This is a genomic window from Aromatoleum sp., from assembly GCF_035254505.1.
Taxonomy (GTDB): Bacteria; Pseudomonadota; Gammaproteobacteria; order Burkholderiales; family Rhodocyclaceae; genus Aromatoleum.
Genome location: NZ_DATFAO010000107.1, coordinates 1 through 57671 on the forward strand (window position 1 = coordinate 1; position 57671 = coordinate 57671).

47 protein-coding genes (1 of these 47 running past the window's edge) are annotated in these 57671 nt (G+C 64.1%); 24 read left to right on the plus strand and 23 right to left on the minus strand.

Annotation, left to right across the window (positions count from 1 at the left end; translation table 11 throughout):
* From VJ673_RS23235 to minE, 8 genes are all read left to right on the plus strand, one after another.
* The coding region (locus VJ673_RS23235) for a GNAT family N-acetyltransferase (protein ID WP_324128561.1) at positions 1–1280 on the plus strand (1280 nt) is incomplete at its 5' end.
* 7 nt (positions 1281–1287) lie between these two features.
* Positions 1288–2136, plus strand: a complete 849-nt coding sequence (locus VJ673_RS23240) for a D-hexose-6-phosphate mutarotase (RefSeq protein WP_324128562.1) — start codon at positions 1288–1290, stop codon at positions 2134–2136.
* Positions 2137–2235: 99 nt separating this feature from the next.
* Positions 2236–4566, plus strand: a complete 2331-nt coding sequence (locus tag VJ673_RS23245) for a Tex family protein (RefSeq protein ID WP_324128563.1) — start codon at positions 2236–2238, stop codon at positions 4564–4566.
* 22 nt (positions 4567–4588) lie between these two features.
* Entirely contained in the window at positions 4589–4954 is a 366-nt protein-coding gene (locus VJ673_RS23250) for an ArsC family reductase (protein WP_324128564.1), read from the plus strand.
* A complete protein-coding gene (hslO, locus tag VJ673_RS23255; RefSeq protein WP_324128565.1) occupies positions 4951–5832 on the plus strand; it encodes an Hsp33 family molecular chaperone HslO in 882 nt (293 codons plus the stop codon). Before VJ673_RS23250 ends, hslO begins: the two co-directional genes overlap by 4 nt.
* Before the next feature lie 131 nt (positions 5833–5963).
* Entirely contained in the window at positions 5964–6746 is a 783-nt protein-coding gene (gene minC / locus VJ673_RS23260; protein ID WP_324128566.1) for a septum site-determining protein MinC, read from the plus strand.
* A 28-nt stretch (positions 6747–6774) separates the two neighbouring features.
* Positions 6775–7590 carry a septum site-determining protein MinD gene (gene minD, locus VJ673_RS23265; RefSeq protein ID WP_324128567.1) on the plus strand — a complete coding sequence of 272 codons (816 nt, stop codon included), beginning with the start codon at positions 6775–6777 and terminating at the stop codon, positions 7588–7590.
* A gap of 1 nt (position 7591) precedes the next feature.
* A complete protein-coding gene (gene minE / locus VJ673_RS23270) occupies positions 7592–7852 on the plus strand; it encodes a cell division topological specificity factor MinE (protein WP_324128568.1) in 261 nt (86 codons plus the stop codon).
* 62 nt (positions 7853–7914) lie between these two features.
* Here the strand turns inward: minE and VJ673_RS23275 are convergent, their stop codons facing one another.
* On the minus strand, positions 7915–9714 hold the full coding sequence (locus VJ673_RS23275) for a methyl-accepting chemotaxis protein (protein ID WP_324128569.1): 1800 nt from the start codon (positions 9712–9714) through the stop codon (positions 7915–7917).
* A 203-nt stretch (positions 9715–9917) separates the two neighbouring features.
* Here VJ673_RS23275 and lysS point away from each other — a divergent pair, with 203 nt between their 5' ends.
* From lysS to VJ673_RS23300, 5 genes are all read left to right on the plus strand, one after another.
* Positions 9918–11426 carry a lysine--tRNA ligase gene (gene lysS, locus VJ673_RS23280; RefSeq protein WP_324128570.1) on the plus strand — a complete coding sequence of 503 codons (1509 nt, stop codon included), beginning with the start codon at positions 9918–9920 and terminating at the stop codon, positions 11424–11426.
* 70 nt (positions 11427–11496) lie between these two features.
* Positions 11497–13410 carry a bifunctional tRNA (5-methylaminomethyl-2-thiouridine)(34)-methyltransferase MnmC2/FAD-dependent 5-carboxymethylaminomethyl-2-thiouridine(34) oxidoreductase MnmC1 gene (mnmC, locus tag VJ673_RS23285; RefSeq protein WP_324128571.1) on the plus strand — a complete coding sequence of 638 codons (1914 nt, stop codon included), beginning with the start codon at positions 11497–11499 and terminating at the stop codon, positions 13408–13410.
* A 350-nt stretch (positions 13411–13760) separates the two neighbouring features.
* Positions 13761–15326 (plus strand): PAS domain-containing sensor histidine kinase, encoded by a 1566-nt coding sequence (locus tag VJ673_RS23290; RefSeq protein WP_324128572.1) that lies wholly within the window; start codon positions 13761–13763, stop codon positions 15324–15326.
* A complete protein-coding gene (locus VJ673_RS23295) occupies positions 15323–15976 on the plus strand; it encodes a response regulator transcription factor (RefSeq protein ID WP_324128573.1) in 654 nt (217 codons plus the stop codon). Before VJ673_RS23290 ends, VJ673_RS23295 begins: the two co-directional genes overlap by 4 nt.
* A gap of 170 nt (positions 15977–16146) precedes the next feature.
* A complete protein-coding gene (locus VJ673_RS23300) occupies positions 16147–16707 on the plus strand; it encodes a phasin family protein (protein ID WP_324128574.1) in 561 nt (186 codons plus the stop codon).
* Positions 16708–16774: 67 nt separating this feature from the next.
* Here VJ673_RS23300 and VJ673_RS23305 read toward each other — a convergent pair whose 3' ends face one another.
* From VJ673_RS23305 to VJ673_RS23315, 3 genes are all read right to left on the minus strand, one after another.
* Positions 16775–19084, minus strand: a complete 2310-nt coding sequence (locus VJ673_RS23305) for a putative bifunctional diguanylate cyclase/phosphodiesterase (RefSeq protein ID WP_324128575.1) — start codon at positions 19082–19084, stop codon at positions 16775–16777.
* 207 nt (positions 19085–19291) lie between these two features.
* Entirely contained in the window at positions 19292–20992 is a 1701-nt protein-coding gene (locus VJ673_RS23310; RefSeq protein WP_324128576.1) for a diguanylate cyclase, read from the minus strand.
* 128 nt (positions 20993–21120) lie between these two features.
* On the minus strand, positions 21121–21636 hold the full coding sequence (locus tag VJ673_RS23315; RefSeq protein ID WP_324128577.1) for an O-acetyl-ADP-ribose deacetylase: 516 nt from the start codon (positions 21634–21636) through the stop codon (positions 21121–21123).
* 133 nt (positions 21637–21769) lie between these two features.
* On the opposite strand from VJ673_RS23315, the gene VJ673_RS23320 reads away from it, so the two are divergent.
* The gene (locus VJ673_RS23320) at positions 21770–22084 is read left to right on the plus strand and encodes a hypothetical protein (protein ID WP_324128578.1); all 315 of its coding nucleotides are present in this window, start codon (positions 21770–21772) and stop codon (positions 22082–22084) included.
* 2 nt (positions 22085–22086) lie between these two features.
* Here VJ673_RS23320 and VJ673_RS23325 read toward each other — a convergent pair whose 3' ends face one another.
* The 6 genes from VJ673_RS23325 to VJ673_RS23350 all read right to left on the minus strand — a co-directional run bounded on the left by VJ673_RS23325 (position 22087) and on the right by VJ673_RS23350 (position 33379).
* Entirely contained in the window at positions 22087–23991 is a 1905-nt protein-coding gene (locus VJ673_RS23325) for a B12-binding domain-containing radical SAM protein (protein WP_324128579.1), read from the minus strand.
* A gap of 39 nt (positions 23992–24030) precedes the next feature.
* Positions 24031–27321, minus strand: a complete 3291-nt coding sequence (locus tag VJ673_RS23330; RefSeq protein WP_324128580.1) for an EAL domain-containing protein — start codon at positions 27319–27321, stop codon at positions 24031–24033.
* A gap of 12 nt (positions 27322–27333) precedes the next feature.
* Positions 27334–27735 carry a response regulator gene (locus VJ673_RS23335; protein WP_324128581.1) on the minus strand — a complete coding sequence of 134 codons (402 nt, stop codon included), beginning with the start codon at positions 27733–27735 and terminating at the stop codon, positions 27334–27336.
* A gap of 2 nt (positions 27736–27737) precedes the next feature.
* Complete coding sequence (locus VJ673_RS23340) at positions 27738–29582, minus strand: PAS domain S-box protein (protein ID WP_324128582.1); 1845 nt, start codon at positions 29580–29582, stop codon at positions 27738–27740.
* Between the two features lie 163 nt (positions 29583–29745).
* The gene (locus VJ673_RS23345; protein ID WP_324128583.1) at positions 29746–31203 is read right to left on the minus strand and encodes a GNAT family N-acetyltransferase; all 1458 of its coding nucleotides are present in this window, start codon (positions 31201–31203) and stop codon (positions 29746–29748) included.
* A gap of 1 nt (position 31204) precedes the next feature.
* Entirely contained in the window at positions 31205–33379 is a 2175-nt protein-coding gene (locus VJ673_RS23350) for a TIR domain-containing protein (RefSeq protein ID WP_324128584.1), read from the minus strand.
* A gap of 322 nt (positions 33380–33701) precedes the next feature.
* Here VJ673_RS23350 and VJ673_RS23355 point away from each other — a divergent pair, with 322 nt between their 5' ends.
* The 5 genes from VJ673_RS23355 to VJ673_RS23375 all read left to right on the plus strand — a co-directional run bounded on the left by VJ673_RS23355 (position 33702) and on the right by VJ673_RS23375 (position 35677).
* Positions 33702–33989, plus strand: a complete 288-nt coding sequence (locus VJ673_RS23355) for a hypothetical protein (protein WP_324128585.1) — start codon at positions 33702–33704, stop codon at positions 33987–33989.
* A gap of 66 nt (positions 33990–34055) precedes the next feature.
* A complete protein-coding gene (locus tag VJ673_RS23360; RefSeq protein WP_324128586.1) occupies positions 34056–34322 on the plus strand; it encodes a hypothetical protein in 267 nt (88 codons plus the stop codon).
* A gap of 67 nt (positions 34323–34389) precedes the next feature.
* On the plus strand, positions 34390–34578 hold the full coding sequence (locus VJ673_RS23365; RefSeq protein ID WP_324128587.1) for a hypothetical protein: 189 nt from the start codon (positions 34390–34392) through the stop codon (positions 34576–34578).
* A 16-nt stretch (positions 34579–34594) separates the two neighbouring features.
* Positions 34595–34882 (plus strand): hypothetical protein, encoded by a 288-nt coding sequence (locus VJ673_RS23370; RefSeq protein ID WP_324128588.1) that lies wholly within the window; start codon positions 34595–34597, stop codon positions 34880–34882.
* Positions 34883–34909: 27 nt separating this feature from the next.
* Complete coding sequence (locus tag VJ673_RS23375; RefSeq protein WP_324128589.1) at positions 34910–35677, plus strand: PP2C family protein-serine/threonine phosphatase; 768 nt, start codon at positions 34910–34912, stop codon at positions 35675–35677.
* 9 nt (positions 35678–35686) lie between these two features.
* On the opposite strand, the gene VJ673_RS23380 is transcribed toward VJ673_RS23375, so the two are convergent.
* From VJ673_RS23380 to VJ673_RS23425, 10 genes are all read right to left on the minus strand, one after another.
* Entirely contained in the window at positions 35687–36976 is a 1290-nt protein-coding gene (locus VJ673_RS23380; RefSeq protein WP_324128590.1) for a sigma-54 interaction domain-containing protein, read from the minus strand.
* Positions 36973–40032 (minus strand): peptidase domain-containing ABC transporter, encoded by a 3060-nt coding sequence (locus VJ673_RS23385; protein ID WP_324128591.1) that lies wholly within the window; start codon positions 40030–40032, stop codon positions 36973–36975. The genes VJ673_RS23380 and VJ673_RS23385 overlap by 4 nt, the downstream gene beginning before the upstream one ends.
* A 17-nt stretch (positions 40033–40049) precedes the next feature.
* Entirely contained in the window at positions 40050–40802 is a 753-nt protein-coding gene (locus VJ673_RS23390) for a peptidylprolyl isomerase (protein ID WP_324128592.1), read from the minus strand.
* Between the two features lie 30 nt (positions 40803–40832).
* A complete protein-coding gene (locus tag VJ673_RS23395) occupies positions 40833–42206 on the minus strand; it encodes a beta-barrel domain-containing protein (protein WP_324128593.1) in 1374 nt (457 codons plus the stop codon).
* A complete protein-coding gene (locus tag VJ673_RS23400; protein WP_324128594.1) occupies positions 42184–44670 on the minus strand; it encodes an FHA domain-containing protein in 2487 nt (828 codons plus the stop codon). Before VJ673_RS23400 ends, VJ673_RS23395 begins: the two co-directional genes overlap by 23 nt.
* 76 nt (positions 44671–44746) lie before the next feature.
* A complete protein-coding gene (locus VJ673_RS23405) occupies positions 44747–46186 on the minus strand; it encodes an efflux transporter outer membrane subunit (RefSeq protein ID WP_324128595.1) in 1440 nt (479 codons plus the stop codon).
* A gap of 26 nt (positions 46187–46212) precedes the next feature.
* Positions 46213–48138: an HD domain-containing phosphohydrolase gene (locus VJ673_RS23410; RefSeq protein ID WP_324128596.1), complete on the minus strand. Its 1926-nt coding sequence runs from the start codon at positions 48136–48138 to the stop codon at positions 46213–46215.
* Positions 48139–48275: 137 nt separating this feature from the next.
* A complete protein-coding gene (locus VJ673_RS23415) occupies positions 48276–48560 on the minus strand; it encodes a hypothetical protein (protein WP_324128597.1) in 285 nt (94 codons plus the stop codon).
* A 37-nt stretch (positions 48561–48597) separates the two neighbouring features.
* Positions 48598–48882, minus strand: coding sequence for a hypothetical protein (locus VJ673_RS23420; RefSeq protein WP_324128598.1), 285 nt, complete (start codon positions 48880–48882; stop codon positions 48598–48600).
* Positions 48883–48918: 36 nt separating this feature from the next.
* Positions 48919–49209 (minus strand): hypothetical protein, encoded by a 291-nt coding sequence (locus tag VJ673_RS23425; protein WP_324128599.1) that lies wholly within the window; start codon positions 49207–49209, stop codon positions 48919–48921.
* Positions 49210–49597: 388 nt separating this feature from the next.
* Here VJ673_RS23425 and VJ673_RS23430 point away from each other — a divergent pair, with 388 nt between their 5' ends.
* Positions 49598–51685 (plus strand): serine/threonine protein kinase, encoded by a 2088-nt coding sequence (locus VJ673_RS23430; protein ID WP_324128600.1) that lies wholly within the window; start codon positions 49598–49600, stop codon positions 51683–51685.
* Between the two features lie 16 nt (positions 51686–51701).
* Here the strand turns inward: VJ673_RS23430 and VJ673_RS24695 are convergent, their stop codons facing one another.
* Positions 51702–52814 (minus strand): formylglycine-generating enzyme family protein, encoded by a 1113-nt coding sequence (locus VJ673_RS24695; protein WP_324128601.1) that lies wholly within the window; start codon positions 52812–52814, stop codon positions 51702–51704.
* A 255-nt stretch (positions 52815–53069) separates the two neighbouring features.
* On the opposite strand from VJ673_RS24695, the gene VJ673_RS23440 reads away from it, so the two are divergent.
* Positions 53070–53495, plus strand: coding sequence for a DUF4399 domain-containing protein (locus VJ673_RS23440; RefSeq protein ID WP_324128602.1), 426 nt, complete (start codon positions 53070–53072; stop codon positions 53493–53495).
* Positions 53496–53524: 29 nt separating this feature from the next.
* Positions 53525–53947: a DUF4399 domain-containing protein gene (locus VJ673_RS23445; RefSeq protein WP_324128603.1), complete on the plus strand. Its 423-nt coding sequence runs from the start codon at positions 53525–53527 to the stop codon at positions 53945–53947.
* Between the two features lie 20 nt (positions 53948–53967).
* Here VJ673_RS23445 and VJ673_RS23450 read toward each other — a convergent pair whose 3' ends face one another.
* Positions 53968–55644 carry a sigma 54-interacting transcriptional regulator gene (locus VJ673_RS23450; protein WP_324128604.1) on the minus strand — a complete coding sequence of 559 codons (1677 nt, stop codon included), beginning with the start codon at positions 55642–55644 and terminating at the stop codon, positions 53968–53970.
* Here VJ673_RS23450 and VJ673_RS23455 point away from each other — a divergent pair.
* Positions 55528–55902 carry a hypothetical protein gene (locus tag VJ673_RS23455; protein WP_324128615.1) on the plus strand — a complete coding sequence of 125 codons (375 nt, stop codon included), beginning with the start codon at positions 55528–55530 and terminating at the stop codon, positions 55900–55902. The genes VJ673_RS23450 and VJ673_RS23455 overlap by 117 nt on opposite strands.
* On the opposite strand, the gene VJ673_RS23460 is transcribed toward VJ673_RS23455, so the two are convergent.
* Positions 55884–56660 (minus strand): hypothetical protein, encoded by a 777-nt coding sequence (locus tag VJ673_RS23460; RefSeq protein WP_324128605.1) that lies wholly within the window; start codon positions 56658–56660, stop codon positions 55884–55886. The genes VJ673_RS23455 and VJ673_RS23460 overlap by 19 nt on opposite strands.
* Positions 56661–56901: 241 nt before the next feature.
* Here VJ673_RS23460 and nudC point away from each other — a divergent pair, with 241 nt between their 5' ends.
* Positions 56902–57671: the 5' portion of an NAD(+) diphosphatase gene (nudC, locus tag VJ673_RS23465; RefSeq protein ID WP_324128606.1), read on the plus strand. 55 nt of this gene lie beyond the right edge of the window; the window shows 770 of its 825 coding nt (coding positions 1–770); the start codon lies at positions 56902–56904; its stop codon lies off the right edge, out of view.

Sequence of the window (57671 nt, forward strand, 5' to 3'; positions counted from 1 at the left end):
CGCCGAGCGTCGAAAGCGCCCGTCTGGTGATCGAGACGGCGCTTGCCGAGCGCCGCAAGGTCCTCAACGAAATGGAATCAAAGGCGCTGCTTGCAGCCTTCCGCATTCCGATCGCTCAGACCGTGATCGCCCGCTCTGCGACTGAAGCGATGGTGCTGGCGGAGGAAATCGGACTCCCGGTGGTGATGAAGATCGATTCCCCCTCGATCATCCACAAGGCGGACTCCGGCGGCGTGCGGCTCAACCTCGCTAGCCTCGCCGCGGTACGCACGGCCTATCAGGAGATCCTCGAGGAAGTCCGCCGCAACAAGCCTGACGCCGCGATCAATGGCGTCGCGATCGAGCCGATGATCCTCAAACGCAATGGCCGCGAACTGGTTGTCGGCGTCAAGCGCGACCCGGTTTTCGGCCCATACATCACCTTCGGCGAGGGCGGAAACCGCGTCGAAGCGAACAAGGACCTCGCCGTCGCCCTGCCGCCGCTGAACAACTTCCTTGTCCGTGACCTGATCCGCTCGTCGCGCGTGTCGAGCCTCCTCGGCGAGTTCCGCACCATGCCACCGGTGAACATGGAGTCGCTCGAACTCGTGCTCCTGCGCGTCTCCGAAATGGTCTGCGAACTGCCGTGGATCACGGAGCTCGAGATCAACCCATTGATTGTGGACGAGGACGGCGCGGTCGCCGTCGACGCCCGCGTAACCGTCGAGAATGTCTCGCCGTCGGTCGATCGCTATGCCCACATGGCGATCCACCCCTATCCGTCGCAGCTCATCAGCGTCTGGACGCAACCGGACGGCACCCCCGTCACGATTCGACCGATCAAGCCCGAGGACGCCGAACTCGAAGTCGAGTTCGTGCGCAAACTATCGGCCGAGACCAAGTACTACCGCTTCATGAACACCATGCGCGAGTTGCCGCCGGCGATGGTTGCGCGCCTGACTCAGATCGATTACGACCGCGAAATGGCCTTCCTCGCCACCATCGACGGGGACGGCAAGGAAATCGAGGTCGGCGTCTGCCGCTATGCAGTGAATCCGGACGGCGAGTCCTGCGAATTCGCCGTCGTCGTCGCCGACGACTGGCAGCATCGCGGTCTCGCGCGCAAGCTGATGGGCGTGCTGATCGAGGCGGCTCGCAACAAGGGCCTGCTCTACATGAACGGCATCTTCCTCTCGAACAACGAGCGCATGCTCAAGTTCGTGCAGGGTCTGGGGTTCGTTCTGTCGAACGACCCGGAAGACAACACTGTCAAACTCGGCGTTCTCGCGCTTCAGGACTGACGGCCCCATGCCCGCAACAATCGAGAACCTGCAGTTCCACGGCCTTCCTGCGCTCCGCCTCACCACACCCGCCGGGGCGAGCGCCGTCGTGTCCCTCTTCGGCGCCCAGGTGCTGTCCTGGATTCCGGCCGGCGGACAAGAATGCCTCTACCTCAGCCCGAACGCGGTTTACGACGGCAGCGTCGCCATTCGCGGCGGCATCCCCGTGTGCTTCCCCCAGTTCGCCGGCCTCGGATCGCTCCCGAAACACGGTCTGCTGCGGACGCGAAACTGGGAGTTGGCCGAACAACGCGCCGGCGACGACTTCGCGATGGTCGTCCTGCAAATCAACGATAACGATGAAACGCATTCGATCTGGCCGCAGTCCTTCGCCGCCGAACTGACGGTCGCGATCGACGGCACGCGCCTCGACATCGAGTTCGAAGTCGAGAACAGCGGCTATTCGCCGTTTGCGTTCACGGCGGCGCTGCATACCTACCTGCGCGTGCGTGAGGTGGAGACTGCACAACTGCAGGGCTTGCACGGTCACGAGTATCGCGACGCCGCGGACAAGAACCAGATCAAGCAGGAAACCGGCGACGTCCTGACGATCGACCGCGAAACGGATCGCGTCTACCACGACACCAGGCGCCCGCTGTTGCTTCGTGACGGCGCGCGCAACCTCGGCATCCAGGCCGAAGGTTTCCCGGACGTCGTGGTCTGGAACCCATGGGAAGAGCGCTGCGCCGAGCTGCCCGACATGCCGGCCAACGGCTTCCGCCACATGCTGTGCGTCGAGGCCGCGGCCGCGCACCACCGTATCGAACTCGCCGCCGGCGAAAGCTGGTTCGGCCGTCAGACCCTCGTCGTCCTCTGATCCAAGCGAAACGGCGGCGCTTGCCTCGCAGCGCCGCCTGTTGCACCATCGCCCACCCTTCGCTTTCACCCGCCGCCCCGGCGGCCACGTCAGACACACATGTTGCCCCCGATCGAACACCGCATCGCCAGCGAGCTTTCCGCCCAGCCGCGCCAGGTCGTCGCCGCCATCCAGTTGCTCGATGAAGGCGCGACCGTGCCCTTCATCGCCCGCTACCGCAAGGAAGTGACGGGCGGCCTCGACGACACCCAATTGCGCACGCTCGAAGAGCGCCTCGGCTACCTGCGCGAGCTCGAAGACCGCCGCACGGCAATCCTCTCCTCCATCACAGAGCAGGGCAAGCTGACCGACGCGCTGCGCGGCGAGATCCTGACAGCCGAAACCAAGCAGCGCCTCGAAGACCTTTATCTTCCCTACAAGCAGAAGCGCCGCACGAAGGCGCAGATTGCGCGCGAAGCGGGCATCGAGCCGCTCGCGCTGGCCCTGCTCGAAGATCCGACACTGACGCCCGAGACCGAAGCCGAACGCTACTTCAATGCCGATGCCGGCTTCCCTGACATCAAGAGCGTGCTCGACGGCGCGCGCCAGATCCTGATCGAACGCTTCTCTGAAAATGCCGAACTGCTGGGCGAGCTGCGCACCTGGCTGCATGAGGAAGGCCTCGTCGCATCGTCTGTCGTCGAAGGCAAGGAAAACGAAGGCGCGAAATTCCGCGACTGGTTTGATTTCCGCGAGCCGATCTCAAGCGTTCCCTCGCACCGTGCACTCGCGCTGCTGCGCGGCCGCAACGAAGGCGTCCTGCGGCTCGCGTTGACCGTCGACCAACCGGATCCGGACGCACCGCATCCCTGCGAAAGCCGTATCGCCGCCCGCTGCGGCGTCCGCGACCAGGGCCGTCCGGCAGACCGCTGGCTGCGCGAAACGGTCCGCTGGGCCTGGAACGTCAAAATTTCGCTCCACCTCGAACTCGAACTGATGAACGAGCTGCGTGAACGCTCGGAAGAGGAAGCGATCCGCGTCTTCGCACGCAACCTCAAGGATCTGCTGCTTGCCGCACCGGCCGGCGCCCGCTGCACGATGGGCCTCGACCCGGGCATCCGGACCGGCGTCAAGGTCGCCATCGTCGACCGTACCGGCAAGCTTCTCGATACCGCGACCGTCTATCCCTTCGAACCGCGCCGCGACGCCCAGGGCTCGCTCGCGACCCTCGCGATGCTCGCGAAGAAGCACAGCGTTGAACTCGTCGCGATCGGCAACGGCACGGCATCGCGCGAAACCGACCGGCTGGTCGCGGACCTGATGCAGGCGATGCCTCAGCTGAACCTCACCCGCATCACGGTCTCCGAAGCCGGCGCGTCGGTCTATTCGGCCTCCGAGCTCGCCGCGCGCGAGTTCCCCGACCTCGATGTGTCGCTGCGCGGCGCGGTGTCGATCGCCCGCCGCTTGCAGGACCCTCTCGCCGAGCTCGTCAAGATCGATCCGAAGTCGATCGGCGTCGGCCAGTACCAGCACGACGTCAACCAGTCACGCCTTGCCAAGAGCCTCGATGCGGTCGTCGAAGACTGCGTGAACGCCGTCGGCGTCGACGTGAACACCGCCTCAGTCGCGCTCCTGTCGCGCATCTCCGGCCTGAACGCGACGCTGGCCGCCAACATCGTCAGCCATCGCGATGCGAACGGCCCCTTTGCCAGCCGCGACGCGCTGAAAAAAGTCCCGCGCCTCGGTCCGAAGACCTTCGAACAGGCGGCCGGCTTCCTGCGCATTCCGGCGGGCGACAATCCGCTCGACGCATCCGCCGTCCACCCGGAAGCCTATCCGGTCGTAGAACGCATCCTCGCAAAGGTCGCCAAGAACGTCCGCGAACTGATGGGCAACGCGACCTTTCTCAAGACGCTGCGCCCCACGGAATTCACCGACGAGCGCTTCGGCCTGCCGACGGTGCAGGACATCCTGTCCGAACTCGAAAAACCCGGCCGCGATCCCCGCCCGGAATTCCGCACCGCGTCCTTCCGCGACGGCGTCGAGACGCTGAAGGATCTCGCTCCCGGCATGATGCTCGAAGGCGTCGTCACTAACGTCACCAACTTCGGCGCCTTCGTCGATATCGGCGTGCATCAGGATGGTCTCGTCCACATCTCCGCCCTCGCCGACCGCTTCGTCAAGGACCCGCACAGCGTCGTCAAAGCCGGCCAGGTCGTAAAGGTAAAGGTTCTCGAAGTCGATCTCCCGCGCCAGCGCATCGCGCTGACGATGCGGATGAGCGACGAACCCGCGAGCGCTCGGCCAGCGCAGGCTCCGCAGCGCCATGGCGGCCGCGGCGAGCGGCGCCCGTCGGGCGGAAATCCGCGCCGCGACGAACGCGGCGGCGCACGCAGCGAGCCGGCCGACGGCGCATTGGCCGCCGCGCTCGCACGGGCGATGCGAAAGTAATCCGCTGAACGGAATCAACGTCATGACGACCATCTACGGCATAAAAAACTGCGACACGATGAAGAAGGCCCTCACGTGGCTCGATGAGCACCGCGTGGACTACACCTTCCACGACTACCGCAAGGCCGGCATCACGCCCGAAACGCTCGCACGCTGGTGCGACAAGCTCGGCTGGGAAGCCCTCGTCAATACGCGCGGCACCACCTGGCGCAAGCTTTCCCCCGAACAGCAGGCCATTTCCGGCCGCGCGGACGCGATCGCACTCATGGAAGCCAACACCAGCGTGATCCGGCGCCCCGTCATCGAAACCGAATCCGGAGAGATCATCACCGGCTTCGACCCGCTCCGATTCGAATTGCTATTTGGAGCTACCGGAGGACAGCCATGAGCTCCCCGAAAAGCTACGTTCGAGGCTTCCTTCTCGAAAACCTCGACATCCGTGGATCCGTCGTACGGCTCGATGACGTCTGGACCGCCCTGCAGCACAACCGCAACTACCCTGCGCCCGTGGGCCGGCTGCTGGGACAAATGAGCGCCGTCTCCGCCCTCATCACCGCGAACCTCAAGCAGACGGGTCGCCTGATCTTCCAGATCCAGGGCAACGGCATCGTTCGACTGCTCGTCGTCGATTGCACGGAATCGCTCAACCTGCGCGCCTTTGCCGGCTACGAAGGCATCGTTCCGGCCGACACCGGGCTACGCGCCCTCGTCGGCGACGGCATGCTCCAGCTCACGCTCGACATCGCGGGTCTCGACCAGCCTTACCAGAGCATCGTTCCACTGGAAGGCGACAGCATCGCCGCCACCTTCGAGCACTACCTGGCGCAATCGGAACAGCAGCCGGCCGGACTCTGGCTCGCCTGCTCCGGCGATCGCGCAGCCGCCCTGTTCCTGCAAAAGCTCCCTGGTGCCGATGCACGCGACGCCGACGGCTGGTCGCGCATCCACCAGCTCGCGCAGACGGTCAAGGACGAAGAGTTGCTGCAGCTCGAACCGGAAACGCTGCTGGGCCGCCTGTTTGCCGAAGAGGATGTGCGCCTCTTCGAGCCACGGCCCGTGATCCACCACTTCCCGCCCGATCGCGACAAAGTCATCGCGATGCTGCGCTCGATCGGTGAAGACGAAGTTCGGAGCATTCTCGAAGAGCATGGCGAACTCGTGATCCGCGACGACCTCTCGAATCATGAATATCGCTTCGAGCCCGACGAAGTCGACGACCTGTTCAACAATCCGCCGGCCCCGGACACGCCCCCCACGCTGCATTGACACCCGTCGGACGTCCCCGCAGCGGTCCTGCAGGGCCCCGAAACCCTCCCGGCGACACGGAATATCGCGGCAGCCTTGCCCGATTCCATGACGGTCAGTAAACTTTTGCTTTTTTTGGCTTTTCCCACTCCATGTCCGCACTGCCTGCCGACCGCTCCATCGAGTTCCGCAACGCCTCGCTCGGCGCCACGATCGCCCTGCTGAAAGAGAGCGAGCCGGCACGCCTCGCGGACGCAATGCACCGCATGCTCGGCGGCATGCCCGACTTCTTCAGCGGTGAACCGGTCGTACTGGATTTCGCCGCCGTGGCGCAGTTCCCCGACCGGGTCGACTGGACAGGCATCACCAGCCTGATGCGCCGCTATCAGCTTCAGCCTATTGGCGTTCGCAATCTGCCGCCGCACCTCGTCCAAGCTGCGCGGATCGCCGGCCTGGCGCTCCTTGACGCCAGCGAACTTCGCGACCGCCAAAGCCCGCCGCCACCGCAGCCTCGCGTCGAAGCGCCGCCGCCGCAGCCTGCACCCCAGCCGGCACCCGCGTCCGCCCCCGTCGTCACGCCCGTCGCAAATACCGTCTTTGTCGATCGCCCCTTGCGATCCGGCCAACAGGTTTACGCGCGCGGCGCGGACCTCGTACTGCTCGCGGGCATGAGCAACGGCGCCGAAGTGATCGCCGACGGCAGCATTCACTGCTACGGCCCGCTCTTGGGTCGGGCCCTCGCGGGCGCCCAGGGCAACACCGCTGCCCGCATCGTCACCACCAGCTTCGGTCCCGAGCTCGTGTCGATCGCCGGCATCTACCGGACTTTCGAACAAGGTGTTCCCGAAGCGGTCGCCGGCCGCACCGCTGCCGTGCGCCTGACGGGCAGCGGCAATGAACAAAAGCTCACCATCGAACACCTGCTGCTCGACTGAAGCAGCCAACTATCAGGAAGGATCAACCGTGACCCGTGTCGTCGTCGTAACTTCTGGCAAGGGTGGTGTCGGCAAGACCACCACCAGCGCCGCCTTCTCCTCCGGACTCGCGCTGCGCGGCTTCAAGACCGCGGTCATCGACTTCGACGTCGGCCTGCGCAACCTCGACCTCATCATGGGCTGCGAGCGCCGCGTGGTGTACGACCTGATCAACGTGCTCAACGGCGAAGCCAAGTTGACCCAGGCGCTCATCAAAGACAAGCACTGCGACAACCTCTTCGTGCTGCCCGCGTCGCAAACGCGCGACAAGGACGCACTCACCGAAGAAGGCGTCGAGAAGGTGCTCAAGGAACTCGAGCACATGGGCTTCGATTACATCGTCTGCGACTCGCCCGCCGGCATCGAACGCGGCGCGGTGCTCGCGCTGACCTTCGCCGACGAAGCGATCGTCACCACCAACCCCGAAGTGTCCTCGGTGCGCGACTCCGACCGCATCCTCGGCATCCTGCAATCCAAGTCGCGCCGCGCGGCCGACGGCAAGGAGCCGGTCAAGGAACACCTGCTGGTCACCCGTTACTCGCCCAAGCGGGTCGAGGAAGGCGAAATGCTGTCATTCAAGGACGTGCAGGAGCTGCTGCGCGTACCGCTGATCGGCGTGATTCCGGAATCGGAGTCGGTGCTGCAGGCCTCCAACCAGGGGACGCCGGCCATCCACCTGAAGGGCACCGACGTTTCCGAAGCCTATACCGACGTTGTCGCGCGCTTCCTCGGCGAAACTCGCGACCTGCGCTTCGTCAACTACGAAAAGCCGGGGCTCATCAAGCGCCTTTTTGGAGGCAAGTGACATGTCGCTGCTGTCCCGCCTTTTCGGCGAGAAGAAAAAGACCGCGGAGATCGCCAAGAACCGCCTGTCCTTGCTCATTGCCCACGAGCGCAGCGGCGGAGCACCGAAGGCGGACTTCCTGCCGGCCCTTCAGCGCGAGCTGATCGAGGTCATCTCGAAGTACGTCGCGGTCAATCCGGACGACATCAAGGTGATGCTCGACAAGCAGGACAACTACGAAGTCCTCGAAGTCAATATCGTCCTGCCCGAGCAGGGCCGCTGACGAACGGCGCAAGGGCCCGCGGGAGCCATCCCGTGAGCCCTTCGTCGTGTATCCACCCTTCCCTATTTCGCCTCGAGCAAGGCGGCCGCAGGCACCCCCACGCGGACGTTGCCCCATTGGCGCTCTCCGATCATGATCGGCATCGCGATGTCGCACAGGATCTCGCCGGTATCGCGCAGGTAAGTCTGCAGCAGCAGCGGCTCGCGGTTCTTCGCGGCGCGGAGCTCCGCGGGAGCCTCGAACTTGCGGCATGTCCGGTTGCCGACAAGATCGACGTCCCGATTGCCGGTCAACGGCTTCGAAAACTTCAGGTTGTGCGCGGCTAGGTAGCTGTCGTTATTCACAGCCACGGCGAAGGCGGCACCCGGAATCGACCCGAGGCAATCCTCGAGGATCTGCTGGCAGCGGCGACCATACTCGTTACCCCAGGACACGCGGTACTTCTGCGGATCGGTATTCGGGATCGGCTCGTAACGCCGGTCGAAGACGTCCATATTCGCGTTGCGCATCTCAGTCAGTTGCGTCTGGATCGCATCGCGGAACAGCCGAGCACGTTCCACTGCGCGGTCGAAGGCGCCCTTGCCGATCTTGAACCGCGACACCAACTCCTGCACCGACTCGGTCGCCCGCGCGAGCTTGACCGACGACTCCTCGGACTCACGCATGTGCTGCGCCACGGTGCCGGTCAGATCGTGAATCGCGTTCACATTGTCGTGAACCTGGGCGTTGGTAGCCGACAGTTCCTCCATCGCGGCCGCGATCTGAAGAAGCTGCTCCCCGGTCGTTTCGAACTCCCCCACCATGTGCTCGAACTGCGTCGCCGAACGTCCGACCACCTCGCGCGCCTGCAGCATGTCGCTGTTGATCACTTCGTTCTCTGCACGCGTGTTCATCACCCGCGCGATCATGTCGTCGATGTTGCCGGTAATCTCGACCGCTGCAGTATTCACGCGCTCGGCAAGCTTCCGGACCTCGTCGGCGACGACCGCGAACCCCCGTCCCGCCTCGCCGGCGCGTGCGGCCTCGATCGCCGCGTTCAACGCGAGCAGGTTCGTCTGGTCTGCAATTTCGCGAATCAGCGACGCAATCTCCTTGACGCTCACCGAACGCTTGGAGAGGTCATCCACCGTCGAGTTGAATCGCACGACCTTTTCGCTGACCGCATTGATCTTGTCCGCGATGTCGCGCATTTCATCCAGCGAGCCACGGGCGATATCGAGGTTCTTCGTGGTCGAGGCGGAAATCTGCTGAGTGCTCGCGGAAACGCTCTCGATCGCGGCCGTCGACTCCGTGCTTGCGCTGAACACCACCTCCGTCATCTGCCCCTGCTGCCGCGCATCGGCGGCGGAACTCTCGACGCGCGACTTCACCATTACGGCATCCCGCGCAATGTTGACGCTGGCAGTCCGCACATCGCTAATAACCTGCCGCATCTTGTCCGCGAAGAGGTTGTAGCTCTCGGCCAGATCCCGCAGTTCGTCGTGCGTCACCAGCGGCAGGTTGCGCGAGAAATCGCCCTCGCCTCGCGCGATTTCGTTGAAGACGCCGGTAATGATCCTCACAGGCCGGACGATCAGGTGCCGGATGAACAAGATCTGCCCGACGTTGAGGCAAAGCGCGATGATCGTCAGCGCGGCGAGCAGATAGATACCGCCGTCGAGCACTCCGATCACTTGCTGAACGAGTTCCGGCGCAACTTTGCCTTTCGCCAGCAGTTCCCGGACATCGCGCTCGCGATCGATGTAGATGCCGACGTAAACCACGTCGATGAAAAACAACAGCAGAAAACTGGAAAGCTTCTTGGTCAGCGAATTCCAGAACAGCTTCTCGACCGACTCGTACAGTCCGCCATTCGTCTCCATGGTCTCTCCGGGCAAGGGTATTTTTTGCTTTATCGGGCATCCTAGCCGAAGACTTGAGCCTCCCGCACTCGATTCTCAATTATTCACTTTCAGACGGTCGAATTCGCGGCGCAGGCCGTTTCGCGCCTGCTCGGACGCCGGATGGATTTGCCCCACCCCGTTTGACATGCCACAATTATCTTTTTGCCGTCTCCCTACGATTCATGAGCGATCAGAACAATAGCGCCCTCGTTCCTCAGGACGAGAACCACATCATCGCCGAGCGCCGCGAGAAGCTGGCCGCCTGGCGCGCCTCCGGTCGCGCCTACCCGAACGACTTCTCCCGCGAGAACACCGCTGGCAAGCTCGATGAACTGTACGGAGACAAGGAAGCCGAAGCGCTCGATACGACCCCGATCGAGGTGCGCGTCGCCGGCCGTGTCATGCTCAAGCGGGTCATGGGCAAGGCGAGCTTCATTACGATCCAGGACATTTCGGGTCGCATTCAGCTTTACGTCACCCGCGACGCCGTCGGCGAGGACGTTTACGCGGAATTCAAGCACTGGGACATCGGCGACATCGTCGGCGCCGCAGGCGCGCTCTTCAAGACGCGCACGGGCGAACTGTCGGTCAAGGTCACCGAGCTGCGTCTGCTGACTAAGAGCCTGCGCCCGTTGCCGGACAAGTTCCACGGTCTCACCGACGTCGAGCAGAAGTATCGCCAGCGCTACGTCGACCTGATCATGAGCGAGCAGACGCGCTTCACCTTCGTCGCGCGCAGCCGCATGGTGCAGTCGATCCGCAACTACATGGTCAACCACGGCTTCCTCGAAGTCGAGACGCCGATGATGCACCCCATTCCCGGCGGCGCATCGGCCAAGCCCTTCGTGACGCACCACAACGCGCTGGACATGGAACTCTTCCTGCGCATCGCGCCGGAGCTGTACCTCAAGCGGCTCGTCGTCGGCGGCTTCGAGAAGGTCTTCGAGGTCAACCGCAATTTCCGTAACGAAGGTCTCAGCCCGCGCCACAACCCCGAATTCACGATGATGGAGTTCTACGAGGCCTACGCGGACTACCGTAGTCTGATGAACTTCACCGAAGGGCTGCTGCGCCAGGCTGCCCGCGAAGCGCTCGGCACCGAGGTCTTCGTGTACCAGGGTCGCGAACTCGACCTGTCGAAGCCCTTCGCGCGCCTGACCATCGTCGAGGCCATCCGCAAGTACCACCCCGGCTTCTCGATCGAACAGCTGAACGACGCCGAATGGCTGCGCAAGAAACTCAAGGATCTCGGCGCGGAAGCACGTGCTGGCGCTGGCTTGGGCTCGCTGCAGTTGCTGATGTTCGAAGAAACCACCGAAGCGCAGCTTTGGGAACCGACCTTCATCATCGACTACCCGGCTGAGGTCTCCCCTCTGGCTCGCCGCAACGACCAGAACCCGGATATCACGGAGCGCTTTGAGCTCTTCATCGTCGGCCGCGAGATCGCCAACGGCTTCTCCGAGTTGAACGACCCGGAAGATCAGGCCGCTCGCTTCCTCGAGCAGGTCAAGGCTAAGGAAGCCGGTGACGAGGAAGCCATGTACTTCGACGCCGACTACATCCGTGCGCTCGAATACGGTTTGCCCCCGACCGGCGGCTGCGGCATCGGCATCGACCGCTTGGTCATGCTTCTCACCGACAGCCCCAGCATCCGAGACGTGATCCTGTTCCCTCAGATGCGAATGGAATAAGCAGTACCGCTTCCAGGACACCCGGGCGCCGCGAGGCGCCCTGTTTTTTTCAGGACAGGAATCGCCCGCCATGCCGATCGAGCCCGCCCGGTTGAGCTTCGCCGACGACGGCACGCCGCAATCCGAAGCCTACGGTGACATCTACCATTCCCGCGACGGCGGTCTGGAACAGTCACACCACGTCTTCCTTGCCGGAAACGGTCTTCCCGAGCGCTGGCAAGGCCGGGAGCAGTTCACGGTCCTCGAGACCGGTTTTGGCCTGGGCCTCAACTTCCTGGCGACTTGGAACGCCTGGCGTCAGGACGGGCAGCGCTGCGGGCGCTTGCACTACGTTTCGGCAGAGCTCCACCCCTTCACGCGCACCGACCTGGCCACGCTCCATACACGGTGGCCAGAACTGCGCGCGCTTGCCGAAGCGCTGCAAGCCCAGTGGCCGGCCCTGACGCCTGGTTTTCATCGGCTGCATCTCGACGAAGGGCGGGTTGTTCTGACGCTCCTCTTCGGGGACGCCCGGGCACTGCTGCCGCAGCTCGTCTGCCAGGCCGACGCCTTCTATCTGGATGGGTTTTCACCGGCCGCGAACCCCGAGCTTTGGTCGGAAGGTCTGCTGCGGTGCCTGCCGCAACTGGCGGCGCCGGGCGCCACTCTGGCCACTTGGTCCGTATCCGGCTCTGTGCGGCGAGCGCTCGCCAGCGCCGGCTTCGAATGCGAAAAAACGGCCGGATTCCGCGGCAAACGCGAAATGCTGCGGGCGATTTTCCCCAAAACGGGGAGCGCCGATCGCCCCGTGGAACACGCTCGGCGTCATGCGCTGGTGCTCGGCGCGGGCCTCGCGGGCAGCAGCATCGCGTGCCGTCTGGCCGAATACGGATGGCTTGTGGACGTCGTCGACGGCGCGCCCGGGCCGGGTCACGGCGCATCGGGAAACCTGGCCGGCGTGCTCCGCCCGCTACCGAGCCTCGACGACAACCGCCTCGCCCGCATCACCCGCGCCGGCGCACTGTACGGACTGCGTCACCTCGCCCGCCTTTCCGCTCAAGGCCTCGACGTGCACTGGGACGCCTGCGGCGTGCTGCACCTCGCCCGCGACCCCGTCCACGAGAACAAGCAACGCAAGGTGGTCGAGGTACACAGTCCTCCAACCGACTACCTACGTTTCGTCGACTCGGACGAGGCGTCCCGGCTTGCCGGCTGGCCTTTGCCTGTCGGCGGATGGTGGTTTCCCGGCGGCGCGTGGGTGAATCCGCCGAGCCTGTGTGCGGCGAATCTCGCCTCCCACTCGTCCCGCGTTCGTTGCCACTACAGCCGCAGCGTCCAACGGCTCGAACGGGTCGGCGATGAGTGGGTAGCCTACGACGCCTCAGGCAAACCGATCGCCGCGGCGCCGATCGTGATCCTCGCCAACGGAGTCGGAGTACGCGGCATCGCGCAAGCTGCGGCGCTGCCAGTACGCAGTGCCCGCGGCCAGGTCACGCATCTCGTCGGAGGCTTGGGTAGCGCGCCAAGCGTCGTCGTTTGCCGTCTCGGCTACGTCAGCCCGGCAATCGACGGCATCCGCTGCGCAGGCGCCACATTCTCGGTTAACGACGACGAAACCGCCCTGCGCGATGCCGACCACAAGGAGAATCTCGCAAAGCTGGACTTCATCCTGCCCGGTTTTGCGTCGCAGCAAGCGCTCGCCGACCCTCCCGGCCGAGTGGGGTTCCGCCCCGCCTCTCCGGACCGGCTGCCGATGGTCGGCGCCTTGCCGTCCGCGAGCACGATCGAACGTGGTACGGCGCTCGCAGCGATCCCCCGCTACCCTGATTTGCATACCGTCGAAGGCTTCGGCGCGCGCGGCCTGGTGTGGGCAGCACTTGCGGGAGAACTGCTTGCAAGCAGGCTGTCGGGCGCTCCTCTTCCCCTTGAACGCGAGCTCGTCGAGGCGCTTGATCCGGGTCGCTTCCTTTTTCGCCCAGTTAAATGTCCTATAACGGAAGAATAATCTCAAAATGCCGGACGCCCGGCTGGCTTACAGCATTCCCGGTATAGTTGTGCATCGCAGCGATCGGTATCATCGATCACGTTCAAAGGCGGAACGTCTGCTTCGGGAGGATGCAAGACGAATTCAGGGGCCGCCGGTTCATGACAAGTACCAGTACCCTTTCGTCGGCGACACAAACACAACGGTATTGCCGCCCAATCCACTAAAATGAATGTGGGAATCCCGATCCGCGCTGACAAGTGCCACACTAGCACGACCTCGCCAACACGTCGTTATAAAGCGGCGGGTGGGCAAGCGTACGACCGACAGAGCAAGTTGCGCCCTCGGGACGCAACCAGACCGAGCTTGCGATGAGCCAGGATTCACACCTCCGTTACGATGTGGAAGCCGCTTTGCGAGCAAGCGAAGCGCGTTTGCGCGAAGCGCAGGCGGTGGCTCGCATGGGCGACTGGGAACTCGATCGCAAGACCGGTGTAATGAGCTGGTCGCCTGGCTTGTTCAAACTCTTCGAACGGCCACTCGAACTCGGGACTCCCGATCTCAACGAAGCCCTGGGCTATTACGCCCCCGAATCGATCGACCAGACCCGTGACACTTTTTGGCGAGTTATCGATTCCGGGGAACGGGAAGAGTTCGAACAACTGGTTTGGCTGCCCTCTGGTGCGGAACGTTACCATGCGACGACGATCGTACCGGTAAAGGACGCCGACGGTTATATCTACAAGTTGTACGGTACGACGCAGGATGTGACTGCCCGCAAGTTGGTAGAGCAAGAGTTGCGCAGGCAGACCCGAGAGATCGCCGATCTTTATGAAAATGCACCCTGCGGCTACTACTCGCTCGATGCCGAAGGCTCCATCGTCCGCATCAACGACACGCAACTGCGCTGGCTCGGCTTCACGCGAAAGGAAGTCGTCGGCCACATGAAGGCCGCGGATCTTTTCAGCGCCCCCAGCCGAGCACTGTTCGAGCACGTCTTCCGCGTGTTCAAGCGAAAGGGGGTACTCCGCAATATGGAGCTCGACTTACTCCGAAAGGACGGCTCAGTACTACCGGTACTGCTCAGTTCGACCGCGATCTTCGACGCCGACGGCGGCTTCGTCGCGAGCCGTACCGTCGTCTCCGACAACTCCGATCGCAGGCAACTCGAACTCGAGCGCGCGGCGCACGCAACGCGCGTCACGGACGTCTCCCGGCACATGGTCGAGGTCCAGGAGCGCGAGCGGCGCAAGCTCGCGTCGGACCTCCATGACCACGCGAGCCCGAACCTCGCTGCGCTGCGTCTCACGCTGGGCAACCTTGCCGAGGCGCTCCCACCCGAAGTACGCGAAGGGCTGCAATCCCTGCTCGACGACGCGAACGGTCTGCTGCTCGACACCACCAATGGGATCCGCGACATCTGCACGGACCTGCGCCCGGCAGCACTGGACTACGCGGGCTTGGTGCCGGCGCTGCACGACTATGCCCAGCAGTTCACCCAGCGAACCGGCGTACGCGTTGACCTCGACACCGCGAGCTTCGATTTCCAGGTGGCGCCGAACATACAATCGCTGCTGTTCCGCATCGTGCAGGAAGCGCTCACCAATTGCGCAAAGCACGCTCGAGCCCGTTCCGTACATATACGTCTCGGGAACTGCAGTTCGCAGGTCGTGATGCAGATTTCCGACGACGGCGTCGGCTTCGATTCGCGACAGCTCTCTGACCGGGGATCAACTCATGGCATCGGCCTCATCACGATGCGCGAGCGCGCTGAATTCGCCGGCGGACGCTTTACCATGAATTCCCGGCCGGGCGCCGGCACCGAAATCACCGTTGTCTTCGAACATGACGCGGGCGTCCTGCGCCAGTCACCGATACCTCAATCCCCAGTTACTCCGACCGACGACTTGCTCTCGGCGGGAGGAAAACAATTATGAGCCCACCTATCCGAGTCATTCTCGCCGACGATCACCGCATGTTCCTGCATGCCCTGCGCGCGCTGCTCGACCGTGAACCGGAAATCGAGGTCGTCGGAGTCGCGGGCAACGGCGACGAACTGCTGACGCTGGCCCGTAATCATCCGGTCGATATCGCGTGCATCGACATTGCCATGCCCTTGATGAACGGAATCGAGGCCACGCGGCGTCTCCTCGCGCTGCGGCCGGGAATCGGCGTGATCGGCCTGTCTGCGTTTTCCGACCGGCAGTTCGTGCTCGACTTGCTCAATGCTGGAGCCCGAGGCTACGTCACGAAGGCCGAGGCCGGCGAGGAATTGCTGCGCGCGATCCAGACGGTGCGGCAGGGTAAGACTTACCTGTGCCCGGACGTCGCCGCGACGGTCACGAACGCCCTTCTTTACAACGCGGTCGGAGACAACTCCGCGCCGCGCATCACTGCGCGCGAGCGCCAGGTGCTGCAGCTGATCGCCGAAGGCCACACGTCCGCACGCATAGCGGACCGACTGCATCTGGCGGCCTCCACGGTAGAGGTCCATCGCCGGAATATCATGCGAAAACTCGATGTGCATAGCGTCGCGGAGCTGACCAAATATGCCATCCGCAATGGCATCACATCAATTTCCGACTGATCACCGGGCTGCGCGAGCGTACCGCACAGTCGGTATGCGAAAACACGCTGAAGGGTGTATGTGCGATCCGTCTGTATCAACGTAGCATTCGGTCACTGCAGTTCGAGTTCCCGGAGCGATGCAGCCCAGCGGACGCATCTCCCCACATCCATCAGCCAGAGGACCAGTACATGAACACTCTCGTGTCACCCCAGCAGATCGCCAGCGTAGCCACCGGCAATATTTCCGCCTTCCAGTCGCTCGCCGACATCGTCATGAACGCGTCCGGTCAGCTGATGGCACTCAACTTCGACGCTGCCCGAAATCTGTGCGTTAACGTCTCGGCCGCCACGCCGGTTGTTCAGGGTGATCTGCGCGATCAGGTCGCCTCGGGTATGGGCGCGCAGGCCAAGTCGATCGAGCAGACGGTCGAGTACTTCAACAGCATCAACGATCTGCTCGTTCGCACCCAAGGCGAACTGGCCGATTTCGGGATGCGTCAGCTCAACGATGCCTCGCACAGCATTGCCGAGACGCTGGAGCAGTTTGCCGGAGCCGCACCGGCGGGCACTTCGGATATGATCAGCGCTGTGAAGTCGGCGGTGAGCAATGCCACCGCGACGTACGAGAATTTCGTCAAGAACACCCGCAGCCTGGCTGAAACGAACCTCGCTGCGGCTGCCAATGCGATGCAGCCGATGCTGGCCGCCACCACCGGCGCAGTCAGCAAGTCGGGCAAGAAGGCCGCCTGACAGGCTCCTCCAGCCTTGCACCCAGGCGGGGTGAGAGCAGATTCATCGCCCCGCCGGGCAGGCCTATTCACGCCGAACTCAGACGCTTTTCGAAATCCGGAAGCGGAAGCGGCTTGCTGAAGAAATAGCCCTGGTAGTAGTTGCAGCCGTGGATTGCCAGGAAGTGGCGCTGCTCGTCTGTTTCCACCCCTTCCGCGATGACATCGAGCCCCAGGCTCTGTCCCAGTGCAATGATGGTGCGCACGATGGCGGCATCGTTAGCGTTGGCCAACACATCCCGCACGAAGGACTGGTCGATCTTCAGTTGCTCCAGCGGCAGACGCTTCAGATATGAAAGGGACGAAAAGCCTGTCCCGAAATCATCCAGCGAGAAACGGATTCCTCGCGCTTTGAGCGCAACCATCTTGTCGACCACGACGTCGATATTTTCAAGCAGTGTACTCTCCGTCAGTTCGAGCTTGAGATTCGCAGGATCTGCCCCGCTCGCACCAACCACCTCGAGCACTTCCTGGACGAAATCGGGCTGCTGAAACTGCCTCGCGCTGACATTGACCGCCAGCAGCAGGTGGCGGGTCGCCGGGTCGGCCTCCCAGGCTTTCAGCTGCCGACAGGCGGTTTCCAGCACCCAGCGCCCGATGGGCAGGATCAGCCCGGTTTCTTCGGCCAGCGGAATAAAGGCCGCCGGCGAGATGAGGCCCCTTTGCGGGTGGCGCCAACGGATCAGCGCTTCCGCACCGAATACGTGGCCCCCGCTATCGACCTGCATCTGGTAGTGCAGTTCGAGCTGGTCCGGCAAGGCCTTGCGCAGCCAGGATTCCATGCGGACGCGCTCTTCCAGCGCGGCCTGCATACTCGCGTCGAAGAAGTGGATCTGGTTGCGGCCGGTGCGCTTGGCCTGGAACATCGACGCGTCGGCGAGCTTCAGCAACTCTTCCACGCTCGTTTCGCCTGCGCTGAAGAGGCTGATGCCGATGCGGGAGGTGCCGACGTACTCCTGGCCACCCAGCTCGATGGGCTGCCCGATCGCATCGTGAATCCGCTTTGCCACCTCCCGCGCCTGCATCGCAGCCGGATCCCGCTCGGTGCTCAGCCCCTCGAGCACGACAGCGAATTCGTCGCCGCCCAGCCGCGCCACGGTGTCTTCGCCGTGCACGCAGGCCCTGATCCGGCGCGAAACACCGACGAGCAGTTCGTCCCCGACTTCGTGCCCGCGCGTGTCGTTCAACGCCCGGAAGTCGTCGAGGTCGATGAAAAGGATCGCGCCATGATGTCGTTTGCGCTTGCCGGACATCACCGTCTGCCGCAGACGGTCGAGGAGCAGTCGCCGGTTGGGGAGTCCGGTCAGGGCGTCGTAGAAGGACAGGCTGTGGATCAGCTCTTCGGCTTGTTTGCGCTGCGAGATGTCGATGAATGATCCGACGTAATTCGTCACGGTACCGGTGCGGTCGACGACTTCGGAAATGCTCAACCACGCGGGGAAGGTTTCTCCGTTCTTGCGGCAGAGCCTGATTTCGCCTTGCCAAAGGCGGTTACGGCTCAAATCACTGCATATGGCATTCCACAGCAGCGGGTCCTGCCGGCCAGACTGGAGCATGTCGGTACTTTGTCCAACTGCTTCGTCGGCGCAGTAGCCGGTCACCGCAGTGAAGGCCTGGTTGACTCGCAGAATCGCGTGGTCACGGTCGGTAATGACCATTGCCTGTTGAGACTCGAAGGCCGTGGCCGCGATGCGAAGCTCGGCCTCGGCTTGCTTGTAGTCCGTGACGTCGCGGGAAATGCCGAAGATACCGATTACATCGGAGTCATCATCGCGCAGGACACCCTTCGTGGCGAGGAAGACGCGCCTGCCGTCGGCGGTCTGGAGCGTGCTTTCATCGCTGATGACGCGATTCTCGGCGAGCACCCGCCGGTCGACCGCCATCAACCACTCGGCCTGCTCCGGTGGAAAGATCTCGCGATCGTCCTTGCCCAGCACTTCCGCGGAAGACTTGCCGACATATTCGCTCGCGGCGCGATTGAACAGGAGGTAGCGGCCCTCGGTATCCTTCGCAAAGATCGCGTCGGCCGAGCTGTCCGAAATTGCCGCGAGCAATTGCAGGGCGCGGCGTTTTTCGACTTCGGAGGCGATATGACGTCGGTGACTGTCCTGGATCTGGCTGACAAGGCGCCCGAGCAGGCCGAAGAGCAACAGCGCGGTTATTGCCACGAACAGCCAGCCCTTGGCCACGCTGACGACGACGATGACCTCGGGATTGGCGAACAGGAGTCCGAGGATCTTGTCCGAGAGCAGGATCCAGAGTGCAGCGAATGCCGAATATGTCAGGACGATCCTGAGAACACCATTCTGCACATTGGGGGTTGGGGATGGCGGCGACATGGGACTCTTGTTCGGTCTTCGGGTCGTTAGGGTCTACAGACCGGTTACGGCAGATTCGACGTCGTCGCCTCGAATAATTTGATACATCTATTCAAGCATGATTGCCCGGCCGGCGTCGTCAGTATTCCTACGATTGTCGCGCCCCGAATTGTCAATTTATGCTTCACGGAGACGGCCGGAAGCTGAAGACGACGCCCCTTGCTCGCACTACGCGTATTCCGCGCGAGTGACGCAGTTGCGTCCACGGTTCTTGGAGCAGTACAGCGCCTTGTCTGCAGCTTCGACGAGCTGGTCCGTCGTCTCGATCGCGAGTTCCGGGTAGGCCGCGACGCCGAGGCTGATCGTGACTTTGAGGCCGTCAACCACCATGTTTTCGACGTCGCCCCGAACCCGCTCGGCGACGCTGATCGCGCCGTCCATGTTGGTGTGCGGCAGAATGGCGAGGAACTCTTCGCCGCCGTAGCGACAGGCGGTGTCGTACTTGCGCAGGCTGTCGTGGAAGCTCTTGGCGACGCACTGAAGGACCCGGTCGCCCTGCTCGTGGCCGTAGGTGTCGTTGAATTTCTTGAAGTGGTCGATATCGAACATCATCACCGCGAACGGCGTGTTGGTGCGGCTCGCGCGGCTGAACTCGGTGGTCAGCACGTAATCCATATGGCGACGGTTATAGAGGCCGGTGAGTGCGTCCGTCGTCGAGAGGCGGCGGAGTTCCTCTTCCAGGCGCTTTTCCTCGGTGACGTCGCGGATCAGCGCGGCCGAGCCGATCGCGAGGCCATGGGCATCCTGGATCATCGACACGTACACCTGGAACAGGCGGTTGTTATAGACGTTGATGATGTTTTCGTTCGAGGTCCGCTGCTTGAGCCATTTCTGCATTTCCTCGGGATTGTCGAAGAGTTCGAGGAAGCCCTTCTCGGTGATCTCGGCGGCAGACTTGGTCAACAAGCCTTCGGCTGCAGGGTTGACCAGGACCACATTGCCGACGCCGTCCGTCACGACGATTCCTTCGTCCGCGCCATGGATGATGGTGGTGAGCTTGTCCTGCTCGCGGCGCAGGCCCGCCTGGGTCTGGCGGATCTCGGCGGTCATCACGTTGAAGATCCGTGCCATCTCCCCCAGCTCGTCGTTGCGCTGGATTTCCACTTTCTGTTCGAGATCGCCCTGGGAGATTTTCTGCATCCCGCTCATCAGCTGCTCGATCGGCCCGGTGACCGAGCGCCGAAGGAGGTTGCCGGCGATCAGGATCGTGACCGCGAGCGTTGCGATCAGGGCCAAGGCGGAGTGCTTGCGCGAGGCGACGAGGCTTTCGTCTATCGCCGACAATGAGGTCGTGAGCTGGATGACGCCGCGCGTGCGCTTCGATGCGTGGCAATCACGGCAGTCCTGGGAGGTCTTGATCGGGGCAAGGAAGGTCAGCAGGCGATGACCGTCGTCCGACTCGTGGTAGTACGAGACGATCTCGTTGGTGTCGAGCGCCTGGACCAGCCTCTCGTCGTTGCTCTGGAGGATAGCCGTGTGTTGCTCCTCCGGGCGCCGCTCGTAGCGTTCCTTTTCGAGCGTGATGTTGACCTGGTCAATGGTCTTGTTGTCGGTGAAGGCCTCGTGCCCGTCGTAGCGGATGATCTTGAAATCCGTGATGTACGGAATGCTCTTGAAATGGCTGGTGAAGGAAATGGCGGCCTCGGTCGAACCCGTCATCATGATCGCTTCGATGCCTTCGGCGATGCTATTAGTCAGAACCGTGAGCGAGTGCTCCCGCTCCTGCAGCGCCGAGCGTTCCTGCATCCAGCTGTGCAGGCCGTCGGCGATGAGCATCGCAACGGACACGGCGATACTGACCGCCAGAATGATCTTGTGGCGAATCCGCAGCTGGAGGAATTGCGGGAAAACGAGCTTGCCTGAACGCATCGAGGTCTCCGCCCGGGAGGCCGGCACTCCTTGGGACAGTAACTTTTGGTAACACAAGCCGGCAAGGCGCCAAGCATAACCGATCTATCACCAAAGGCTAGTACCCGCCATGCATTTTCAATGGACCGCTAGTCCATCCCTTGTGCCGAGCGGGCAAGTGCCTGTTTGTAGACGTCCCGGTCCGCCTCGGAGAAACAACAGAAGGTCACGTCGATCCGGGTACTCAACCTGGGCAGTGTCTCGGCGACGCTTCGCAGCGCGACGGCCGCGGCGGCGCCTTTGGGATAGCCATAGACACCCGTGCTGATCGCGGGAAAGGCGATGGTGTGCAGACCGTGGGCGTCGGCGAGTTCGAGGCAGCGCATGTAGCAGCGAGCGAGCAGCGCCTCCTCACCCCGCGATCCGCCATGCCAGACCGGACCCACGGTGTGGATCACATGGCGTGCGGGCAGCCGGTAGCCGCGGGTGATCTTCGCATCGCCAGTCGCGCAGCCGCCGAGGGTACGACATTCGGCGAGGAGATCGGGGCCGGCCACGCGGTGGATTGCTCCGTCGACGCCTCCGCCGCCCAGAAGCGACTCGTTTGCCGCATTGACGATCGCGTCGACTTTCAGCGTCGTGATGTCCGCCACGATGATGTCCATTTCCTTTCCTCCATCGATTGTTCCTGCCGATCCTTCTTCATGCACCGGCATCACATCGACTCGCCGGAAAGCGCCGTCACAGCTATCATCCGGCAGAACGAAATTGCATAGCCGGATACGGGGACGGGATCACATGAGACTGAAGGAAGGTTTGCAAACGCTTGAGAGTGCTGTCTTCCTGGCGCTGATCGTCATTGGCATAACAGGTCTTTCTTGGTCTTTCTTCGAGCCGGACGGATTGCTTTCACGCGTCCTTGGCGGCGTCTGGGATGCGCAGACGCAGCATCCGATACTGATCGTGCCGACACTGATCGGGTGCTACTTCGCGATCCGGGCCTTCCTCAACGGGGGACTCGTGCCCGGAAAGGGAGGCTTGCCCGCGCAGTTGATGGTGTACCTCATGGTCGGGATCGGAATCTATTACAGCTACAAGTGGTTCGCCGCCTAACATCAGCCCAGAGCGCGGGCGACGAAATGCCGCGGCACCCGGGTGCGGGGGACGCGCCCCGCGAACCAGCTGCGCACGTCCTCTTCCAGCCCGATGCCGTGCATGTAGTTGTATAGCGCCTTGTTGAGCGCAATGCCAAGGGTGTCGTGGTCCGTCCCCGTGGGGTCGATGAATTTCACGTCGTTGCGGGCGAATTTTCCGGACGGCAAGGGCACGAGCGTGACGCCGTATTCCTCCGGATTCATGCCCACCGGCGAGTGCACGGTGCAGGCGAAGCGGTGGAAGAAGCCGGACTGGATGCAGTCGGCCTCGAAGAGCTGGCGCACGTATTCGAGGGCATCGACCGTGTCCTGCACGGTCTGCGTCGGGAAGCCGTACATCAGGTAGGCGTGCACGAGGATGCCGGCGTTGGTGAAGGCGCTGGTGACGCGCGCGACCTGATCGACCGAGACACCTTTCTTCATCAGCTTCAGCAGCCGGTCGGAGGCGACTTCCAGGCCGCCTGAGACGGCGATGCAGCCGCTTTCGGCGAGCAGTTCGCAGAGTTCGGGCGTGAAGGACTTCTCGAAGCGGATGTTGCCCCACCAGGAGATGGCGCGATTGCGCGAGAGCAGTTCCTGCGCGAGCGCCTTGAGCGCTTTGGGAGGGGCCGCTTCGTCGACGAAGTGGAAGCCGGTCTGGCCCGTCTCTTCGATGATGGCGTCGATGCGGTCGACCAAGGTCGGCGCGCTGGCGCCGTCGTAGCGCGAGATGTAGTCGAGGCTGACGTCGCAGAAGCTGCACTTCTTCCAGTAGCAGCCATGCGCGACGGTGAGCTTGTTCCAGCGCCCGTCCGACCACAGGCGGTGCATCGGATTGAGCATGTCCAGCACCGACAGATAGCGGTCGAGCGGCAGGCCGTCCCAGGTGGGGATGCCGACCTCGGCGAAGGCGACGTCGGCCTCGCCGATGTTCACATAGCGAACCGCCCCGCTCTGCTCGTCGCGGAAGAAGGTGCGGACGAGCCGTGAACGCGAGCGTCCGCCGCGCAGGTGGTCGAGCAGCGCGAGCAGCGGGCGTTCGCCGTCGTCGAGCGTGACGTAGTCGAAATGGTCGAAGACGCGCGGTTCGGCAAGTTCGCGCAGCTCCGTGTTGACGAAGCCGCCGCCGAGCACGGTGACGATTGAAGGATCGTGCGCCTTGATCGCCTGGGCGATGCGGAAGGCCGCGTAGACGGCGCCCGGAAAAGGCACCGAGAGGAGGACGAGCTGCGGCGCGTGGCGGACGATCGCCTGCAGGGTCAGGTCGCGCAGCGTTTCGTCGATCAGGTTGAGCGGCTCGGCGAGCGCGGTGGCAAGCGGTTCGAAGCTCGCCTGGCTCTGCGCCAGCGACTCCGCGTAGCGGACGAATTCGAAGCGTGGATCGACGGCTTCGCGGACGACGTCGGAGAGGTCGTTGAGGTAGAGCGTCGCGAGATGCCGGGCCCGGTCTTCGAGGCCGAGCATGCCGAAGGCCCAAGCGAGCGGATCGCCGCCTTCCGGGTCGATATAGACGTCCAGTGATTCAAAGCGCGAACCTTCGGGCAGGAAATTGCGGCCGCAGATACGGTGGGCGAGCGTGGAGTCTCTACCTTGTAGGAAGGCGACGACTGGCTCTACGGTGGCGCGGTAGCGGTCGAAGTGCGCGAGGAAGGCGCCTACGCACGCGCTGCGCTTGCGCTCGGGAGATGCTTCGGCGCGGACGCGGATGGCGTCGAGGCCGGCACGGGAAAAGAGCTGGAGCACGAGCGCGAGCGCGAGATCTTCTTGTACGGCGTCGCTGCCGCGCGAACGCAGGAAGCCCGTCAGATAGGCCGTCGAGGGGTATGGCGTGTTGAGTTGCGTCATCGGCGGAATGACCGACAGGACGCGCGGGGAGGATTGAGACATCGGCCTATTTTAGCCCGGATATTTCATCGGGCAGCCCCTTCAGTGGAAGGCTCTGACCGCCTTCAACGGGGCCATCGGCAGGCGTGTGCCGTCCCGCAGCAGTTGCGCGAAGGCGTCCGCCGGGAGCGGTCGGCTGAACAGGTAGCCTTGCATTTCGTCGCATCCGTGGCGACGCAGGAACTCGAGCTGGGCTTCGGTCTCGACGCCCTCCGCGATCACGGTCTGGTTCAGGCTATGGGCGAGCGAGATGACCATCAGGGCGATGGCGGCATCTTCGGCCGAGGTGGTCAGGTCGGCGACGAAGGACTGGTCGATCTTGAGGCTGTCGATCGGGAAGCGCTTGAGGTAGTTGAGGCTCGAGTAGCCGGTGCCGAAGTCGTCGAGCGACGTGCGCACGCCCAGCCTTCTGAGCTCGCCCAGGGTGACGATGGTCTTTTCCGGATTGTCCATCACGGCGCTCTCGGTTACTTCGAGCAAGAGTTGGCGGGCTGGGATGTCGGACGAACGCAGCGCGGTTTCAAGGACCGTCACAAGGTGGTCGCGCTGGAACTGTCGCGCCGAGACATTGACGGCGAGGCTGATGTCGCCGAGCCCTTCCAGGCGCCACGCCTTGAGTTGGCGACATGCGGCGGCGATCACCCATTCGCCGATGGGTACGATGAGTCCGGTTTCCTCCGCCACGGGAATGAATTCCGCCGGCGAGACCACGCCGAGTTCGGGATGACGCCAGCGGATCAAGGCCTCGGCGCCGACGACGGTGCCGCCAACGAGCTCGATCTTAGGCTGGAAGTGCAGCTCCAGTTCCTCGCGCTCGAGTGCGCGGCGCAGTCCGTCCTCGATCTCGAGCCGCTGGAGCATCCGCGCGTTCATTTCGGGTGCATAGAACTGGAAGCGGTTGCGGCCGATTTCCTTTGCCCGGTACATGGCCACGTCGGCGTTCTTGACGAGGTTCGCCGCGCACGGGCCGTCCCGTGGATATAGCGAGACGCCGAGGCTGCAGGTCACCACCATGCTGCGCGCGGCAAGTGTCATCGGTGCGCAGATGGCCTCGAGGATCTTCGATGCGAGCATCACAACGTCGCTTTCGGCGCCGAGCTCGGACATCACGACCATGAACTCGTCGCCGCCCAGCCGCGCCACGGTATCGCCCTGGCGGACGCTGGAAAGCAGGCGCCGACTCACCTCCTGGAGCAACGCGTCGCCGGCGGCATGGCCGAGGCTGTCGTTGATCACCTTGAACCGGTCGAGGTCGAGCAGCATGACGGCGACGGAGGAGCCGTTGCGCTTGGCGTGAATCATCGCCTGCTGCAGGCGGTCGTTCAGCAGGTTGCGGTTCGCCAGGCCCGTCAGCGCGTCGTGGTTGGCCTGCAGTTCGAGCTCGGCCTCGTAGCGACGACGGTCGGTGAGGTCGTTGAAGATCGAGATGAAGTGCGTGACCTTGCCCGATTGATCGTGCATCGACGCGAGCGATATCTCGTTCCAGAAAAGCGTGCCGTCCTTGCGATAGTTGCGCAGCAGCACGCGCGCATCGGCTCCTTCGCGAACCGCATCCCGCAGCCGCTGGATATCCGGCTGATCCCAGTCGTCCCCCATCAGGAAGCGTGGATTGCGGCCGAGCACTTCGTCGGCGCGGTATCCGGTCATCGTCGTGAAGGCGGGGTTGACGTAGAGGGTGGGGTTGTCGGCGTCGAGGTTTGCTTCGCTGATCACGATGGCGTTGATGCTTTCGTCGATTGCGCGGTTTCGCAGCCTGAGCGTCTCTTCCATCTGCAGCTGCAAGGCCCGCGCGCGCAATGCGTGCATGCCGAAGGCCACGTCGTCGGTCAGTTCGACGAGCAGTTCGACTTCGTCGGCGTCGAACGCGTCGCGCTCGGCTGCGACGATGCACAGCACGCCGAAGACATTCGCCTCGTACTTCAGAGGCAGCGCTGCCCCGGCGTTGAAGCCGCGCTCGAGGGCCGCTTGGCGCCAGCGGACGAGGCGAGGATCGGTGGCGATGTCGTGGACGATCTGCGGCACCCGCGTCCGTACCGCCACGCCCGCCGGACCTTGCCCGAACTCGTCGTCGGACCAGGAGAAGCGGACGCTGTCGAGGAAGCTCGTGTCGTCGCCGGCACGTGCCACGGTTTCGATCGTCTTTGCCGGATCGTCGCGGGCCAGTCCGACCCAGGCCGTGCCGTAGCCCCCGAGTTCAATCAGGAATCGACACAGTTCCGCCAGCAAGTGCTTCTCGTCGGTCGCGCGGACCAATGACCGGTTGCACTCGGCCATCACCTTGCGCGCCCGCAGGACGCGGTGCAATTGTTGCTCCGTGCGCTGACGCATCGCGACCTCACGGGCGAGATCGTCGGCCCGCCGCTCGAGTTGGCCGTATAGCTGCCAGTTTTCGTAGATGCGGCCGGCCTGCGCGGCATGCGCGCCCGAGATCCACTCGTCCTGTTCGGTGAATTCCGCTGCCCCCACCTTGTTGATGAGGCACACCCAGCCGAATACCGACAGCGCCGACGCGATCGGCGCGGCCACGCCGCAATGCACGGCCGGGAAGGCGCCGGGCAGGCCGATGCCCGCCGGGTTGCCGTCGGGATTCGTGAAGCGGACGGGTCTGCGCTCGCGCAACATGCGGCCGATCACGGCGTGATCGAAGGCGCATTCATGGAGGCGGTCGGTTTCCTCGGGCGACAGGCCGTAGCCGAGAAACACGAGGCTTCGGCCATCGCTGCGTCCCTCGATGCTGAGTATCGCGTAGCGTGCCCCGGTGAGCTCGCGGGCCCCCTGGCAGGCCTTGTCGAGGAGCGCCCGCAGATCGCGTTCGGCGGAAAGCTGGAGATTGAGTTCGGTCAGCGCCGCGAGACGCTGGTTGGCGTGTTCGAGTTCTTCGGCCTTGGCGGCGAGCTTGTTGGTCAGGACCCGCAGGTGCTCATTGTCGAAGTCGCTGCTCGGCGGCTCAGGGGGCTGTCTGCGGCCACGTTTCAGGGCCTGGTCGATGGCTGCGATGATGTCCTCGACGGGGCAGGGTTTGACGAGGATGCGCGACACACCGAGGATGTTCGCCAGGTTCTGCGCCTCCCGCTCGTGATAATTCGCCGTGTAGAACATCACCTCCGTCTCCGCGATCGCGGAATCCGCGCGCAAGCGCCGGACGAATTCGTACCCGTCCATGGTCGGCATCAGGATGTCGCAGATCACCAGATCGGGATGACGAGCCTTCACGATCGACAAGGCTTCCGCGCCATCGCCGGCCTCGATCGCTTCGTGGCCGTCGTAGCCCAGGAGAGTGACGATGAGCTCGCGATTCAACGGATGGTCGTCGACGACGAGTACCTTGGCCACGAGGACGTCCCCTTACTGGCCTTCGGGCAAGGGGCCGGAGCTTCGGCCTGCCTTCAGGAAGGCGTCGATCTGACTGACGAAGATCTCGGGCACGATGGGCTTCGAGAGGTAGCCGTCGAAGCCCGCGCGCAGCACCTTCACACGGTCGCCGGACATCGAAAATGCCGTGACCGCGACGACCGGCATCGCGTCGAGGGCGGGATCTTGGCGAAGTCGCCGAAGCACTTCATAGCCGTCGACGACGGGCATCTGCAGATCCGTGACGACGATGTCCGGTTTTTGCTGCTTGAGGAGCGCGAGCCCCTCCTCGCCGTCCTGTGCGGTGATCACCTCGTAGCCGCCGGTCTCCAGCAGGTAGGTCGCCAGCTCGAGATTGGCCGGATTGTCTTCGATCAGGAGAACTCGCGCCGCCATCGTCATTGCTCCGGCAGAACCAGGGAAAACGTGCTGCCATCGCCAGCCGAACTGCGGACGACGATGCGTCCGTGGAGTTTCTCCGCAAGCTTCTGGCTCAGATGAAGCCCCAGACCGGTACCTTCAGGGATCTTTCCGCCCTTTTGCACGATGCGCGAGAAGGGGGCGAAGAGCTTTTCCTGATCCTGCCTGCTGATTCCGGCACCACTATCCTGCACACTGATTTCCAATGCCGGCACGTCCCCATCGCTCACGCGTCGAACCCGCACGTGGACGTAGCCCTGCTCGGTGAATTTGATCGCATTCTGGATGAGGTTGATGACGATCTGGCTCAGGGCGCGCTTGTCGGTGAGCAGCACACAGGGGCCGCGATGCAGGTCGACGACGAACTGCAGGCCCTTGTTCTCGGCCTGGGGCCGCAGCGTCGCCGCGACCTGTTCGAGCACGACGTTGCAGTCCGTTGGCTCGTGCACGAGTTCGATCTTGCCGGCCTCGATTTTTGCGACATCGAGCAGGTCGTTGATCAGTGCCAGGAGGTGCTGCCCACTCCCCTGGACGGTACGCAGCTGCTTTTCCTGCACCGGGTTCAGAGGGCCGGGCAGCTTCATCAGCAAGGTGCCGGTGAATCCGATGATCGCGTTGAGCGGCGTGCGCAGTTCGTGACTCATGTTGGCGAGGAAGTGGTCCTTCGCGGCGTTCGCGTTGGCAAGCTCGATGTTCTTTTCCTGCAGCGCCTTCTCAAAACGCTTGCGTTCGGTGATGTCGCGGATCGCGCTCGATACGAGGGTACCCTCCTCCGTTTCGAGCGGACTCAGGCTGATCTCGACCGGGAACTCGTCTCCGTTCTTGCGCCGGCCGTAGAGCTCCAACCCGACGCCCATCGGACGCACGCGCGGATCGCTGAAGAAGGACGTCCGGTGCCCGGGGTGCTGCGAGCGGTAGCGCTCGGGAAGAAGCATTTCGATCGGATGGCCGATCATCTCGTCACGCGAGTACCCGAACAAGCGTTCGGCCTGCGAATTGACCAGCACGACCGCCCCGTTCCGACCGACGATCACGATCGCATCCGGTGCGGATTCGAGCAGTCCGCGGAATTTTTCCTCGGCCTTCTTGCGCCCGGTGATGTCGCGGATCGCGCTCATCACGAGCGAGCCCTCCTCCGTCTTCAGCGGACTGAGGCTGATTTCGACCGGAAACTCGCTGCCGTCCTGGCGCAGGCCGTAGAGTTCGAGCCCCATGCCCATCGTGCGCGTGCGCAATTGGCTGAAATAGTTCGAGCGATGCGCCACGTGGCCGCCGCGGAAGCGTTCGGGCAGCAGGGTTTCGATCGCATGGCCTTTCAATGTTCCCGCCGGATAGCGGAACATGGTTTCGGCCTGGCTGTTGGAGAAGACAATGCGACCGGCGGCGTTGACCATCACGATGCCATCGGGCATCGACTCGAGCAGGTCGCCGTAGCGCGCTTCGACGAGCTTTGCGTCGCGCATGACCTTCAACTGCGTGACGTCCTTCTTGACCATCAGGATGCAGTCGATGCCCTTGGCCTCGTCGTACACGATTTTGCCGGAGATCGAAACGTACACGAGCGAGCCGTCCTTGCGGCGGCGCAGCGACTCGACCGTGGCAAACCCCTTCTCGGTCGCCTCGCGCAGCAAGGTCCGCTCTTCGTTTACGCGTTCGGGGGGGACGAGCAGATCGATCAAGGAACGGTTGCGAACTTCGTCCGCCGCGAAACCGAAGATGCGTTCGGCCCCCTTGTTCCAGTGAAGGATGACGCCATCGGGCGTGACGAACATCAGTGCATCGGGGGATTCATCGAAAAAGAGCCTGCAAACGTCGATCGTCATGCCCACTCCGGAAGAAGGTGTTGCGCCGATTCCTGCCCGCGCCCCCTCACGGGATGGAGAATGTCTGCCGCTTCATGACGTCTATATAGCAAAACGACAGGCAATAGCCAAGCGTTTTTGTCAAGTATTACCCCTGCTTCGGGTGTGGATTTGGGATGTCCGCTCAGGTGGAGAGCCGTTCCATGTCCGACGCTGCACGCAGTCGCACTGTCCCGGACGCGGTTCGCGGCAGGCTATTCATCGCGATCCGATAGCAAGGATGCACGCGGGGCCAGGATATGCCGTAGACATGCATCAGGATCTCATTAAGCGCGGCAAGGAGCTCCGACCTCGTGATGTGGTCGGACTCCGTTCTCATGCCAAATCGCTTATAGAGCAAGTGAAGACGTTCTCCGGTTTCTTGGGCCGCGCCGTCGGCGCGCGCGGGCGGACGGTATTCCAGTGGCACTTCGCCAAAGCCCGCGCGAAGGAAGACCACAGCCGAATCGTCGCCGCATTCGATGTACCATCCCTGCGCTCGCGGGCCGTCGCGCATCATCTGTTCTTCGATGCGCGCCATGACAAGGTGAAGCCGGCCGCATCCCTGCATCGACTCCCCGAGTGCGATGTAGCCGCCGAAGCCCACTGAGGGCAGCGTGAAGAAGCTCGCCATCCCGCCAATCCGGCCCCCGCCCGCGGCGCGCAAGGCCCAGAGGTGGTAGCGGGTCGCGCCTGCCCTCGCGTCGGCCAGGGCCTTGTCGAAGTGCTCGGGCGGCACGATGCGTGCCGGGAAAGGGAACACGTCACGGAGCAATGCCAGGGTTTCGTCGAATGCCGGCCCGCGCTCCTCGATCTCCTCGACGACGAAATCGCGAGCGGGGTCACGGCCTACATAATGCTGAAGCAACTGCCAGGCGATACGTCGATACCGCGCAAGAAACGCGCTCATGTCGCGAAAGCTCGCGTCCCTCTCAGGTTCGTCGATGCGCATGGCCCAGCGGAGGTATTCGGCGACCACGAGTTCCACCCACGCGGCGGGGACGCCGGTCTTCGGGACGGGACGAAACAGGCGCGCGATCAGTATCAGGCAGCCGACCGGCGCCTGCCCGGGCGACAGTGCCGGCTGGACATAGGGAAAGCGGAGCACGCCGAAGCCCCAGCGTCCCCATAGTTCAGCGCGCAGAAAAGGGTCGAGGTTGTCCGGCGTCGACGGACGCACGAAGGGGTCGTTCATTTCCGCAACGACTGCCGCGAGGCGCTTTCCGCAGCGCTGCCGGGCGTCGGCGCGCAATATCCGCAGCGCTTCGTCGAGCAGCGCGCCGCCGATTCCCGCCCGTCGCTGTGCGGCATCGACGAACACGAATTCGACGACGCCGGCGTTGGGGGCCGCGAGATAGTCGAAGACGACGCCGCCGACCGCCGCGCCCGCCACTTCGGCGATTACGATATGGTAGTTGTTGCGGCCGTACCAGCCCTCGTCCTTCAGGCGCAGGTAGCGGCGCATGTTTGCGAGCGACTCGCGCTCGTCGGGATCCGGGAATTCGCGCACGTAGTTGTCGTGATAGAAGCGCGTGAGCGCGGCAAGGCCGGCGCGCGAGGCGTCGATCTCGCGAAAGCTCAGACCGGCACTTGGACGCGCCACCTCAGCGCCTCGCCTTCTGCTGCTGGACTTCGTCGATGTAGTTGAAATAGTCGGCGACCAGTTCGGGCAGATGGCAGGACGAATAGTAGCCGGCGAGGCCCCACGGGCGGCTGGCGGGGTTTTCCGTGCTGTCTGACACGATGACGGCAGCGGAGAAATCGCGGTCCGTCTCGGCCGCGAGGCGGGCCTTCAGCAGGCCGGGTAGTGGCTCTCCCGATGGGTAGCGCACTTCGCAGTCACAGCCGGAGTAGTCCGAGCTGCAGACGAGATGGAAGCGGATGCCCTTCGCGACGTCCTCGGGATCGAAACATTCGTCGCGTCGTTCCCAGAGCTGCCGCAGCATCTGCAGGGCGTTCTCGACCAAGGTGCGGCGCTGGAAATGGAGCGCCGCGGGGTCGGCGATGTTGGCGTGGACGAACACCGGCAGCAGTTCTTCCCACAGGCGGGCGTCGCGTACGCGGACGCGCTGGGCGGGCTTTTCGGGCCAAGGCGGATAGTGCTTGTGGCGCAAGAGCTGCGGCCCGACGGTGGGATCGGCCGGGTCCGGCGTCGCCACCGTGACGAGGAACATCATCCATAGGTAGGCCGAAAAATAGACGCGCGGCTCGTCGACGTCACGGTCGACTTGTTCGAGCTGCAGAACGAGGCCGTCGGAATGATGGGCGTGGCCCGGACCGTCCCCGCACCACAGACTCACCTGCGCCTCGGCCATCGGATACTTGCGCGGCTGCCGGTCGTCCTCGACATCGTCGCGGTCGAGTTCCTCGACGATGTCGAGCTCCCTGCTTTGGTCCAGTTCCTCGTCGTCGGCGCGCTCTTGACCGAGGAATTGCGGGCCCCAGCGCAGCCGTCCGGTGATCTGCATGAGCTTGGCGCTGCGCCCCTGTGGCCCGAGGCCGGCGACAAGCGGGTCGAGCGTCAGCGGGCGTCCGACCGTATCGGACTCGAGTTCGACGAGCGGCAGGGAGTTGTTCTCGTCGCCGTAGCCGTACTGGTAGGCGAACTTGCCTTGCCACTGGGCACAGCGGCAGATGGGAATGCTCGGGCCCCACACCAGCCAGCAGTTCCACTGCGAGGCCTGCAGGCTTTCGAAGGTGCCTGAGCGGATTTTCGGGTTCGGGATCGAGTGCTGGTAGGCGTTGAGCACGGGTCGCCAGTCGTCTTCGAAGTGCGACAGCAAGCCGGCGACGAGGAACTGCGGGGCGACGAAGCCCAGCTTCACGCGGATCCGGGCAAGGGTCGCAAGCGCGTCCTGTCCGAGGCGTTCGCGATTCTCGAAATAGCACTCCCACAGCGCCTCGCGTTCGCGCGCGAGCATGAAGAACAGGGAATTGACGTCGATGAGGCTGCTGGCGAAGTCGCCGGTCTTCGCGCCGCGCTTGAGCTCGGCGGCGAGACGGCGGGCCGTTTCGCTGTCGTCGAGGCCGTCCAGGGTCGCTTGCAGCGCTTGCGGCGAGCTGGGCTCATCGGAACGCAAGAGCTGATACTCGACGAAGAGGCAAACTGCATTGAGCAAGGCCTCGCCCGACAACCCGCAGAAAGTCCCAAGCCGCTCGACGATCTGGGCAGCGAACGTCGCACGATCGCACTCCCTCACTTCCTGCAACAGGACGTCGGAGAGGAGCGCCGCAGCGGTCTCCGCGTGCGGGTCCTTGGAGGCGGTCTTTGCGGTGCCGTTCGCCGTCACTGTCTCGACGACGGCCGCGGAGCTGGCGCATTCCCTGAGGATCACGGCGATCTCGTCCATCAGGTCGCCGAACTGTCGATTGACCGCAACCGAATTCACGCCGCCGAATTCCGCCAGCGAGCGATCGCCGCGCGGCCGGACCTCGTGCGACTGCAGCCAGCCGATGGTCTTCCAGCCGCAGGGCATGACGAGGATGGGGATGACGGGCAGGCCTTTTTGGCGCCGGGCGAGCAGTTTCGGCAGCTCGGTGTTGCGGATGAAGTCGGAGTCGAGGAAATCCTTGCTGATCAGCAGGATCGCGAGGTCCGCTGCATTGAGCGCGTTTTCGATTTCCGGCAGCCAGGCCCGGCCCGCACGAATCCGGTGCCGATCGACCCACACGGAGACGCCGAACGGGTCCTGCAGGCTACCCAGGTGCTTGGCGAGCGCATCGCACCAGGCTTCGTCCTCGTGGCTGTAGCTGATGAAGACATGCGTGCTTTGGCTCATCGGCTTCTCCCCGCACGGGTCACGTGCCTATGTGATCACGATAGACCACGCTGCGGGGACTGCTCGGAGCGCGGTGTTGCGCCCGGCCACACACCGCTTCGGCGAGGTGTTTGCGCTCGCCCATCAGTTTCAGCTCCGTCGGGGGTGGCGATCACGCACGGCGAGATTCTCAAAATAATATTTATTTTATTTTCAATAGCTTATCGATTTCATCGAAGCTAAAGAAAATCCTGGCACGGTCTCTGCAATAGGAGAAGCGAGCAAGCGAAAGTGCTCGAAGCAATACCCACCCAAACAGAGATGAACCGCAAGGAGAACTACCATGAAGACCCTGATGATCAATGACCTGCCGATGACCGAAGAACTGGGCCGCAAGGCGATGGCCGAAGTGCGCGGCGGCATGCTGTACGGCTTCCCCTACTACTGGGGCGGCTATGTCGACGCCTCGACGAAGAACTCCTCCTTCGACGCCCTGCAGCAGATCAATCAGGGTCAGAGCGTGGCGACGAACGTCGGCAACAACGTCGCGGTGCTGGGCGGCTTCGCCTCACCGTCGGTGCCCGTGACCGCGACGCAGAACGCCGACATCTCGAACCACGTCCATTTCTGATCGTGCAGCCACCGGGCGGGGGCCAAGGCGCCTCCGCCCACTGAACACCAACCGAGGAGCAATACCATGTCGTCGATCATGATTCGCGATCTGGCCCTGGAAAAGGAACTCGACGATGGCGCGATGGCTGCCGTCCGTGGAGGTTCGCTGGGCCCTGTTACCAACCTTCCCTTCGCAAATGTGAACGTCAACGTCGGCATCAACCAGACGATCGCACAACTGCAGAGCATCCAGGTCAACGCTCTGAATAACATCGGAGTGATCGGAGCCGACTTCGGCCTCGAGCTGGGCCTGAACCCGATGCAGTCGGTGAATGCAGGCATCACCGTATAAGGGCGGGCGGAAGCCGGCGGCCTCCGCCGGTGACCTATACTGAATGGATCGCATACAGGAACATGCCATGGCCACCATCGTTATCAAGGATCTGCCGGAAAACATGGACCTCGACCGTCAGGCGATGCAGGCGATCACCGGCGGCGCGCGTCTGCGCGGACGTCCCGGGGTCGCGGTCCGCGCGGTGCCTCGCGCACAACGTCCCGAAACACAGCCGGCGAAGCGCCGTCCGGCGATGACCACATTGTTCAAGTAATTACGGGAGACAGACCATGCCCACGATCGCCATCCAGGACCTCCCCATGGACCGTGCTCTGGACCGCAAGGCCCTGGCCGTGATCAGGGGCGGCGGCGCGCCGTGGGTGTTCGGCTGGATCCGCCCGTTCGTCGAAACGCGTCCGAGCTTCGGGCCGTCGATCAACTTCTACCAGATCAACAACACCTTTGTTGCCGACCAGATGGTCAATCAGTTCCAGGTCATCGACGTCACGAACACGGCTGCGAACTCGACGATCGGCGTCGGGGTCGATGCCGCGGGCGGCGCGTTGAAGCAGCAGTAGTCCGGCCGGCGCACCGGGGAGCGTCCCGTGACAGGTGCAAATGAGATTCGCTGGATCTCGGCCGCACGCTGCCACGTCGGACTGGTGCGCGAGATCAACGAGGACGCCTTCCTCGACCGGCCCGAGCGTTCGCTGTGGGCGGTCGCGGACGGCATGGGCGGACATGAGGCCGGGGATCTCGCGAGCGCGATGGTGGTGTCGGCGCTCGATGGCATCGGCCCCCAGCCCGGTCTTCCCGAACTGGTCGCGGCAGCGCGCGACCGGCTGAAGGACGTCAATCGGCGGCTTCGCGGCGAAGCGCTGTTGCGCGACGTCAATATCATCGGCAGCACCGTGGTCGTCCTCATCGCGCGAGCGCGTTCCTGCAGCTATCTGTGGGCCGGCGACAGCCGCCTCTATCTCCTCCGTCACGGCCGCCTCACGCTGCTTACGCACGATCACAGCCAGGCCGAGGAATTCCGCTGGCGCGATCATTCGCAGGACGAGGAAGCAGCGCAGCCGGGTCACAACCTCATCACGCGCGCGGTAGGCGGACTCGACATGCTGGAGCTCGACGAGGGGACGGTGACGGTCGGCGACGGCGACATCTTCCTGTTATGCAGCGACGGGCTGACCAATCAGGTGAGCGAGCAGGACATCGCGAACGTGCTGCTGCGCAGTGACTGCAGCACGGCGGCGGACATGCTGATCGCGGCCGCGCTCAAGAGCGGCGGTCGCGACAACATCACGGCGGTCGTGGTCCGTGCCGAAGACCCCGACAATTCCGACATGACGGTTTTGAATCCGGGTCTGTGACCCCGCAGCTCAGCCCTCACTGTCGCCGGGGGACGCACTTCCCTTGCGGAAATCCTTGGAGCGGATGCCGTGCTTCTTCAGCAGCGTCTGCAGGTGCGAGCGGTTCATGTCGTAGCGGCGGGCAAGTTCCGCGACCGTTCCACCCACCTCCTGCAGGCCGCGTTCGAGAAAGGCCTTCTCCGCTTCGTCGCTCGCGACGCGTTTCGCATCGCTGAGGGAGGCGGTCGTCGGCACAATGGCGGAGACGCTGGCCGGCGTCGGCGCCGCGGACGCCGGGCGGATGTCCGGCGGCAGATGTTCGAGGTCGGCCGTGTCGCCGGCGAGGCAGGACAGCCGGTAGATCAGGTTGCGCAGCTCGCGGATGTTGCCGGGGTAGGCGTAGCGCAAGAGGAACTCGCGCAGCCGCGGCGCCATCTTGATCGGGCGGCGCTTGAGCGACTCCGCCGCCTCATCGCCGAAGAACGCGAAGAGCAGCGGGATTTCGTCGCGACGCTCGCGTAGCGGCGGCAGGGTCAGGTGGATCACGCTGAGGCGGTAGAACAGATCTTCGCGGAAAATGCCCTGCTCGCTGAGGCGGCGCAGGTTGCGGTTGGTCGCCGCAACGATGCGGGTATCGACGGCGATGGGCTCGTCCGAGCCGACGCGCTGGATCTCGTGCGATTCGAGCACGCGCAGCAGCTTCACCTGACCGGGGAGCGGCAGTTCGCCGATCTCATCGAGGAAGATCGTGCCGGTGTGGGCGCTTTCGAACTTGCCCTTGCGGTCGCTGACGGCGCCGGTGAACGCGCCCTTGCGGTGGCCGAAGAGCTCGGATTCGAGCAGGTTGTCGGGGATCGCGCCGCAGTTCACCGAGATGTAGGGCTTGTCGGGGCGCGAGCCGTTGGCGTGGATGACTTTCGCCATCAGCTCCTTGCCGGTGCCGCTTTCGCCGTCGATCAGCACCGGCAGGTCGGTGGGCGCGGCCTTTTCGGCGATTTCGAGCGCCTCCAGCAGTTGCGGGTTGTCGCCGAAAGCGCCTTCGAAGACGAAGCTGCGTTCGAGCAGTGCCCGCCGCCGCGCGCCTGGTGCTTGGTCGACGGGCGCGACCTCTGCCGCGGCCGCCTGGACGAAGCGCTCCTTGTGCGAGAGCTGCATCACCTCGTCGCGCACGGTGTTCGCCTGGCGCAACAGCTTTTCGATCTCGGGCCGACCGAGGTTGGTCGCCCAGCGCAGCGTCGAGCGCAGGATCTCGATCTTTTCGAGCAGGCCCGCGTAGGAGATCGCCGAGCTCGCGCGCCCGGCGGGAGGCAGGATCTTCATGCCGCCGCCAGCTGCTTCTGCACCAGTTGATAGTACATACCCTGCCGCGCGACAAGCTCGTCGTGCTTGCCCTGTTCGACGATCGCGCCTTCGTAGAGGACGAGAATCTTGTCGGCACGCATGATCGTCGACAACCGGTGCGCGATCACCACCGCCGTGCGCCCTTTGAGGATCTCGCTCATGTTGCCCATGATGTTGCTCTCGGACTGGGTGTCGAGCGCCGAGGTCGCCTCGTCGAAGACCAGCAGGCGCGGGTCGTGGTACAGCGCACGGGCGATGCACAGGCGCTGGATCTGCCCGCCCGACAGCCCCATGCCGCGTTCACCGACGATCTGCTCGTAGCCGAGCGGCAGCTTGCGGATGAAGGCGTGCGCGTCGGCCATCTTGGCGACTTCCTCGATGCGGCGGCGGTTCGGCGCCTCGTCGCCGCTCGCAATGTTCTCGGCGATCGTCCCGGAGAACAGCAGGTTGCTCTGCATCACGTAGCCGACCTGGGCGCGGTAGTACTCCTTGTCGATCACGCTCATGTCGTAGCCGTCGACGATCAGCCGTCCGTCGGTCGGCGGGTAGAAGCCGACGAGGAGCTTGGCGAGCGTCGTCTTCCCCGAACCGCTGCGGCCGACGATGGCGATGAGTTCGCCGGGCTGGATGTCGAAGCTGATGTTCTCCAGCACGTAGGGCGTCTCGCCGCCCTCGTAGCGGAAGTACACGCCTTCGAGGCTGATCCGGCCCTGCAGCTCGGGCAGCACGACGCGCGAGGCGACGTCTTCGGGGCGCTGCTCGGGTTCGATGTCGAGCACGTCGCCGAGACGTTCCATCGCGACGGCGGCGTCGTTGACGTGGCTCCACAGTGCGACGAGCCCCATCAGCGGCGCAAGCACACTGCCCATCAGGGCGTTGAATGCCATCAGCTGGCCGACGGTGAGTTCGTGCGCCAGCACCTGGCTCGCCCCGACCCACAGGATCGCGATCGTCGTCGCGGCATTCAGCAGCTGGCTGACCATGCCGATTAGCACGCTGAATATCTGCGCGCGGTATTGCACATTCAGCGCCTTGGCGTACTTCTTCTCCCACTTCAGGCGTACCGGCCGCTCGATGCCCATGCCCTTGATCGTCTCGACACCGCCGAGCGCTTCCATCAGGAAGGCCTTCGCTTCGGTGCCGGTATTGAACACCTCGCGCGCGTAGTTCTTGGCCTTCGGCGTCACGACGACCGTCAGCGCCATGATCGGGATCACGAAGGCGATCAGCAGCAGCGTCATCTTCACGTTGTAGAGGAAGAGGATCGTGAAGTAGATGAACACCATCAGCAGGTTCAGCACCGTCGTCACCGTCGATTCGGTGAGGAAGGCGCGGATCGTCTGGTTCTCCTGGAAGCGCGCGAAGATATCGCCCGTCTTGCGCTTGGCGAAGAACGAGAACGGCAGCGACAGCGTGTGCTTGAAGAACTGCGACATCATCGCGAAATCCATGTTGCGGACCATGAAGTTCGCGAGGAAGGCGCGGATCGTCGACACGAGCTGCGTCGAGACGTTCGTGATGATCAGCCCGGTGATCAGCAGATGCAGCAGGCTGACGTTTTCGTGCACGATCACGCCGTCGAGGATGTTCTGGATGATCATCGGCGGCACGACGCCGAGCACCTGGATCACGAAGGTCGCCATCACCAGATGCGCGAGAATCTTCTTGTAGGGGCGCAGGTAGCCGACGAAGCGGATCCACGGCGAGCGCGCGGCGGCGAGTTGCGCGAGGTTCTGGCCCGGCGTGAACACGAGGCAAGTGCCGCTCCAGCCGCGTTCGAAGTCCTCGACCGCGATCTGGCGGAAGCCCAGCGCGGGGTCCGCGACCCACACCTGCTTCTTCGAGACGCCATACACGACGATGTAGTGGTAGCCCTCCCAGTGCGCGATGAAGGGCAGCTCGAAGCCGAGCAGCGCGTCGAAGGTGCACTGCACGCCGCGCGTCGTGAAGCCGAGCGACTCGCCCGCGCGCGCGAGGCTGTCGAGGGTCGCGCCCTGCGTCGTGACGTTGGCGAGCTCGCGCAGTTTGCCGAGCGTCATCGGGATGTCGTAGTGGCGGCAGATCATCGCGAGGCAGGCCGCGCCGCAGTCCATCTCCTCGGCCTGCTCGACGAGCGGAAAGCGCTTGATGACGCGCTCGCCCAGCTCGGGCTTCGACTCCAGGTCGAGCATCACGCGCAGGTTGCGCCGCTCGCCGAGCTTCTTCTGGCGCTCCAGTTCGCGTTCTAGATTGCGGATGCGCTCCTCGAAGAATTCGCGCAGCTTGGGGTTGCGCTCGAGGATCTGCTGGATGGATTTCTCGGGGACGACGAGCAGCGTGGTCTCGACCGTCGCGATCGCGGACGCCATCTGCTCCTGCCGCATCAGGCAGGCCTTCTCGCCGAAGATTTCGCCTTGCCCCAGCGTCGCCAGCGTGTAGTCGTTGCCCTGATCGTTACGCGATAGGCGCACTTCGCCGTGGCGCACGACATACAGCCGCCGATCCTCGCGCCCGTCCTGCTTGAGGATCTCGCGACCGGCGGCAATGCGCTTGACGCCCACGCTGCGCACGAGCTCTTCGAGTTCGGCCTTGTCGACCTTGCCGCGCAGGTCGAAGAGCCTTGCGACGACACCGCCGGCGGCCCCGATCGCGACGAAGCTCGTCACGAAGGACTGTGCCGCCTGGTTGCGTGCGATCATCGGCTCGATTGCCTTGCGCGGCACCAGCAGCACCTCGACCTTGCCCGAGGCGCGCGCGGAGAACTCATGGCGATAGTCGCGCAGCATCGCCATCTCGGCGACCACTTCGCCCGCCTTGCGCACACCCAGGCTCGTTTCCTTGCCGTGCTCTTCGGCGAAGACCCGCACCGAGCCGGAGCGGATCACGAACACGCCCTCGGCCGGATCGCCCGCCTTGCACACCGTCTCGCCGAACGCGAAGAAGCGCGACTCGCAGTGCTCGGCGAGCTCTTCGAGCTCCTCCCGCTTGAAGGGCGCAAAGAGCTCGACCGAAGACAGGAAATCGGCGAGGGATTCCAGGTTCTGCGCGGCGTCCATGGCGACTCAATCCCCGCTCAGCGCACTTCGACGATGTGTTCCTGCGCCCGCGCAGCGATCCAGGCCTCGCGCAGCAGGCGCCGGATCTCGGCTGCGGTGTCCTCGTCGAGCCGTGCCGGCTTCTTCGCATTGACGAGGAAGATCTCATAGAAGGACTTGTCCGGCGCGGCGAAAGGCCCGAGCAGGTCGCCCTCGGAGGCATTGAACACCTTGGCCTCGATCTCGGTCTTGAGTGAGCCGCGCAGCACCGTCCCGATGAAACCGCCCTGCTCCCGCGTGTCGGCGATCGAGTGCTCGTGCGCAAGGTCCCCAAAGCTGTCCGGGTCATCCTCCAGCAGCGACATCATCTCCTTCGCCTGCCCCTCGTTCTCCAGCACGATGTGGCTGACCTCGATGCTGTCGAAACGCGGCGAATTGAGCTGGAAGTACTCCTCGACGGCGCGGTCGCTGCACACCCGCTGCATCATCTTCTCCTGGTACAGCCCATCGACGATGAAGGTCTCGAACTCGTCGAGCGTGACCCCCATCGCATCGAGATAGCGGTTCATGTCGGCCGCGCGATGCAGGCCCAGCACGCGTCTGAACTGGTCGGCGCGCTCCTGGATATCCTCGGCGGCGAGCTGGACGCCCTGCTTCTTCGCGGCATGGACGGCGAGCTTGTCGCGGACGATCTCGTCGACGAGCCCCTCGAAGCGTCCCGTGAGCTTCAGGATGCGGATGAACTCCTCGGTGCCGATGTTTTCATCGTCGATTCGCACGATCGCGGTCATGTCTGTGCTCCTTGTCGTATGCCTTGGGTTTCAGCCGCTGATCTGGCGGAACGGATCGAGCGCGAGGTCGATCACGCGGCGCTCGCGCACGACAATCTCGGCCGTCGCCGTCATGCCGTAGCGCACGGGGTATTGCGCGTCGCCGACCTGGTAGTTGTCGCGTTCCAGCGTGACATGGCCCTCGTAGACCGGCTCCTTCGTCTTGCCCGAGGGCGAGGTTGCGGGCGAGATGTATTCGAGCGTGCCGTTGATCAGCCCGTAGCGCTGGTACGGAAAGGCGCTGAACTTCAGTTTCACCGGCAACCCTTCACGGAGGAAGGCCCGGTCGCGCTCGGCGATTTCCATCTTAAGCACGACGCGCGCGTCCTTCGGCGCGATCCCCCCGAGCGGTGCGTTCGACTGCACCTTGTCGCCGGGCTGCGTCGTGCTGACGTCGGTGATGACACCCGCCACCGGCGCGAGGATCAGCAGGAAGTTGTCCTTGTCGATGTTCTCGAAGCGGATGCGTTCCGCCGCGTTAGCCGCGAGGCGCGCGGTCTGCAGTTGCAGGCGCACCTTGTCCTCCTCGTTCGTGACGTCGCGCGAGGCCGCGTCGTATTGCAGACGCAGCCGGGTCAGCTCCTGGTCGCTGCCTTCGAGCTCGGCGGTCGTCTTCGACATTTCCTGGCTCAGCCGCACGTCCAGCTCGCCGAGCTTGGACTGCGCCGCGCGGAAGCTGTTTTCCGCCGTCAAATAGGCGGTCCGCTTCGATTCGACCTGTAGCTCCGACACCCCGCCCCCGCCGGGCAGCGCGAAAAGGCGTTCGAACTTGTCCAGTTCGAGCTTCGCCGCATCTCGGGCCCGCTTTGCGCTGTCGAGTTCGCTGCGCACCTGCTGGACTTGCGCCCGCTGCCCTTCGGCCACCTTGCTCGTCCCTTCGGCGATGCGCTTCTCGTGGACGTGCAGTGCGACTTCGATCTGCTGCTTCAGCGCCGCTGCCTTGCGTTCGAGCAGCGCCTTCCGTTCGGGAAACTGCTTCCATTCCCGTTCGGCGTCTTCGAGTTTGAGCTGCGCTTCGAGGGCATGAGTCGCCGCCTCCACCGCGCCACGGGCATTGAGACGCGCGAGGACGTCGCCTTTCGATACCGGCTGCCCCGGTTCCATGTAGATGTCGGCGAGTTCCCCGTCGATCGGAGCATAGACGCGCCGCACCTCCGACTCGGGCGCGAGCACGCCGTTGGCCGTCACGATCACGTCCGCGCGGCCGATGAAGGACCACAGCAGGCCCACCACCACCATGCCGAGCATCACGACGATCAGCCACAGGCCGAAACGGCCGGGCTCCGCGGTCAGGATCTCCACGCCCTCCGAACTGTGGTCCGCGAGGAGGTCGGTCAGAGCCTTAAGGTGACTTTCGTTCTTCATCGCTCCGACCTCCGATCAGCGCCAGCTTGGCCTTGAGCACCGCCGGCTCCAGCACCGCCTGCAGCTCTTGCAGCGAACGCCGCTGCAGTTCCGTCTCCGTATCGAGTTCGTCCCCGAGCTTGGTCCACTGCGCGGCAATGTCGGCGTTGAGCACCTTGTAGATCCGCATCGCCTGCTGCATATCGGCATGCGCATCGGCCAGCAGCCGCGCCTGCGCGCGGAACTTTGGCGAAATGCCCGATTCGAGCCGGTTTTCGCCGACGATCGCGCCCGCGGCGTGATACTGGCGCCAAAGCCCGAGCGCGTGATTCCCCAACTCATTCGCTCGCGCCAAGGCCTTATCACGATAGGCGCGGACATCCGCCTCGGTCGCACGCACAAACCAGGAATCCTCATCGGCATCGAGCATCCCGTAGAAGGCGAGCAGCTTGTCTTCGTACCCCTTGCCTCCACGCGCCGCCTGCAATTCCTTGAACTGTTGCTGCACGGCTTTCCGGTGTTCGAGCTGCGCCGCCACCAAATCGGACCACGGACCATTCGGAATCTGCTGCAAGGCGCCGAAGGTCTGCTCCGCGTTGCCGTCTCGCCATGCTTTGGTGGCGTTCCGGTATCCGGCGATGACATCCGGCGCCGGCAGCCGCGTCGCCACGAGCTTTGCCAACTGCTCCTGGAAAGGCGGCGTCGAGAACTTCACCTTGTCGAGCAAGCCGACCAGCGGACCCAGGCGGCGGGTCCGGACGGCACTGTCAAGCGCAGCGTACTGGCGCAGATCTTCGCGGAGCCGATCCAGCCCGGCGAGGCGCGGGTATTTGTCCGCATAGTCGTTCAGGACTTCATCGAGCGCCTGCGGGTTATCCTGACCTAGCTCGGTCGCGATGTTGGCATTCAGGCGTTCGATCGCCGCGAGATACACCGATTCGTCGCTTTCCAGCTTGCGCAGGTGCGTCAGGGCCTCCGCGTACGCATCCTTGAACGCCGGCACATACGCGCCGATCAGCGCGAGCGCTCGCTGATGGGCCTTCGGGTCGTCGTTCCAGCGCTGCAGCACCGCCTTGATCTTGCCCTCGTCCTCGTAGATCCGGATCGCTGCGTCGGGCCCACCTCGCGTGGCGATGAACTGCTCGAGCGCACCGATCCACTCCAGCTCGCCGAGCAATGCCATCGCATCGGCGTTGTGGCCGGCCTGCGTCTTCATGTCGGTCAGCGCCGCCGCGGCCGCGTCGAAGTTGCCGGCTTTCAGGGCCTCGATCCATGCAGGCATCTTCGCCTTCAGCAAGGCCTCGGTGCCGAGCGTCTTCATCGCCGCGTCGTCCGGATGGCTCACGAGGTAATCGTCCGCAAGCTTCATCGCTTCCGCATGCTCGCCCTCGGCGATCAGATCCTTGACTTCGCGTTCCGTCGAGCCGACCTGGTAGAGCGCGATCGCGACCACGACCAGCAGCGCCAGACCGCCCAGCCCCCACCGGATCGCGCGCTTTCCGATGCCGGCCTCGCCATTCGCGAACGCCTTGTGCAATTCATGTGCAAGATGTCCCGCGCGGCCACGCTCACGCTCGGCCGGATGGGGAATCTCCACCCCGGCCGGCACCGCTTCGTCGTTGATCTCGTCCTGCACCGGCGCTGGGTCCACGCAGAAGATGTCGAGGAAGGAGTCGGCCGCGGCGACAAAAGTCGTCCGGTCCCCATTGGTGCCGTCCTCGGGTTCAGGGGGCGGCACGAATTTCGTCAGCGTTGGTTCGACTTCCGCTTCGCGCTGTAGGCCCACCGTATAGACGAAGAAGCTGCCGGCAAATCCGACGACGTCGCCCTCGTGCAGCGCGACGGCGCGCTCGTCGAGCCGCGTGCCGTTCACGAAGCTGCCGTTGGTGCTGCCCAGATCCTCGACAAAAGGCGCCCCGCCCTTCAGGAAGAGGTGCGCATGACGCCGCGACAGGTAATTCACCTGATGCGGGCTCGCCTCTTTGTAGCGTGCGAACTGCTCGTCGGTCTTGCTGATCAGGAAGGGGAAGTGGGCGACGACGATCGGCTGCAGGCCAAGATCGTCCCGTTGCGGCGTCAGCGTCAGGCTCAGCAAGGTCCCGCCGCGCCGCGGCTTCGCCTTGCGCGCCGTGATGCGCACGCTATAGGCGAGCGTGCCGCCCAGCCGAAGCTCGTCACGGTCGTACAGCCGGCAAGGCTTGTCCTGCACGGCAACATCGTTGACGCTCGTGCCGTTCTTGCTGCCCAGGTCCGCGACATACAGCGCACCGCCTTCCCAGAAGATGCGCGCATGACGACGCGACAGCTCCGCGACGAGCTCGCGGTCGTAGGTCGCGAACGGCGGTTCGTTGCGCCCGATCGCGAACAGGTTTTCCTCGATGAGGATTTCGCCCAGTTCCGGGTGTGACTTGGGCTTGAGCCGAACACTGAACTCATGCTCGGCCCCGGCCTGCATCTCGGCGGAAAAGGCTTCGTCAGCGGACATCTTCCGGCACCATCGTCATGCGTGCGCCTCGATTATTTGTTTTGCGTGCCTCGGTTGCGTACCTCGGTTACGTGCCTCAGTTACGCGCATTCGCGACATCCACCACCGGCCAACCGCCGCCGAGCGCCTTGTAGAGAACCACCGTGTCGGACAGGATCTGCTGATGGTTCGCGAGCAGCGCGAGTTGCGCCGCGAGCAGCGTGCGCTCGGTCTCGAAGACTTCGAGTTGCGATATCACGCCCTCCTTCAACTGCGCCTGCGTCTGCGCCGACACGACCTTCAACTGTTCGATCTGCTGCTGCAATTCCGTGCGCTGCTGCTTGTGAGCGTCCAGATTCACGAGCGCATTCTCGACCTCCTCGAAGGCACCGATCACGACACGCTGGTAGTCATGCTCCGCCACCTTGATCTGCGCCTCGCTGGTCTTCACGTGCGCTTTGACACTCGGGTCGAGCAGCGGAATGTTGATGCTCGGCAGGAAGCCGAACGTGAAGGACTTCAACAGATCGCCGAGTGCGAAGCTCGAAGTGCCGCCCCGCCCGGTGAGGCTGATCGTCGGCAGCTGCGCGAGCTTGGCCTGGCCGACGAGGTCGTGCGCTTCGAGGACGCGAAATTCGGCGGCGACGATGTCGGGCCTGCGCTCCAGCAGCGCCGAGGGCAAGCCCGCAGGCACCGGCGGCAACTGGACGCGGTCCTGCAGTCGCCCGACCGGCACCGTGAACTCGCCCGCCGGCACACCGACCAGCGTCGACAAGGCATTGCCTGCGATATCGCGCGAGCGGCGCTGCTCGAGCAGGTCGTGATTCAGCTTGTTGATCTCCGCACGCTGGCGCAGCACCTGCGTGTTGGGCACCAGCCCATTCTTGAACATCGCCTCGTAGGTCGCGAGGATGTCCTTGTTCTTAGCGAGCGCGCGCTGCTGCTGCTCGATCTGCTCATCGAGTTGCAGGATCTGGAAGTAGGTCGTGGATACGTCGGACACGAGCTTCAGGTAACCGGCCCGCCAGTCGGCTTCGGTCGCGTGGTACTCGGCCGTCTGCGCCTGTACGCCCTTCTCGACCTTGCCCCAGATATCGATATCCCAATTGACCTGGGTCCCGAGGTTGTACTGCCGCGTGAGCTTCTGTCCCGTGCTCTTCTCGAAGCTCGCCCCCGCGCCGAGATCCGCCGTCGGCAGCGCTCCGGCACGCGCTTCGCCGATCTGCGCGCCAGCGACCTGGATGCGCGCGGCAAGCACCTTGACGTCGAAGTTCCCGGCAATCGCCTTGGCGACGAGCTGGTCCAGGTAGGGATCGCCGAAGCCCCGCCACCAGTCCGGCGCGATCGTCTCGGCGGCCGACACCGCCGGCCGCGACCACGACGCCTTCGCCGGCGCCTCGGGACGCTCGTATTCAGTCAGATGCACATCGGCGCAGCCGCCGAGAAGCAGCACCCCCACCCCGACCGCCAACGCACGCGCGAACGCGGAAGACGGCACGCGTTCGACACACGATACGGACGGCTCGATCGGTTTCATCACTTTCTCTCTTCGGCGAGCACGGCCTAGGCCGCGGCCCATACCTTCGATTCGACGAACACGCGAAACACCCGGGAATCGATATGTCCGGCCCGGCTTTCCGCGTCCAGCAACTCCAGCGCCTGCTCCACCGGCAGCGCCTTCTTGTACGGGCGGTCGCCCGCCGTCAGTGCGTCGTAGATGTCGCAGATCGTCAGGATCCGTGTCTGCATGCCGATCTGCGCGCCGCTCAAGCCCATCGGATAACCCGACCCATCCAGCTTCTCGTGATGCCCGTGCGCGATCGCCGGAACGCCGGCCAAGTCCTGCGTCCACGGAATCAGGATGAGGAAGGAATACGTGTCCGCGACGTGCGATTCGATCTGCTTGCGTTCTTCGGCCGTCAGACAGCCCTTCGATACGCCCAGCGCCAAGTGCTCGTGCGCTTCCAGCAAGGGAGCTACGGCGCCATTCCTGTCCCTGTAGGTATAGTCGAGAATCGCATCGAGCTCGTGAGAAGCGGCGGTGTAAGAAATCGCGGGCTCGTTGGCATGACGAATGGCGCCGAGGAAGCCGTCGAGACGCGCGAATTCCGCCTGCAATGCGGCCTCGATGCGCTGCTTTTCCTCGCGAAACGCCGCCGTGCCGAGGTCGTGTTCGCACTGCCGCTCGACGAGTTGCCGATACGCCTCCCGCTCCAGGCAGGCACACGCATACTTGAAGCGCTGCTCCAGCAGGCGCATGTCGGCGTGGTGGAGCTTCTTTTCCTTGCGCAGCACATGCTCGCGCACCCCGACCTTGCCAAAGTCATGCAGCAGCGCCGCGTAACGGATCTCGCGCAGCTGGTCGTTCGTGAAGACGATGTGACGCAGCTCGGGCCCGTCGGCCCGGTCCACCGCCCGCGAAAGCCCCTCTGCATAGTGTGCGACGCGGAAGGAGTGGCCGGCCGTCGCCGGATCGCGCTCCTCGATCGCCTGCACCGATGCGCACACGAAGCCTTCCAGCAGTCGCTCGATATCCGAATACAGCTGGAAGTTCTTCAGCGCCACCGCCATCTCGGCGCACACGCCCGTGAGCATCTCAAGATCGTCGCCCTTGAAGGCATACGGGTCGGACGAGGTATCGACCTGGACCAGGCCCAGCACTTCGCCTTCCAGCAGCAGCGGCACGCACATCACGCTGCGGATCGCCTGATCGACGATCGACTCCTGCGACCCGAAGTGCCGATCGGCGAGCGTGTCGACCGACAGGATCGACTGCTTCTTCTCCAGCACTTCATTGACGATCGTGCGCGACGTCCTCATCCGCGCACCGCTCTCGATGCGCCCATCGCGCCGCCGCGCCGCTACCTGGACCGGCTCCTCGCCGCGCGCCTTGCGCAGCAGGATGACGGCGCGCTCGGCCAGCGGAAAGAGTTCGAAGATCAGGTTCATGATCTTCTCGATCAGCGTCTCGGAATTCTTCACGGCGCCCACTGCAATGCCGACCTGCGCCATCGCGTGCAGTTTGCGGATCGTCGCCTCGGCATCGACACTCGCGGTGTCGGGCGACATCCACTGGGAATTCGCGTACAAGGTCGCATCCACCCGCTGCTGGATCACGCTCGGCTGGCTTGCTGGGGTTGGTGCGAGCAACGAATGGAACACGATCTGGGCCGAGGAGACGGCCAGTTCGTCACCGTCATGCAGCGGATGCCAAGCCCCGGGCTGCAGGCGCTTGCCGAGCACGAAAGTGCCGTTGAACGAATGCAGGTCCTCGACGAAATACGCTCCGCCGCGCAGGCGGATGCGGGCATGGCGCCGACTGACGGTATGCTCGGGGATGCACAGGAAGCGATCCGAAGCCAGCGAGTCCTGCGGATCCCGGCCGATGACCACCTCGTCATGAAGGGGGAAGACGGTGCCCGCGTCGGTCACTTCCAGGTAAGCCATCACTGGATTCGCGGACTCGGGAACGATCCTGGTGTCTTGCATTCCCCCTCCCCCCGCGCGTGCCGGGCGCGGACAGAAAATTCCATTGAACTTCGACATTGGGCGAGGGGGCCGGTTCCGGTTCGGGACCGCCTGCGCTGCGGCGGAGGCTCGGGGCCTCCGCTGCAGGCGAGGCGTCATCAGAAATGCACGTCGTTGCTGATCGTGCCATTCTGCGTCGCGGTCACGGGGACCGAAGGGTTGGCGAAGCCACCCAGTACCGCGACATTGTTGCCAACGTTGGTGCCGACGGTCTGCCCCTGGTTGATCTGCTGCAGGGCGTTGAAGGACTCATTCTTCACCGAGGCGTCGGTGTAGCTGCCCCAGTAGTACGGGAAGTACATCATCCCGCCGCGTACCGCGCCCATGCTCTTGGCGCTCAGTTCTTCGGTCTTCGGCAGGTCGGCGATCATCAGGGTCGTCATGGCAGTTCTCCTTGGGTCTCGATTGGGAATCGGTCGATCAGAAATTCACGTTGTTGGCGATGCTGGCGTTCTGCGTCGCAGTCACCGGTACCGACGGGGAGGCGAAGCCGCCGAGCACCGCGACGTTGTTGCCGACGTTCGTCACGACGTTCTGCCCCTGGTTGATCTGTTGCAGGGCGTTGAAGGACTCGTTCTTCACCGAGCCGTCGGTGTAGCTGCCCCAGTAGTACGGGAAGTACATCATCCCGCCGCGTACCGCGCCCATGCTCTTGGCGCTCAGTTCTTCGGTCTTCGGCAGGTCAGTGATCATCAGGGTCGTCATGGCTTTCTCCTTGAGTCTCGATTGGGGATCGGTCGATCAGAAATTCACGTTGTTGGCGATGCTGGCGTTCTGCGTTGCAGTCACCGGCACCGACGGGGAGGCGAAGCCACCGAGCACCGCGACGTTGTTGCCGACGTTGGTCACGACGCTTTGGCCCTGGTTGATCAACTGCGCGGCGTTGAACGAGGAGTCCTTGCTGGACAGGTCGGCGTAGCCGTACCACGGGTACAGCGGGTAGATGCCGAGCGTTCCACCGCGCACCTCGCCCATCGCCTTGCGGTCCAGTTCTTCGGTCATCGGCAGGTCATTGATCTTCAGGGTTTCCATGGCACTTCTCCTTGGGGTGATTCACTGATTTGGGATTTGCTTAGAGCACTTTCGCCGCGCTCGAGACATCTATCGCAGAGACCGTGCCAGCCTTTGTCCATGGCGCACAAAACATATCTAACATGTTGAAAACACGTCTTTTTCAAAGAATCAATCCGAAATCGAACCCTCACACTGACCGCACAGAGCTCGGTTAGTGATTGGCAGCACCCAACAGACTCCCGAAGATCTGTCTGGCTCTGAGCAACACTCAGCCCCGCACCCGCGCCGACCAACGCTCCAGGGCACGCCACACCGTACCAAGCGCATCGATATGGGCTATATTTTTCTAGGAAGCACCGATTCGGCATTGCCGCGCGGTGGTTCCACGCCAACCGAGGGAAAGCGCATGGCTGGTCTTTCGCACGCGATTCACGCCTTTCACGCCGGGGGACTCTCGCACAACGAGTTCTTCGCGCAGGTCGACCGTGCGTTGGCTTCCGAGAAGACGGACTACACGCAGCTGCTCGACGTCCTCAGCGAAGAACACACCAAGTTCCCGCTGCCGCCGGACGTCTACGCCGAGGTGCATCGACGCATCGAGAACCTCGCCGAACCGCAAGCGGCCGCCCCGCCCCCCAACGTCGACCAGACGCGGATGCTCGTCACACCCGCGCCCCGCCCGGCCGCCGAGAGCGACTCACGCCACACCTTGCCGGATTCCGATCCGGACCGACTCAAAGGCGTCGGCGAAACGATCAAGGGCCGCTTCCGGCTCGAGGAATGTGTCGGCTTCGGCGGCATGGGCACCGTGTATAAGGCGCTGGATCTGCGCAAGCTGGAAGCCTCGGACCGCAACCCCTACATCGCGATCAAGATCCTGAACGTCCAGTTCCGCGGACATCCCAAATCGCTGATCGCCCTGCAGCGCGAAGCGAAGAAAGCGCAGACCCTGGCGCATCCGAATATCGTCACCGTGTACGACTTCGACCGCGACGACTCGATGGTCTACCTGACGATGGAATACCTGTCCGGCAAGCCGCTGAGCCGTCTGCTGCACTCGCAGGACTTCAAGGGCTTGCGCTACCCGGACGCGCTCAAGATCATCACGGGCATGGCCAACGCGCTGGCCTACGCGCATGAGCGCGGCTTCGTGCATTGCGACTTCAAGCCCGCGAACGTCTTCCTGACCGACAGCGGACAGGTGAAGATCATCGACTTCGGCATCGCGCGCGTCTTCCGCAAATCAGAGGAAGAAACCGAAGCCACCGTCTTCGATGCCGGTAGTCTCGGCGGCCTGACGCCGGCGTACGCGAGCCCCGAGATCCTTGAGCATCGCGAGCCGGACCCGCGCGACGACATCTATGCGCTCGCCTGCATCACCTACGAACTGCTGACCGGCACGCACCCCTTCGGCCGCGTTCCGGCAACCCAGGCCCGCGACGCCGGCCTCAAGCCACAACGCCCGAAGAACCTGCCCTCGGCGCAGTGGCGCACCTTGCGGAGCGGCTTGTCATTCGACCGCGAGGCGCGCACCCCGACCGTCACGGAGTTTCTCCGCGGCATGCGGGGCGAGCGCAGCATGGGAATGCCCGTGGCGATGGGCATGGCCAGCCTCGCGACGATTGCGCTCGCAGCGGCGCTGTTCGCCTACCTCCGGGAATCGCCGGAGAGCCCGGTCAGTCCGGCAACACCGGAGAAGCCGGCAACAGCGCCAGCCGCGGGCACACCGAAGGAAGAGCGCCCCGCGCCGACCGCCACGGCACCCACACCCACACCCACACCCGCGCCCGCACCGACCGCACCGCCACCGGTCCCGACGCTTTCACTGTCGGCGGTGACGCCGGTGCTCGCGCAGGTGCCCTGCTCGGCACTCTCCGCATCGGTCAGCGAACACACGCTGCAGGTCCAGGGCTTCCTTCCCGAACGCGTCGGCGCCGCGCGCCTGAAGAAGGATTTGAGCGCGATTCCGGGCGTCACGACGCTGAACGCCGAGTTGCAGGAAGTCTCCGACGACAAGTGCGGCGTCATCGAAGCCCTCGCCCCCTACTGGGTCCGCAACCGCCAAAGCGGCCGCCTCGCGTCCATCCGCATGCATGCTACCGGCGGCGTATTGACGGAGGGCGATTCCCTGATCGCGGACATCACGACGCCCGGCTATGAGTCCTACGTCAATGTGGATTATCACGTGCTCGACGGCAGCGTCGTCCACCTCGTGCCGAGCCGCAGATCGACAGCCAACCAGGCACCGCCGAACTACACCGCGACTCTCGGCACACTGGCCGGTTGGACGATCTCGAAGCCCTTCGGCAACGAGATGATCGTGCTGCTGATCACCCCGGTGCCGCTCTTCGACGCGCTGCGGCCGGAGTCCGAATCCAGACCGGACTACCTGCGCGCGGTCGATCAGCGGCTGCGGGACATCGCCGCAAAGTACGGCCAGGATCACATCGCGGCCGATTTCGTCCAGATCACGACCAAGCCGCGCGGGCGTTGAAGCGCGGTCAGGTGGCCTACTTCATGTCGCGCGCGACGCGAAAGCCGTTTTGCGAATGGCGTACGCTCGCGTCGTACTTGAAGCGCGTCGACGACGTCATGTAATCGGCGCCGTCGCGCCACGACCCGCCGCGGATCACGCGCACGCGGCAATCGTTCTCGTTCCATGATCGACCATCCGCGGGCGCCCCCTTGAACGAGTTGTGCCAGCAGTCGCTCACCCACTCCCACACGCTGCCGTTCATGTCATGCAGGCCGTAAGGGTTGGCGGCGAAGGAGCCGACCGGCGCAGGCGCTTCGGGACGCGAAGGGTCGCCGCAGTCCTTGCAGTTCGCATTGCCGGTCTTCATCTGGCTGCCCCACCAGTAGCGCGTCGAGGTGCCGCCGCGAACCGCGAACTCCCACTCCGCCTCCGTCGGGAGCCGATAGGGCTTGCCGCTCGTCTTGCTCAACCATTTGACGTACTGCTGAGCGTCGTCCCAGCTCACGTCGCGCACCGGTGCGTTCTTCGCGGCGTTCGCCTCGCCCCCCAATTTCGGGCAGGCGCTCGCCTCCACGCAGGCCGCCCACTGCTCGTTCGTCACCTCGAACTTCCCGATTGCGAACGGATGCGGGATGGACACCGGATGCGCGGGCCGCTCGCTCGGGTCGTCGGAGTTGCTTCCCATCACGAACTCGCCCTTGGGCAGCGAAACCATGACGGGACAGGTCGGGCAGTCCTTGCTTTCGCCCAGGGCCGCAGCGCCAGCCGCCCCGGCGGCAGCCGGTGCCGGGGAAGCCGGACGGGGCTTCTCCGGCGCCGGCGGCGGTGTCGGCGCCGGGCGCGGTTTCTCGACGGCGGGCGGAGTGACCGGCGCAGAACGGGGTTTCTCTGCCGGAGCGGGCGCGGTCTCGCCCTGCTTCGCCGCCGCGCGCAACCGTTCGATGCGTGCTCGCGCAAGCGTGGCGAAGCGGCCGTTGGGATAGGCCTTCAGATAGGCCTCATAGTCGCCGACGTGCTCGCTGTCCTTGACCGAGTCCCAGAACGTGAGCTCGTATTGCTCGGCCGTGTCCTTCGGCAGGATCCCCGCCTCGACGACGGTACCGGCAAAGGCCCCCAACACTCCGATGATGAGCAGTTTTCGCCACACGTTCGGCCCCCTTATGCTTGGCAGTTGAGCAGGCTGTCGCGAACACGAAAATCTTTGGCGGCGCAGATGTCCTTCGGTTCCCTTCCATCGGCCGCCGCGCGGAGTAAGACATGGGCACAGGCGGCATCGTTCTTCATGGGACGTCGGGACGCCAAGGGACCGCCATATCTGAGTTCATTATATGTATCTTTCCCGCAAGTTCCGTCCTAATCTGGATTCGTAGCCGACCCGGCGCATCGGCCAAGGAGGGACACCATGACGAGGGGAATCAAGCTTGCCGCCCTGGCCGCGGCGATCCTGAGCACCGCACCCGCATTCGCTGCGGGAACGCCGTCGCCGGCCAATGCCGAGGCCTATATCATCTGGCCGCCCGACGGAGCAGTCGTCGCCGGAGGCAAGCTGTGGGTGCGGATGGGGCTGCGCAACATGGGCGTCTGTCCGAAGGGGGTCGAGAAGCCTAACGTCGGCCACCATCACCTGCTGATCGATACCCCCTTGCCGCCGATGGACGCCGAGATTCCCTCCGACCGGAACCATCTGCACTTCGGCGCCGGCGAGACCGAGGCCCGCATCGAACTCCCGCCGGGCAAACATACGCTGCAAATGCTGCTGGGCGACCACAAGCACGTGCCGCACGATCCCCCCGTGTATTCGAAGCAGATTTCGATCACCGTGCGTTGACCCACGCCGAAAGACACCGGGAGCAGATCATGTTCAAGCCACTCGCCGTCGCCATCTGGGCCTTGCTGTTTACCGCTCATGCCGATGCCGGCAGCACGCCGGCCCCGGCAAACGCCTACCTCTACATCGGCTGGCCCGTGGACGGCCAAGTGATGCCCGCAGGCAAGCCCTTCAAGGTCTGGTTCGGACTGCGCAATATGGGGGTCGCGCCGAAAGGCGTCGAATTCCCGAATACCGGCCATCACCACCTGCTGATCGATACCGAGCTGCCCTCGATGGACGCCGAGATCCCCTCCGACCGCAACCACCTGCACTTCGGCGCCGGCGAAACGGAAACGACGATCGAACTGCCGCCCGGCAAACACACGCTGCAACTCTTGATGGGCGACGACAAGCACGTCCCCCACAACCCGCCCGTCAAGTCGCGGAAAATCACCATCACCGTGAGGTGATGGCAGACGCGCCGGACCGGCTATTGACGCTTGAGCCGGTCGGCCAGTTGCAGGGCCGTCACGCCGAGCATGCGTGCGGCAGACGGGACGTTGCCGTGGGCCTTGTCCATCGCGACCTCGACCAGCATCTTCTCGACCTCGCCGAGCGTCATCGCCCCGTCGCAGACCGCTTCGCACAGCGCGCGACCGGCTTGCGGGCCGACGATGTCGATGTCCCCATCCTCGTCGCGAGCATATTCCCGGTCGGCGGTATCCGCATGCCCCATGAACAGGTTGTCGACTTCGACGCGTCCGCCATTGGGCGCGAGGATCACGCCGCGCTCGACGGTGTTCTGCAATTCACGCACGTTGCCCGGCCAGCCGTAGGCCACCAGCGCCTTCTTGGCCTTGTCCGTAAAACCGAGCAGCTTCTTACCCTTGATCGCCGCGTACCGTTCCAACAGCCGCTCGGCCAGCGGCAGGACGTCGTCGCGACGCTCGCGCAGCGGCGGAATGTGGATCTGGCCGGCATTGAGACGGAAGTAGAGATCGGCCCGGAATCGCCCCTCCTTCACCCACTGCGCCAGACTGTCGGTCGTCGCTGCGACGACACGCACGTTGATCTTCCGCACTTGGTCGTCGCCGAGGCGCACGACCTCGCCTTTCTGTAATACGCGCAGCAGCTTGGTCTGTGCCGAGAGCGGCAAGTCGCCGATCTCTTCGAGAAAGATCGTGCTGCCATCGGCGCGCTCAAGATGGCCCGGATGCGAGACGAGCGCTCCGGTGTGAGCCCCCTTCTCGACGCCGAAGAGTTCCGATTCGACAAGCTCGGCCGGAATCGTCGCGCAATTGATCACGTCCAACGGACGGTCGCGGCGCTTGCTCATCGCATGCAGGGCGCGCGCGAAAAGCTCCTTTCCGACGCCCGTCTCGCCCACCAGCAGCACGGGAGACTCACTATCTGCCGCCTGCTTGAGCAGATCGAGGGCATGACGGAAGCTCGCGGAACTCCCACTGAGATCGCCCTGTAGCGTATCCCGTTCGCCGATCGTGGAGCGCAGCTGCATGACCTGGGTCTGCAGGTCGATCAACTGGTCGTTGATCGGGTCCGGTTCGAAGAGGCGCATGTGCGCATCGGCATCGTCCCATTCCTCGACCGGCCTGCCCACGATACGACAACTGTCGTTATTGCCGCCCCCGCACTCGACCTCCTTGAACAGGATGGCGCGCCCCATGAAGGCGGAGGAATAGCCGCAGGCGTAGCCGATCTGCGTCCAGCAGACAGAGCCGCAGTGGGAGCCGAAATGACGGCGATGCGACTGACATTCCCAGGAATTGATCCAGCGGAATTCGCTGTAGAAATGCCCGATTTCGCGATCCACCTCGACACGGACCGGGATCACACCGACCATGCCTTCGAAGGAGTGCAGCTGAGGGCCGGCCAGGAAGGCCCCGACGTCATCGAGTTCCGGCGTCAGCGTTCGCACGAGCTCCGCGTCGCGCATACCTGACGCATATCCCATGCGCAACAAGAGACCGCGCGCCCGGCTCATGCCGAGCGTTTCGATCAGCTCCTTGCGCAAGGAGGACTGTGCCTCGGCGTGCACGAGAAGCATGCGCTGTTCGTGAAGCCAGATCTGGCCGGAATCGGCGCAGAAATTTACACGCGCTCTGAGGTCTTCGGCCTCGATACGCGCTTTTGTCTGGAACCCGGTCATAGCCTGGCCCTCCTCCTGAACCGGTTGTTCTACTCGCCAGCCCGGTTATCTGTATTGATAATTATCAAAGGATTAAAGCAGATACCGATAGGCATGTGCCATACTGAAAACCGGGTATTGCGCGACCAGAACATCACCGATTCCGAAAAAAGAAAACGGCGCACCGCACACTCGCAGCGCGCCGCTTCCGATATCAGATCTGCGGGGCGGGCAGCTCGCTTACCCCGGCCCGAGCCCCATCACCCCCTGCCGGGATGATCCGGTTTGTCGGGCCGGTCAGGGCGCTCCGGGCGGTCGGCCTTGTCCGCCCGTTCCGGCTTGTCGGGGCGTTCGGAACGCTCCACGCGCCCGCCGCGGTCGGCGACGTCGGCCGCCTGCCGATTATTGCCCTTGTCGATCGACTTGCCTGCCGATTTGTCGCTACCGGCGTTGCCCTCCTTGATCGATTTGGCGAGATGCTCGTTGCCGGACTTCAGCTCGCTGACGACGCGCCCGAGGTTCAGGCCCGATTCCTTGGCGATCTGCCCCCAGCCCATGCCCGCCGTGCGCATCGCGAGGATGCCGCGGAAGGTCGTCGGCTGGCCGTTGATCTGCAAGGTCCCTCCGTTGAGTGCAACCGCGAGTTCAGCTGCAGTCGGCGCGGTAAGGCCGGCCTGGGTCAGCGTCGCCTGCGCCAGTGCGAGGGTGATGAACACATTCCCGTAGCCCATCGGCCCGGACGGCGTAACCGTCACCGGAATCGTCGTCGCGGAGCCCGGATCGAGCGTGACGACGGTGCCGTTGCGCAGGCCGTCGATCAAGATCAGGGCACTGGCCTCGCTCCCGGTCAAGGTCGAGAAGGTCTTGGACATATCGGTTGCAGCACGGGTCGGGGACGCACTCGCAGTACGGTCGAACGTCGTTACCGCCTGATCGACATCGGTGGAAGCGGTTTGCGACATTGCGACCGACGCCGAGCCGCCGAGGGCGGCGACCAGCGCTGCGCAAAGAAGATGACGCTTCATTCGATACTTCATGCTGTGTCTCCAAAAAGCCGAATGCGACAGGGGCTGCATTCGGGCATGCAGATTTGACCTTCTGTCCGCGCAAAAAGACACGCGCGATCGTTACGCGAGGTAACGGCCGCGGGCCGCCGAATCGCTGCCCAGCGCATAGGTGCCACACGGTACGTCCGACGGCCTTCCCTCACGTATTGCGAAAGCTCGTTACAAACCCCATCATGAAAAACCAGTAGCCATCACCGACCCAAGACCGCCAATGCAGACGTTCTCGCCCGGCCTCAGCGCGCCCGATCACGCCCACGACAATGATCTCTGGTTGATCTTTCACGACGCTGTCCTACTGGTGGTCGAAGATGGCGAAGGCGTCCGCCTGCCCCTGCGCGCCGATCTCGCGTCCTGGCCGCTGAAGCCGCAGAAATCCCATTACCTCGGGGACTTGGAGGGACAGCATTGCTTTGCTGCGGAGTGGCCCGACCAAACCGAGCTTGCGCAAAGCCGATGGCAGAACTTGCGCAGTCTCTTCGGGCAGCTCGACGACACGCACTTCGCGCTCGCGGGCCGGGCGGTCCAGATCCTCGAGTGGGACAGCACCCACCGCTTCTGCGGCCGCTGCGGGAGCGCGACGGAATTCCACACGTCCGAACGTTCGCGCGTCTGCCCCAGCTGCGGCCTGACGCACTACCCGCGCCTGTCCCCGGCCGTGATGATGCTGATCCGACGCGGCAACGAGCTGCTCCTCGCGCGCTCGCCCCGGTTTCCGCCGGACATGTTCAGCGCGCTCGCCGGCTTCGTCGAACCGGGCGAAACGCTCGAGGAAACGGTGCGGCGCGAAACGCGCGAGGAAGTCGGCGTCGAGGTCACGAACTTGCGCTACTTCGGCAGCCAGCCCTGGCCGTTTCCGCATTCGCTGATGATCGCCTTCACGGCGGACTACGCCGGCGGCGAACTCATCCCACAGCCGGGCGAGATCGAGGCGGTGGACTGGTTCCCGATCGACCGCCTGCCGCGCCTGCCGCATCGGATCAG

Bases quoted from the DNA above. Each gene is read 5' to 3' on its own strand.
- VJ673_RS23240 (WP_324128562.1), top strand. From the start codon at position 1,288: ATGCCCGCAACAATCGAGAACCTGCAGTTCCACGGCCTTCCTGCGCTC.
- VJ673_RS23245 (WP_324128563.1), top strand. From the start codon at position 2,236: ATGTTGCCCCCGATCGAACACCGCATCGCCAGCGAGCTTTCCGCCCAG.
- VJ673_RS23250 (WP_324128564.1), top strand. From the start codon at position 4,589: ATGACGACCATCTACGGCATAAAAAACTGCGACACGATGAAGAAGGCC.
- hslO (WP_324128565.1), top strand. From the start codon at position 4,951: ATGAGCTCCCCGAAAAGCTACGTTCGAGGCTTCCTTCTCGAAAACCTC.
- minC (WP_324128566.1), top strand. From the start codon at position 5,964: ATGTCCGCACTGCCTGCCGACCGCTCCATCGAGTTCCGCAACGCCTCG.
- minE (WP_324128568.1), top strand. From the start codon at position 7,592: ATGTCGCTGCTGTCCCGCCTTTTCGGCGAGAAGAAAAAGACCGCGGAG.
- VJ673_RS23275 (WP_324128569.1), bottom strand. From the start codon at position 9,714: ATGGAGACGAATGGCGGACTGTACGAGTCGGTCGAGAAGCTGTTCTGG.
- lysS (WP_324128570.1), top strand. From the start codon at position 9,918: ATGAGCGATCAGAACAATAGCGCCCTCGTTCCTCAGGACGAGAACCAC.
- mnmC (WP_324128571.1), top strand. From the start codon at position 11,497: ATGCCGATCGAGCCCGCCCGGTTGAGCTTCGCCGACGACGGCACGCCG.
- VJ673_RS23290 (WP_324128572.1), top strand. From the start codon at position 13,761: ATGAGCCAGGATTCACACCTCCGTTACGATGTGGAAGCCGCTTTGCGA.
- VJ673_RS23295 (WP_324128573.1), top strand. From the start codon at position 15,323: ATGAGCCCACCTATCCGAGTCATTCTCGCCGACGATCACCGCATGTTC.
- VJ673_RS23300 (WP_324128574.1), top strand. From the start codon at position 16,147: ATGAACACTCTCGTGTCACCCCAGCAGATCGCCAGCGTAGCCACCGGC.
- VJ673_RS23305 (WP_324128575.1), bottom strand. From the start codon at position 19,084: ATGTCGCCGCCATCCCCAACCCCCAATGTGCAGAATGGTGTTCTCAGG.
- VJ673_RS23310 (WP_324128576.1), bottom strand. From the start codon at position 20,992: ATGCGTTCAGGCAAGCTCGTTTTCCCGCAATTCCTCCAGCTGCGGATT.
- VJ673_RS23315 (WP_324128577.1), bottom strand. From the start codon at position 21,636: ATGGACATCATCGTGGCGGACATCACGACGCTGAAAGTCGACGCGATC.
- VJ673_RS23320 (WP_324128578.1), top strand. From the start codon at position 21,770: ATGAGACTGAAGGAAGGTTTGCAAACGCTTGAGAGTGCTGTCTTCCTG.
- VJ673_RS23325 (WP_324128579.1), bottom strand. From the start codon at position 23,991: ATGTCTCAATCCTCCCCGCGCGTCCTGTCGGTCATTCCGCCGATGACG.
- VJ673_RS23335 (WP_324128581.1), bottom strand. From the start codon at position 27,735: ATGGCGGCGCGAGTTCTCCTGATCGAAGACAATCCGGCCAATCTCGAG.
- VJ673_RS23340 (WP_324128582.1), bottom strand. From the start codon at position 29,582: ATGACGATCGACGTTTGCAGGCTCTTTTTCGATGAATCCCCCGATGCA.
- VJ673_RS23350 (WP_324128584.1), bottom strand. From the start codon at position 33,379: ATGAGCCAAAGCACGCATGTCTTCATCAGCTACAGCCACGAGGACGAA.
- VJ673_RS23355 (WP_324128585.1), top strand. From the start codon at position 33,702: ATGAAGACCCTGATGATCAATGACCTGCCGATGACCGAAGAACTGGGC.
- VJ673_RS23360 (WP_324128586.1), top strand. From the start codon at position 34,056: ATGTCGTCGATCATGATTCGCGATCTGGCCCTGGAAAAGGAACTCGAC.
- VJ673_RS23365 (WP_324128587.1), top strand. From the start codon at position 34,390: ATGGCCACCATCGTTATCAAGGATCTGCCGGAAAACATGGACCTCGAC.
- VJ673_RS23370 (WP_324128588.1), top strand. From the start codon at position 34,595: ATGCCCACGATCGCCATCCAGGACCTCCCCATGGACCGTGCTCTGGAC.
- VJ673_RS23380 (WP_324128590.1), bottom strand. From the start codon at position 36,976: ATGAAGATCCTGCCTCCCGCCGGGCGCGCGAGCTCGGCGATCTCCTAC.
- VJ673_RS23385 (WP_324128591.1), bottom strand. From the start codon at position 40,032: ATGGACGCCGCGCAGAACCTGGAATCCCTCGCCGATTTCCTGTCTTCG.
- VJ673_RS23390 (WP_324128592.1), bottom strand. From the start codon at position 40,802: ATGACCGCGATCGTGCGAATCGACGATGAAAACATCGGCACCGAGGAG.
- VJ673_RS23395 (WP_324128593.1), bottom strand. From the start codon at position 42,206: ATGAAGAACGAAAGTCACCTTAAGGCTCTGACCGACCTCCTCGCGGAC.
- VJ673_RS23400 (WP_324128594.1), bottom strand. From the start codon at position 44,670: ATGTCCGCTGACGAAGCCTTTTCCGCCGAGATGCAGGCCGGGGCCGAG.
- VJ673_RS23405 (WP_324128595.1), bottom strand. From the start codon at position 46,186: ATGAAACCGATCGAGCCGTCCGTATCGTGTGTCGAACGCGTGCCGTCT.
- VJ673_RS23410 (WP_324128596.1), bottom strand. From the start codon at position 48,138: ATGCAAGACACCAGGATCGTTCCCGAGTCCGCGAATCCAGTGATGGCT.
- VJ673_RS23415 (WP_324128597.1), bottom strand. From the start codon at position 48,560: ATGACGACCCTGATGATCGCCGACCTGCCGAAGACCGAAGAACTGAGC.
- VJ673_RS23420 (WP_324128598.1), bottom strand. From the start codon at position 48,882: ATGACGACCCTGATGATCACTGACCTGCCGAAGACCGAAGAACTGAGC.
- VJ673_RS23425 (WP_324128599.1), bottom strand. From the start codon at position 49,209: ATGGAAACCCTGAAGATCAATGACCTGCCGATGACCGAAGAACTGGAC.
- VJ673_RS23430 (WP_324128600.1), top strand. From the start codon at position 49,598: ATGGCTGGTCTTTCGCACGCGATTCACGCCTTTCACGCCGGGGGACTC.
- VJ673_RS23440 (WP_324128602.1), top strand. From the start codon at position 53,070: ATGACGAGGGGAATCAAGCTTGCCGCCCTGGCCGCGGCGATCCTGAGC.
- VJ673_RS23445 (WP_324128603.1), top strand. From the start codon at position 53,525: ATGTTCAAGCCACTCGCCGTCGCCATCTGGGCCTTGCTGTTTACCGCT.
- VJ673_RS23450 (WP_324128604.1), bottom strand. From the start codon at position 55,644: ATGACCGGGTTCCAGACAAAAGCGCGTATCGAGGCCGAAGACCTCAGA.
- VJ673_RS23460 (WP_324128605.1), bottom strand. From the start codon at position 56,660: ATGAAGTATCGAATGAAGCGTCATCTTCTTTGCGCAGCGCTGGTCGCC.